At 40.0% G+C, this 57,671-nt stretch carries 50 protein-coding genes and 5 tRNA genes (1 of these 55 running past the window's edge); 15 read left to right on the top strand and 40 right to left on the bottom strand.

The genetic code is table 11. The annotated features are described in order from the left end of the window. The 9 genes from bamA to rpsB form a co-directional block, all read right to left on the bottom strand. A protein-coding gene (gene bamA / locus KZZ04_RS09055; RefSeq protein ID WP_058405750.1) for an outer membrane protein assembly factor BamA crosses the window boundary here: on the bottom strand, positions 1-1,320 show its 5' portion. Its footprint begins 1,152 nt before the window's first position; only the first 1,320 of its 2,472 coding nucleotides appear in the window; its start codon is at positions 1,318-1,320; the stop codon falls past the left edge of the window. Positions 1,321-1,416: 96 nt separating this feature from the next. Beyond that, entirely contained in the window at positions 1,417-2,769 is a 1,353-nt protein-coding gene (gene rseP / locus KZZ04_RS09050; protein WP_219422507.1) for a sigma E protease regulator RseP, read from the bottom strand. A 1-nt stretch (position 2,770) separates the two neighbouring features. After that, complete coding sequence (ispC, locus tag KZZ04_RS09045; RefSeq protein WP_219422506.1) at positions 2,771-3,976, bottom strand: 1-deoxy-D-xylulose-5-phosphate reductoisomerase; 1,206 nt, start codon at positions 3,974-3,976, stop codon at positions 2,771-2,773. Beyond that, entirely contained in the window at positions 3,973-4,839 is an 867-nt protein-coding gene (locus tag KZZ04_RS09040) for a phosphatidate cytidylyltransferase (RefSeq protein WP_138527957.1), read from the bottom strand. The genes ispC and KZZ04_RS09040 overlap by 4 nt, the downstream gene beginning before the upstream one ends. Positions 4,840-4,859: 20 nt before the next feature. Next, the gene (locus tag KZZ04_RS09035) at positions 4,860-5,639 is read right to left on the bottom strand and encodes an isoprenyl transferase (RefSeq protein WP_219422504.1); all 780 of its coding nucleotides are present in this window, start codon (positions 5,637-5,639) and stop codon (positions 4,860-4,862) included. A 58-nt stretch (positions 5,640-5,697) separates the two neighbouring features. Then, positions 5,698-6,255 (bottom strand): ribosome recycling factor, encoded by a 558-nt coding sequence (gene frr, locus KZZ04_RS09030; protein ID WP_058405711.1) that lies wholly within the window; start codon positions 6,253-6,255, stop codon positions 5,698-5,700. A gap of 13 nt (positions 6,256-6,268) precedes the next feature. After that, on the bottom strand, positions 6,269-7,018 hold the full coding sequence (pyrH, locus tag KZZ04_RS09025; RefSeq protein ID WP_006793634.1) for a UMP kinase: 750 nt from the start codon (positions 7,016-7,018) through the stop codon (positions 6,269-6,271). Positions 7,019-7,175: 157 nt separating this feature from the next. Continuing rightward, entirely contained in the window at positions 7,176-8,027 is an 852-nt protein-coding gene (tsf, locus tag KZZ04_RS09020; protein WP_006793635.1) for a translation elongation factor Ts, read from the bottom strand. Positions 8,028-8,131: 104 nt separating this feature from the next. After that, on the bottom strand, positions 8,132-8,860 hold the full coding sequence (gene rpsB, locus KZZ04_RS09015) for a 30S ribosomal protein S2 (protein ID WP_058405712.1): 729 nt from the start codon (positions 8,858-8,860) through the stop codon (positions 8,132-8,134). A gap of 272 nt (positions 8,861-9,132) precedes the next feature. Here rpsB and map point away from each other — a divergent pair, with 272 nt between their 5' ends. The 3 genes from map (at position 9,133) to dapD (ending at position 13,437) form a co-directional block, all read left to right on the top strand. Then, a complete protein-coding gene (gene map / locus KZZ04_RS09010; protein ID WP_058405713.1) occupies positions 9,133-9,918 on the top strand; it encodes a type I methionyl aminopeptidase in 786 nt (261 codons plus the stop codon). Between the two features lie 62 nt (positions 9,919-9,980). Then, the gene (glnD, locus tag KZZ04_RS09005; protein ID WP_219422502.1) at positions 9,981-12,599 is read left to right on the top strand and encodes a [protein-PII] uridylyltransferase; all 2,619 of its coding nucleotides are present in this window, start codon (positions 9,981-9,983) and stop codon (positions 12,597-12,599) included. 10 nt (positions 12,600-12,609) lie between these two features. Continuing rightward, positions 12,610-13,437, top strand: a complete 828-nt coding sequence (dapD, locus tag KZZ04_RS09000) for a 2,3,4,5-tetrahydropyridine-2,6-dicarboxylate N-succinyltransferase (protein WP_010557180.1) — start codon at positions 12,610-12,612, stop codon at positions 13,435-13,437. A gap of 128 nt (positions 13,438-13,565) precedes the next feature. On the opposite strand, the gene KZZ04_RS08995 is transcribed toward dapD, so the two are convergent. The 9 genes from KZZ04_RS08995 to pspA all read right to left on the bottom strand — a co-directional run bounded on the left by KZZ04_RS08995 (position 13,566) and on the right by pspA (position 21,404). Continuing rightward, the gene (locus tag KZZ04_RS08995; RefSeq protein ID WP_219422500.1) at positions 13,566-14,597 is read right to left on the bottom strand and encodes a DUF2804 domain-containing protein; all 1,032 of its coding nucleotides are present in this window, start codon (positions 14,595-14,597) and stop codon (positions 13,566-13,568) included. A gap of 204 nt (positions 14,598-14,801) precedes the next feature. Next, entirely contained in the window at positions 14,802-15,146 is a 345-nt protein-coding gene (locus tag KZZ04_RS08990) for a 4a-hydroxytetrahydrobiopterin dehydratase (protein ID WP_006793641.1), read from the bottom strand. A gap of 38 nt (positions 15,147-15,184) precedes the next feature. Continuing rightward, positions 15,185-15,982 (bottom strand): phenylalanine 4-monooxygenase, encoded by a 798-nt coding sequence (gene phhA, locus KZZ04_RS08985; RefSeq protein ID WP_138527951.1) that lies wholly within the window; start codon positions 15,980-15,982, stop codon positions 15,185-15,187. 237 nt (positions 15,983-16,219) lie between these two features. Further along, positions 16,220-17,401, bottom strand: coding sequence for a methionine gamma-lyase (gene megL / locus KZZ04_RS08980; RefSeq protein ID WP_219422497.1), 1,182 nt, complete (start codon positions 17,399-17,401; stop codon positions 16,220-16,222). Positions 17,402-17,541: 140 nt separating this feature from the next. Next, positions 17,542-18,570, bottom strand: coding sequence for a TIGR01620 family protein (locus KZZ04_RS08975; protein ID WP_219422496.1), 1,029 nt, complete (start codon positions 18,568-18,570; stop codon positions 17,542-17,544). After that, on the bottom strand, positions 18,567-19,991 hold the full coding sequence (locus KZZ04_RS08970; RefSeq protein ID WP_219422494.1) for a YcjX family protein: 1,425 nt from the start codon (positions 19,989-19,991) through the stop codon (positions 18,567-18,569). The genes KZZ04_RS08975 and KZZ04_RS08970 overlap by 4 nt, the downstream gene beginning before the upstream one ends. Positions 19,992-20,046: 55 nt before the next feature. Next, positions 20,047-20,448: an envelope stress response membrane protein PspC gene (gene pspC / locus KZZ04_RS08965; RefSeq protein WP_058552884.1), complete on the bottom strand. Its 402-nt coding sequence runs from the start codon at positions 20,446-20,448 to the stop codon at positions 20,047-20,049. Then, positions 20,445-20,678, bottom strand: a complete 234-nt coding sequence (gene pspB / locus KZZ04_RS08960) for an envelope stress response membrane protein PspB (RefSeq protein ID WP_058405720.1) — start codon at positions 20,676-20,678, stop codon at positions 20,445-20,447. The genes pspC and pspB overlap by 4 nt, the downstream gene beginning before the upstream one ends. A 66-nt stretch (positions 20,679-20,744) precedes the next feature. Beyond that, complete coding sequence (gene pspA / locus KZZ04_RS08955) at positions 20,745-21,404, bottom strand: phage shock protein PspA (RefSeq protein WP_058405721.1); 660 nt, start codon at positions 21,402-21,404, stop codon at positions 20,745-20,747. A gap of 186 nt (positions 21,405-21,590) precedes the next feature. Here pspA and pspF point away from each other — a divergent pair, with 186 nt between their 5' ends. The 7 genes from pspF to KZZ04_RS08920 all read left to right on the top strand — a co-directional run bounded on the left by pspF (position 21,591) and on the right by KZZ04_RS08920 (position 28,502). After that, on the top strand, positions 21,591-22,655 hold the full coding sequence (gene pspF, locus KZZ04_RS08950) for a phage shock protein operon transcriptional activator (protein ID WP_219422492.1): 1,065 nt from the start codon (positions 21,591-21,593) through the stop codon (positions 22,653-22,655). Between the two features lie 15 nt (positions 22,656-22,670). Continuing rightward, positions 22,671-24,278: an ABC transporter substrate-binding protein gene (locus KZZ04_RS08945; protein ID WP_219422490.1), complete on the top strand. Its 1,608-nt coding sequence runs from the start codon at positions 22,671-22,673 to the stop codon at positions 24,276-24,278. Then, positions 24,278-25,312: an ABC transporter permease subunit gene (locus KZZ04_RS08940; RefSeq protein WP_219422488.1), complete on the top strand. Its 1,035-nt coding sequence runs from the start codon at positions 24,278-24,280 to the stop codon at positions 25,310-25,312. The genes KZZ04_RS08945 and KZZ04_RS08940 overlap by 1 nt, the downstream gene beginning before the upstream one ends. Then, complete coding sequence (locus KZZ04_RS08935) at positions 25,299-26,192, top strand: ABC transporter permease subunit (RefSeq protein ID WP_058405724.1); 894 nt, start codon at positions 25,299-25,301, stop codon at positions 26,190-26,192. The genes KZZ04_RS08940 and KZZ04_RS08935 overlap by 14 nt, the downstream gene beginning before the upstream one ends. Then, positions 26,193-27,185 (top strand): oligopeptide/dipeptide ABC transporter ATP-binding protein, encoded by a 993-nt coding sequence (locus tag KZZ04_RS08930; RefSeq protein WP_138527941.1) that lies wholly within the window; start codon positions 26,193-26,195, stop codon positions 27,183-27,185. Continuing rightward, a complete protein-coding gene (locus KZZ04_RS08925; RefSeq protein WP_058552888.1) occupies positions 27,185-27,946 on the top strand; it encodes an ABC transporter ATP-binding protein in 762 nt (253 codons plus the stop codon). The genes KZZ04_RS08930 and KZZ04_RS08925 overlap by 1 nt, the downstream gene beginning before the upstream one ends. A 73-nt stretch (positions 27,947-28,019) precedes the next feature. Then, positions 28,020-28,502, top strand: coding sequence for a VOC family protein (locus KZZ04_RS08920; RefSeq protein WP_219422486.1), 483 nt, complete (start codon positions 28,020-28,022; stop codon positions 28,500-28,502). Between the two features lie 102 nt (positions 28,503-28,604). Here the strand turns inward: KZZ04_RS08920 and KZZ04_RS08915 are convergent, their stop codons facing one another. The 11 genes from KZZ04_RS08915 to KZZ04_RS08865 all read right to left on the bottom strand — a co-directional run bounded on the left by KZZ04_RS08915 (position 28,605) and on the right by KZZ04_RS08865 (position 38,083). Continuing rightward, the gene (locus KZZ04_RS08915; RefSeq protein ID WP_219422484.1) at positions 28,605-30,506 is read right to left on the bottom strand and encodes a SurA N-terminal domain-containing protein; all 1,902 of its coding nucleotides are present in this window, start codon (positions 30,504-30,506) and stop codon (positions 28,605-28,607) included. A 171-nt stretch (positions 30,507-30,677) separates the two neighbouring features. Further along, positions 30,678-30,968 carry an HU family DNA-binding protein gene (locus KZZ04_RS08910; protein ID WP_219422482.1) on the bottom strand — a complete coding sequence of 97 codons (291 nt, stop codon included), beginning with the start codon at positions 30,966-30,968 and terminating at the stop codon, positions 30,678-30,680. A gap of 192 nt (positions 30,969-31,160) precedes the next feature. Further along, on the bottom strand, positions 31,161-33,521 hold the full coding sequence (lon, locus tag KZZ04_RS08905; RefSeq protein ID WP_058405729.1) for an endopeptidase La: 2,361 nt from the start codon (positions 33,519-33,521) through the stop codon (positions 31,161-31,163). A 149-nt stretch (positions 33,522-33,670) separates the two neighbouring features. Beyond that, a complete protein-coding gene (clpX, locus tag KZZ04_RS08900) occupies positions 33,671-34,954 on the bottom strand; it encodes an ATP-dependent protease ATP-binding subunit ClpX (RefSeq protein WP_058405730.1) in 1,284 nt (427 codons plus the stop codon). A 133-nt stretch (positions 34,955-35,087) separates the two neighbouring features. Continuing rightward, positions 35,088-35,705 (bottom strand): ATP-dependent Clp endopeptidase proteolytic subunit ClpP, encoded by a 618-nt coding sequence (gene clpP, locus KZZ04_RS08895; RefSeq protein WP_008126622.1) that lies wholly within the window; start codon positions 35,703-35,705, stop codon positions 35,088-35,090. Between the two features lie 165 nt (positions 35,706-35,870). Then, on the bottom strand, positions 35,871-37,175 hold the full coding sequence (gene tig, locus KZZ04_RS08890) for a trigger factor (RefSeq protein ID WP_219422478.1): 1,305 nt from the start codon (positions 37,173-37,175) through the stop codon (positions 35,871-35,873). Positions 37,176-37,535: 360 nt separating this feature from the next. Then, positions 37,536-37,612: transfer RNA gene (locus KZZ04_RS08885), tRNA-Pro, on the bottom strand. A gap of 69 nt (positions 37,613-37,681) precedes the next feature. Then, positions 37,682-37,758: transfer RNA gene (locus KZZ04_RS08880), tRNA-Pro, on the bottom strand. Positions 37,759-37,772: 14 nt separating this feature from the next. After that, a tRNA-His gene (locus KZZ04_RS08875) sits at positions 37,773-37,848 on the bottom strand. A 23-nt stretch (positions 37,849-37,871) separates the two neighbouring features. Next, positions 37,872-37,948: transfer RNA gene (locus KZZ04_RS08870), tRNA-Arg, on the bottom strand. Between the two features lie 58 nt (positions 37,949-38,006). Further along, positions 38,007-38,083, bottom strand: a tRNA-Pro gene (locus KZZ04_RS08865). 346 nt (positions 38,084-38,429) lie between these two features. Between KZZ04_RS08865 and folD the strand changes: the two genes are divergently transcribed. Further along, positions 38,430-39,284 (top strand): bifunctional methylenetetrahydrofolate dehydrogenase/methenyltetrahydrofolate cyclohydrolase FolD, encoded by an 855-nt coding sequence (gene folD / locus KZZ04_RS08860; RefSeq protein WP_219422476.1) that lies wholly within the window; start codon positions 38,430-38,432, stop codon positions 39,282-39,284. Positions 39,285-39,351: 67 nt separating this feature from the next. On the opposite strand, the gene cysS is transcribed toward folD, so the two are convergent. After that, the gene (gene cysS / locus KZZ04_RS08855) at positions 39,352-40,731 is read right to left on the bottom strand and encodes a cysteine--tRNA ligase (protein ID WP_219422474.1); all 1,380 of its coding nucleotides are present in this window, start codon (positions 40,729-40,731) and stop codon (positions 39,352-39,354) included. 132 nt (positions 40,732-40,863) lie between these two features. On the opposite strand from cysS, the gene KZZ04_RS08850 reads away from it, so the two are divergent. Both KZZ04_RS08850 and KZZ04_RS08845 read left to right on the top strand, forming a co-directional pair. After that, positions 40,864-41,355, top strand: coding sequence for a peptidylprolyl isomerase (locus KZZ04_RS08850; protein WP_058405734.1), 492 nt, complete (start codon positions 40,864-40,866; stop codon positions 41,353-41,355). Between the two features lie 90 nt (positions 41,356-41,445). After that, the gene (locus tag KZZ04_RS08845) at positions 41,446-42,183 is read left to right on the top strand and encodes a UDP-2,3-diacylglucosamine diphosphatase (RefSeq protein ID WP_219422472.1); all 738 of its coding nucleotides are present in this window, start codon (positions 41,446-41,448) and stop codon (positions 42,181-42,183) included. A 74-nt stretch (positions 42,184-42,257) separates the two neighbouring features. Here the strand turns inward: KZZ04_RS08845 and KZZ04_RS08840 are convergent, their stop codons facing one another. The 3 genes from KZZ04_RS08840 to miaE all read right to left on the bottom strand — a co-directional run bounded on the left by KZZ04_RS08840 (position 42,258) and on the right by miaE (position 47,311). Then, positions 42,258-44,171: a sensor histidine kinase gene (locus tag KZZ04_RS08840; RefSeq protein WP_219422470.1), complete on the bottom strand. Its 1,914-nt coding sequence runs from the start codon at positions 44,169-44,171 to the stop codon at positions 42,258-42,260. Then, complete coding sequence (locus tag KZZ04_RS08835; RefSeq protein WP_219422468.1) at positions 44,158-46,386, bottom strand: EAL domain-containing protein; 2,229 nt, start codon at positions 46,384-46,386, stop codon at positions 44,158-44,160. Before KZZ04_RS08835 ends, KZZ04_RS08840 begins: the two co-directional genes overlap by 14 nt. 166 nt (positions 46,387-46,552) lie before the next feature. Beyond that, positions 46,553-47,311 (bottom strand): tRNA isopentenyl-2-thiomethyl-A-37 hydroxylase MiaE, encoded by a 759-nt coding sequence (gene miaE, locus KZZ04_RS08830; RefSeq protein ID WP_058405737.1) that lies wholly within the window; start codon positions 47,309-47,311, stop codon positions 46,553-46,555. A gap of 204 nt (positions 47,312-47,515) precedes the next feature. On the opposite strand from miaE, the gene KZZ04_RS08825 reads away from it, so the two are divergent. Continuing rightward, a complete protein-coding gene (locus tag KZZ04_RS08825) occupies positions 47,516-48,115 on the top strand; it encodes a Yip1 family protein (protein ID WP_058405738.1) in 600 nt (199 codons plus the stop codon). A 101-nt stretch (positions 48,116-48,216) separates the two neighbouring features. Here the strand turns inward: KZZ04_RS08825 and purF are convergent, their stop codons facing one another. The 7 genes from purF to KZZ04_RS21415 form a co-directional block, all read right to left on the bottom strand. Next, positions 48,217-49,743: an amidophosphoribosyltransferase gene (gene purF, locus KZZ04_RS08820; protein ID WP_058405739.1), complete on the bottom strand. Its 1,527-nt coding sequence runs from the start codon at positions 49,741-49,743 to the stop codon at positions 48,217-48,219. Positions 49,744-49,761: 18 nt separating this feature from the next. Beyond that, positions 49,762-50,256, bottom strand: a complete 495-nt coding sequence (locus KZZ04_RS08815) for a CvpA family protein (protein ID WP_006793890.1) — start codon at positions 50,254-50,256, stop codon at positions 49,762-49,764. A gap of 184 nt (positions 50,257-50,440) precedes the next feature. Continuing rightward, positions 50,441-51,130, bottom strand: coding sequence for an SPOR domain-containing protein (locus tag KZZ04_RS08810; RefSeq protein ID WP_219422466.1), 690 nt, complete (start codon positions 51,128-51,130; stop codon positions 50,441-50,443). 11 nt (positions 51,131-51,141) lie between these two features. Then, the gene (gene folC / locus KZZ04_RS08805) at positions 51,142-52,407 is read right to left on the bottom strand and encodes a bifunctional tetrahydrofolate synthase/dihydrofolate synthase (protein ID WP_219422464.1); all 1,266 of its coding nucleotides are present in this window, start codon (positions 52,405-52,407) and stop codon (positions 51,142-51,144) included. Positions 52,408-52,432: 25 nt separating this feature from the next. Further along, entirely contained in the window at positions 52,433-53,308 is an 876-nt protein-coding gene (gene accD / locus KZZ04_RS08800) for an acetyl-CoA carboxylase, carboxyltransferase subunit beta (protein WP_219422462.1), read from the bottom strand. 153 nt (positions 53,309-53,461) lie between these two features. Then, positions 53,462-54,256 carry a tRNA pseudouridine(38-40) synthase TruA gene (gene truA / locus KZZ04_RS08795; RefSeq protein WP_219422460.1) on the bottom strand — a complete coding sequence of 265 codons (795 nt, stop codon included), beginning with the start codon at positions 54,254-54,256 and terminating at the stop codon, positions 53,462-53,464. A gap of 158 nt (positions 54,257-54,414) precedes the next feature. After that, positions 54,415-54,912 carry a FimV/HubP family polar landmark protein gene (locus tag KZZ04_RS21415; protein ID WP_368735889.1) on the bottom strand — a complete coding sequence of 166 codons (498 nt, stop codon included), beginning with the start codon at positions 54,910-54,912 and terminating at the stop codon, positions 54,415-54,417. Positions 54,913-55,990: 1,078 nt separating this feature from the next. On the opposite strand from KZZ04_RS21415, the gene KZZ04_RS21410 reads away from it, so the two are divergent. Beyond that, positions 55,991-56,287, top strand: coding sequence for a hypothetical protein (locus KZZ04_RS21410; protein ID WP_368735888.1), 297 nt, complete (start codon positions 55,991-55,993; stop codon positions 56,285-56,287). Positions 56,288-57,671: the final 1,384 nt, after the last annotated feature.

The raw sequence follows: 57,671 nt of genomic DNA, 5'->3' as shown, positions 1-57,671 counted from the left end.
TTGCAGACCTAGGTATGAACCATAAGCAAGGCCTGCATTAAAACTACCGGCTGACTGTTCTTTTACAGTGAAATCTACGTCAACTTGGTCGTCTACACCTGGCACGGGCACTACATTAAAATCAACAGTTTCCATGTACGGTAAACGTTGAATCTGTAGTTTTGAACGCTCAAGATTTTGGTTTGATAACCATGCACCTTCTAGTTGCGTCATTTCACGGCGCAATACTTCATCTGCGGTGTTTTGGTTACCACCAACAATTATACGGCGAACGTAAACACGCTTACCTGGGTTAACAGATAAAGTTAACTGAACTTCTTGCTTTTCGTCGTCAATTTCAGGAATTGTACGCACTTCAGCATTTGCATAACCAAAACGTGCTAAATAACTTTTAATGAACTCTTCTGACGATGTAACAACAGAGCCATTGTAAAGCTCACCAGCTCTCAGTGGGATAACGCTTTTGATTAAATCTTCTCGACCGAGTAAGTCACCAATAAAATCAAAGCCTTTAACCTTATACTTCACGCCTTCGGTAAGGTTAGCCGTTACATATACAGACTCACGCTCTGGACTTACCGATACCTGAGTCGAATCGATATTAAAACGTAAATAACCACGGTCTAAATAAAAGCTGCGAATTTTTTCTAAATCGCCTTCAATAGTTTGTTTTTGGTAGCGATCGCTGCCCATAAACTGCCACCAAGGTAAATCTTGCTGAGACTCGGCAAGTTTTAGTAATTCTTCATTAGAAAAAAGCTCATTACCCACTAAGTTAATTTGACGGATAGACGCAGCATCACCTTCGTCAAACTCCAATTTAAGTTTAACGCGGTTACGTGGCAATTTAGTAACACTAATATCAACCGTTGCATTGTATTTACCAATACTATGAAAAAACTCTACTAAGCCTTTTTCAATGTTGTCTATTACGGTTTTATCAAGTGGTTCACCTTGGCGGATATCTTGCTGATCAAGCGACTCATTAAGTTGCTCATCTTTAATATCTTTATTACCTTCAAACTCAATAAAGCTAATGGTTGGACGCTCGGTTACTTTAAAAATAACGTTGTTTCCATCACGCAATGCTTTGATGTTGTCGAAGTGGCCAGAACGATAAAGTGACTTTATTGTTTTTGAAATTGTGTAGTCATCTACATTATCGCCTACGTTAATAGGAATATGAGTTAATGCAGCACCCAGTGCTACGCGTTGTAAGCCTTCAACTTTCAAGTCTTCAACAATAAAGGAAGTTTGGCCTAGGGCGGCAAAGCTTGCACCCAATAAACTTGAAACTGCCAAATGTTTTTTTATAGCCATTTTATTATCTTTATCCTTTACAACTGTATTACCGCTCAACACCTAAATTACTAGTGCTTTACAATCGTGTTCTAATTAATAAATGTTACGCGTTAACTACAAACGCGATACATCATTGAACAAAGCGAAACATGTTAGAAAAATGAGTAGTAACGCCCCCACTTTAAAACCAAATTCTTGTGTCTTTTCAGAGACCGGCTTTTTACGAAAAAGTTCAATTATGTAATACATTAAGTGTCCACCATCAAGCACTGGCAGGGGTAATAAATTAAATACACCCAAGTTAACGCTTATTAGGGCTAAAAAGCTTAAAAAGGCAACTAAACCATAGCTTACGCTAGTCCCTGCTCCCACTGCAATACCAACAGGACCACTTAAATTTTTAACCGAAACCTGACCCGTAATTAAATTACCAATCATGTCAAAGCTCAGCGTAATTAATCGCCACGTTTCTTTTGTACCGCGAACAATACTATCAAGCGGTCCAAAACTTCGGGATTGTACATACCCCTCAGGCCATTGCTGCACAACAGGCGCTACACCTAAAAAGCCTTGTTCAATACCATTGTTGCCAACACGCCCTTGAGGCGTCACTGTTATGGTTTTTATACTATCTTGTCTTTTTACACTAAATTGTAAAGATTTGTTAGCCGATTGCGTAATTACATTAACTAATTGCGGCCAATTGCTTATAGTTTCACCGTTTACAGCCAAAATAGTATCGTTAACTTGCAAATTGGCTTGTTCCGCTGCCGAATCTTTAGTCACTGCGGCAACCGTTAATGTGGCTTGCGGGCGAAATGGTACAATGCCCAAAGAGGTTAGTGGAGGAACATCTTGTTGATCAAGCTTCCAACCATCAATGTTGAGTGTTTTAACGCGTGTTTGTAAGTTTTCATCGCGAACTGTAACTTCTACGCGTTGTTCACCTAATCGCGACATAAAAGCAAACGTCGCATCTTGCCAAGTGGTTATATTGTCATCACCAATTTTAATAATATGTTGGCTTGGCATAAGGCCTGCTTGCTCTGCCCGGCTTCCCTCAGTAATGCTGCCAACTACCGGTTTAACCGATTGCACCCCCACCATGTACATCACCGCTAACGCAAAAATAGCAAACAAAAAATTTGCCATAGGCCCAGCTGCAACAATAGCAATTCGTGCTTGTACCGACTTTGAGTTAAAAGATAGATGCCGCTGATTTGGTGGAACATCGTCCACACGCTCATCAAGCATTTTTACATAACCACCAAGTGGAATAGCAGCTATGACATATTCAGTGTTGTATTTGTCGTGCCATTTGATTAAGGGCTTACCAAAACCAATAGAAAAGCGAAGTACTTTAACCCCCGCTTTTCGTGCTACCCAAAAATGACCATACTCATGAACAGTAACTAAAATACCCAAAGCTAAAATAAATGATCCAAGATTCCAAATAAAATCAAACATATTAATGAGCCACTTTATTTATAAACTGAGCAGCGCTAGCACGCGCAAGCTTATCGCATTGTAATATTTCATCTAAACTCTGCACGTTAATGCATTGAGCCGATTCTAGAGTTTGTGCATTTATTTTGTAGATATCTGTAAAACCAATTTCACCTTTTAAAAATGCAGCGACAGCCATTTCATTTGCGGCATTAACGGTCGTCGTAGCGCCCTGTCCCGCCGAGCAAGCATCAATAGCAAGCTGCAAGTTAGGGTAACGGGTAAAATCAGGTTTAGTGAACGAAAAATCACAAATATCTGAAAAGTTAAGCGGTTTAACACCTGCGTCAATTCGTTTTGGGAACGCTAATGCATGGGCAATAGGCGTGCGCATGTCGGGATTACCCATTTGCGCTAAAATTGAGCCATCATGGTACTGAACCATTGAGTGAATAATGCTTTGAGGATGAATAACAACGTCAATGTCATCGCTGTTACAGTTAAATAGCCACTTGGCTTCAATAAACTCCAACCCTTTATTCATCATAGTTGCAGAATCTACTGAGATTTTTTGCCCCATAGACCAATTAGGGTGCGCGACGGCCTCGCTAACGGTTACCTCTTTTAAGGTATTGATATCACGCGTTAAAAACGGCCCACCTGAACCGGTAAGTAAAATTTTACTAACACCATTATCTTGCAGGTTCTTATCGCTTTGCGCATTCTGTATTGAGTGAGGCAAACATTGAAAAATAGCGTTATGTTCGCTATCAATTGGCAGTAAAGTGGCTTTGTGCTTTATAACTTTATCAATAAACAATTGACCCGACATAACCAGCGACTCTTTGTTCGCGAGCAGAACTTTCTTGCCGGCTTCTACTGCACTAAGTGTGGGTAACAATCCTGCGGCTCCAACAATGGCAGACATAACAATGTCTACTTCAGGATGCGCACATAAATCACTCATTGCCTGTTGTGAGTGCATAATCAGCGTTTGACACGCTGTGCCTTTTAAATGCAGTGATAGCTCTTCTGCGGTGGTTTGCGTTGCCATAACTGCATAAAGGGGCGAATGCTTTATGCAAAGCTCAGCCATTTTTTTTGCATTTTGCCCCGCTGTTAAAGCAAATACACCAAATAAGTCACTGTTTTTTGCTACAACATCAAGTGTACTTAAACCAATTGACCCCGTAGCACCTAAAATAACTAGCTGCTGCTTACGACTCATAAACTTAAGGTCCATGCATAACACATTACAAACATTGGCGCTGCCGCTGTTAAGCTATCAATACGGTCTAAAATACCGCCATGTCCAGGTAAACATTTTCCACTGTCTTTAAGGCCAGCTTCACGTTTAAACATACTTTCTAATAAATCGCCAACTGCCGAAAATAACGCTATGAATGCAGTCATAATGGCATAAATTGGCCACACAGCTAAATCAACATCGGTAAAATGGCAAAACGCCATAACAAATAAAATTGACGCAACGATGCCACCAGCAAGGCCTTCAATCGTTTTATTTGGGCTTACTTTTGGCATTAACTTGTGTTTGCCAAAGCTTTTACCAGTGAAATAGGCACCAATATCTGCGCTCCACACAATACCAAGTACCACAAGTATCAGCATAGAACCAAAATGTGTAGACTCAGCATATTGAGCACTTCGAAGCGTATTGAGCGCAAGCCACAGTGGCACTAAAGTTAGTAGCCCGGCAATACCACGCATTACCAGCCCTTCATTCCACGCTTTGGCCATAGCCGGATAACGCCAAATTAAATAACTAGCAACAATCCACCATGCAAACGCTAGGGTGAATAAATAATTAGCGTCACCCACTAACTGGCCGTTTTGCCAAAGCGATTCTATCGGCCAATGTAAATTAAGCACCGCCAGTAATGCAGCAATTAGCGCAACAAAGGCGCCTCTTTTGATTTTGTCGCAAAGCCCCATAAAAGCCGACCATTCCCAAGCGCCCATTAAAACAATGGCGCCTGCAAAGTAACTAAATAACGTTAGTGGTGTATAAAAAACCAAAGCTAGCGCTGCAGGTGCTAACACTAGCGAGGTTAAAATGCGTTGTTTTAACAAAATTGTGACCCTTAATCTATTTAGGTTTGAGCGAGTAATTGTTTTATTTGTTCGCCCGTACAACCAAATCGTCGCTCTCTGGCAACGTAACACGCAATGGCCTCAGCAAATGCTGCTTCATTAAAATCAGGCCAAAGTGTTTCGGTAAAATAAAGTTCTGCGTAAGCTGCCTGCCATAGTAAAAAGTTACTAATGCGAACATCACCCCCCGTTCGAATAAGTAAATCGGGTTCAGGTTGATCGGCCATGCTCATATGCTGCGCAATACGCTCTTCAGTAATATCTTGTGCGTCAATGTCACCACTTGCAACTTGCACTGCAAGTTGTTTAGCTGCGTTTACCATATCCCAACGGCCGCCATAATTGGCTGCCACATTTAAACACAACCCTGTGTTATTTTCTGTCAGTTGCTGTGCACTATGTACTTTGTTTTGCAACCCTTCAGAAAATCGAGATAAGTCTCCAATGATGGTTAGTTTTACATTGTTTTTATGAAGCTTTTTAACCTCTTTTGTTAATACAAACAAAAATAGCTCCATTAACGTGTTTACTTCGTCTTCAGGACGGCGCCAGTTTTCACTACTAAATGCAAATAAGGTTAACGACTGAACGCCTAACTTAGTACAAAACTGAACAGATTGACGAACTGCGTCCACGCCTTTTTTATGCCCGTACACACGAGGCCTATTTCTAGCTTGCGCCCAACGTCCGTTCCCGTCCATGATGATAGCAACATGCTTAGGTAAACATTGTTGTGAAATTGTATCAGCGTTTAAAGCCATAAATATCGAGTATTCCATAAAAAAACGCCGCCTAGTATAACCCAGACGGCGTTTCAAAACTAATAAAATTAGCTGTTTAGATTTCCATCAATTCAGCTTCTTTCGCTGTTAATTGCGTATCCATTTCTTTGATAAATTTATCTGTTAACTTTTGAATTGCATCTTCACCTTGGCGCGCTTCGTCTTCAGAAATATCTTTATCTTTTAATAGTGTTTTAATGTCACCATTAGCATCACGACGAATATTACGAACGGCAACACGGCCGCCTTCTACTTCGCCACGTACAATTTTAATTAAATCTTTACGACGCTCTTCTGTAAGAGGAGGAAGTGGCACACGGATAACTGTACCCGCTGACATAGGGTTTAAACCTAAGTCAGAAGCCATAATCGCTTTTTCCACGGCTTGTGCTAATGACTTATCAAAAACACCAATAGCAAGCGTACGTGAATCTTCAATTGTTACATTTGCAACTTGATTTAACGGTGTAGGAGCACCGTAGTAAGACACCATAATACCATCTAAAATTGCAGGGTGAGCACGGCCAGTACGAATTTTAGAAAGTTGGCTACCTAGTGCTGCTACACTCTTTTGCATGCGCGCTTGCGCATCTTTTTGAATATCGTTAATCACGGTTCAATCCTAATTATTTGATTACTTCATCTGAGGCTTGTGAAGAGATAAGTGTTCCTTCTTCTTCACCCATAATTACGCGTTTTAACGCGCCTGATTTATTCATGTTAAATACGCTCAATGGCATATTATGATCGCGGGCTAAAGTAAAGGCCGCTAAATCCATAACTTTTAATTCTTTATCAATAATTTCATTGTAGCTTAAATGACGGTAAAGCGTCGCCTCTGGGTTTTTCACAGGATCGTCACTAAATACACCATCAACCTTCGTTGCTTTAATTACTGTATCAGCTTCAATTTCAATACCACGTAAACACGCAGCAGAATCTGTAGTGAAAAACGGGTTACCCGTACCCGCTGCAAAAATAACAACGCGGCCAGTTTTTAATAAGCTGATTGCTTCAGCCCAGTTGTACGCATCACATACACCATTAAGTGGAATAGCTGACATTAATCGGCAATTTACAAATGCACGATGCAGCGCATCACGCATTGCAAGGCCATTCATTACCGTTGCCAGCATACCCATGTGGTCACCAACAACTCGGTTCATACCAGCCTCAGCTAATGACCCGCCGCGTAAAAAATTACCGCCGCCAATAACTAAACCCACTTCTACGTCGAGCTCTACTAACTCTTTAATTTCTTGTGCCATACGGTCTAAAACTTTAGGGTCGATGCCGAAGCCTTCGTCTCCCATTAAAGCTTCACCGCTTAATTTGAGAAGAACACGTCTAAAAATAGGTTTGCGATTGATAGTCATAGTTTTGGGGCCAACTTTTATTGAATTATGGATAAAAAATAACCGCGCTTATGTTAAACATAAAAGCGCGGTTATTTTAAAGAATTTCTAAGCGTGAAGCAAAAGCAAATAGTACTTTAATTGCATCTAATTTCCTTATCCTTCACGTTAGTCAATCTTACTCACCTTTAGCAGCAGCAATTTGAGCAGCAACTTCAGCAGCAAAATCTTCTTCTTTCTTCTCGATACCTTCACCAACTTCTACACGTACAAAGCCAGTAACTGTTGCGTTTTTCTCTTTAAGAACATCGCCAACAGATTTTTTAGGTTCCATGATGAAAGCTTGACCAGTAAGAGAAACCTCACCAGTAAACTTCTTCATGCGACCAACAACCATTTTTTCAGCGATTTCAGCAGGCTTGCCTTCGTTCATCGCGATATCGATTTGAACTTGCTTCTCTTTTTCTACAACATCAGCAGGAACATCAGCAGGTGTTAAGTACTCAGGGCTTGAAGCAGCAACGTGCATTGCAACGTGCTTAAGTGTTTCTTCATCAGCAACACCCGCAACAACAACACCAATACGCTCACCGTGACGGTACTCAACTAGGTTTTCACCAGCGATGTACTGTAGGCGACGTACGTTGATGTTTTCGCCAATTTTAGTTACTAGCTCAACACGGTCTTCTTCAAACTTAGCTTGTAAGTCTTCGATAGAGATTGTTTCAGCAATTGCAGCGTCAGCAACTTTGTTAGCAAATGCTAAGAAGCTTACGTCTTTTGCAACGAAGTCTGTTTGACAGTTAACTTCAACAAGTACAGCTACACCCGCATTTTGCTTGATGATGATAGTACCTTCAGCAGCAATGTTACCTGCTTTTTTAGCAGCCTTTGCAGCACCGCTCTTACGCATATTTTCAATCGCTAACTCGATGTCACCATCAGTCTCAGTTAACGCTTTTTTACAATCCATCATGCCAGCGCCTGTACGCTCGCGTAATTCTTTAACTAGGGCAGTAGTTACAGCCATTAGTAAATCCTCAAATCTGAAATCTGGTTTAGATAAGCGGGTTACCCGCTCTACAAGAATAGCAAGTCTTCACCCTAATAAGATGAAGACTTGATGACAGCTAATTACTCAGCTTCAACGAAATCGTCATTCTCAGCTTGAGCAACGATGTTATTCTCGCGACCTTCAGTGATAGCAGCTGCAACAGCGCTAGTGTAAAGGGTTACAGCACGGATAGCATCATCGTTACCAGGAACGATGAAATCAACGCCGTCTGGATTAGAGTTAGTATCTACGATTGCAACAACAGGAATACCTAGGTTGTTAGCTTCACGGATAGCAATGTGCTCGTGGTCAGCATCGATAACAAAGATCGCGTCTGGAAGACCGCCCATGTTTTTGATACCACCAAGGCTCTTTTCAAGCTTTTCCATTTCGCGGTTAAGCATTAACGTTTCTTTCTTAGTTAATTTCTCGAAAGTACCGTCTTGGCTTTGGATTTCAAGGTCTTTAAGACGCTTGATTGATTGACGTACTGTTTTCCAGTTAGTCAACATGCCACCTAACCAGCGGTGGTTAACGTAAAACTGATCGCTCGCGATAGCAGCTTCTTTTACTGCGTCGCTTGCTGCGCGCTTAGTACCAACGAAAAGAACTTTACCTTTGTTTGCAGCAGCGCCAGTTAAAAACTTAAGTGCGTTGTTGAACATTGGTACAGTTTGCTCAAGGTTGATGATATGTACACGGTTACGAGTGCCGAAGATGAAAGGCTTCATCTTAGGGTTCCAGTAACGTGCTTGGTGACCAAAGTGAACACCAGCTTGAAGCATGTCGCGCATTGAAACGTTTGCCATTTTATAGATCCTCTATAGTTGTTTAGGGTTAGGCCTCCACATATCCCATAGCACCAACACCGAAGTATTTAAACTTCTAATGCACCCAAGTGTATGTGACGATACGTGTGTGTGTTAAAATCAAGTTGTGTTTGCCTTAAATACAAAAAATCATTTAAGAATTTATTTGTAAAAAGACGGCGCGCTTTATACCATATTAAAATTAAATACTCAACATCGCGTGCAAAAATTATGCAGCGATAAAATGTTAAAAACGCAACTTTGGAGCCTCAATGAGCGCTATTATCAAGACCCCTGAAGAAATAGAGAAAATGCGCGTAGCTGGTCGCTTAGCAGCAGAAGTACTTGAAATGATCGGCCCACATGTCGTGCCGGGGATCACCACTGATGAGCTAAATACACTTTGTCATGATTATATTGTTAACGAGCAAAAAGCAGTTCCTGCCCCGTTAAATTATCACGGTTTTCCAAAATCAATTTGCACCTCTGTTAACCATGTAATTTGTCATGGTATTCCTAACGACAAACCGTTAAAAGAAGGTGACAGCGTAAATATAGACATCACCGTTATTAAAGATGGCTATCACGGTGATACATCTAAAATGTTTCACGTAGGTAAACCTAATATTCAAGGTAAACGTCTCGCAGAAGTCACCCAAGAGAGCTTATACCTTGCCATTAAAATGGTAAAACCGGGTGTACGTTTAGGTGACATTGGCGAAGCAATTCAAAAATACGCAGAGAGCTTTAACTACTCAATCGTACGTGAATACTGTGGCCACGGTATTGGTAGCGAATTTCACGAAGAACCACAAGTAATGCATTACGGTAAAGCCGGTACAGGTGAAACATTAAAAGCCGGTATGTGTTTGACCATTGAGCCAATGGTTAATGCGGGTAAACGTCAATGTAAACTACTTAAAGACGATTGGACTGTTGTTACACGTGACCGCAGCTTGTCTGCACAGTGGGAACACACGTTATTAGTGACTGAAAATGGTGTTGAAATTTTAACGCTACGATCAGATGATACTATCGACAGGATTATCGAACACTAATAAACCGACGCAGTTGATAGTACGTTTATCAATGTGGAAGGTTCAATGAGGAGCCAGCCCACGTGGCATTACCCAACAAAGTAAAAAAGTTGCTTAGCGATGCTGAGCAACTGAGTGACTATCGCGATTGTTCTAGCTATTTTTATAAATGGTTACATAACGAGTTTTCAAAGCAACCGGTTGGTAATTTAATTAATGCCCGGGCTGAGTTTATCGACCGCCTGTTGATCAAGTTATTTCATGTTTATGACTTATCTCATGAACCTGATCTAGCATTGATTGCCGTGGGCGGTTATGGACGCGGTGAGCTCCATCCTTATTCAGATATCGACTTTTTGTTGCTTGTTACTGAGCAACCAAGTGAAAGTGTATGTGAAAAAATAGGTCAATTTGTGACTATGCTGTGGGATCTCAACTTAGAAATTGGCCACAGCGTGCGCACTATTGATCAAGCAATAGAGCAAAAACGTGAAGACGTAACCTTTGCCACCAGCCTACTGGAAAGCCGTCTTATTTTTGGTAACCATATTGAGTTCGAAAAGCTTAAAAACTTTATACTCGAAACGCCAGTGTGGGGCTCTAATGACTTTTTTGAAGCCAAGGTACAAGAGCAAAACCTGCGTCACCGTAAATGCCATGGTACAGCTTACAACCTAGAACCAAACATAAAAGAAAACCCAGGTGGTCTTCGCGATTTACAAACTATTATTTGGGTAGCCAAAAAACACTTTAGAGCCGAAACACTTCAAGAGCTTATAAATCATGGCTACTTAACCCATGAAGAGTTTCAAGAGCTATCAGAGTGCCTAGAAAACCTGTGGAATATTCGTTTTGCATTACACTTGGCTGCCGGACGCTCAGAAAACCGTTTACTGTTTGATCATCAACCCCTGGCCGCAGAAATACTTGGCTTTGGTAGCGATGGTAAAGCGTCGGTTGAGCGAATGATGAAGCGCTTATTTCGTATCATGAGCCGTGTACGCGAACTCAATCAAATGCTGCTTTCGTATTTTGAGCAAAGCATTTCACCACTGAGCAGCGAAGCAGTCGTTGAAGTACTCGACAGAAACTTTGAGCGAGTTGGTCATCAAATTCGTGTAAAAGACCCATCTGTCTTTTTTAGACGCGACCAGCTTTTTGTTCTGTTTGAGCACATTGCAGAAAATCCAGAAATAACCCACATTTACCCAAGCACCATTCGAACTATTCGCCAAGTGCGCCGTCGTTTACTAGGTGACCTGCAAGATTACGCAGCCTGTCGTGAAGCCTTTTTACGTCTGGTAAAACACCCTAACGGTATGGGCCGTGCATTTACTCTCATGCACAAACACGGCATGCTTGCAGCTTACTTACCGCAATGGCGTAATATATTTGGACAAATGCAGTTTGACTTATTTCATGCCTACACGGTCGATGAGCACACCCACAAATTAATCAATAATATTTACCAATATTTTGATAAAACGGGCGTGAGTGAGTTTCCAATTTGTAGTGAAATAGTTACCCGTATGGATAAACCTGAGCTTTTATATTTAGCCGGTATTTTTCATGATATTGCAAAAGGCCGTGGAGGCGATCATTCAGAGCTTGGCTCTGTTGATGCCATTGCATTTGCTAAATTACATGGCTTCCCATCATCCGATGGCAAGCTTATAGCATGGCTTGTTGGTAATCACTTACTTATGTCTGTAACTGCACAGCGTAAAGATATAAACGACCCGGGTGTAATTAAAGACTTTGCAACACGTGTAAAAACAGAGCGTCAACTCGACTACCTTTATTGTTTGACCGTGGCAGATATTCGTGCCACTAACGACAACCTATGGAACGATTGGAAAAACACCCTACTACGCGAACTTTATTTGCACACACAACGTGCATTGCGTCTAGGCCTTGAAAACCCAATGGACCAACGCGACCAAATCCGTGATAAAAAGCACCAAGCAAAACAGCGCTTACTTAACTTAGGGTACCTTGAAGAAAAAATTGACCTAATTTGGAGCCGCTTTAAAGCAAACTACTTTACTGCATTTAGCGAGCAACAAATATCGTGGCAAACCGAGCATTTATTAAATAGCACCGATTTAAGTCAACCGAGTGTAATTGTGTCGAATGCGCCGATGCACGGTGGCACACAAGTTTTTGTTTATAGTCCCTACTCAGGTGCGCTATTCGCTCGCTTAGTAAATATTATTGGTACTAAAAAAGCACAAATCCAACATGCACAAGTACTCACCACTAAAGATGGTTACGTACTATTTAGTTTTGTAATTCTTGAAGTGAGTGGCGACCCTATCGCAAGCAGCCGTTCGCAATCGATTAAACGCGGCCTTGAGCAAGCACTTAACGACCCACGTAAAAAAATTCGCTTTAAAAAGAGCCGCTCGCAACGTTTTAAAGACTTTAACATTAAGCCTAAAATAGTGCTTCGCCCTCATGCTCGTAAAGATCGCAGCTTAATTGAAATACAAGCTGTTGATATACCGGGCCTACTAACCAAAATAGCCGAAGTTTTCCAAGCACATTTACTACACATTCACGCAGCCCGAATCACAACGGTAGGTGAACGTGCAGAGGATTTCTTTGTTGTATCTAATAACGAATATCAAGCGCTAACCGATGAAGAGCAAGCAAAAATTCATCAGGCATTGCGTAAAAAATTCAACGCCGAAACAGAATAAGAGGACATACATGTCAGATTTAAAAACAATGATCGAAAATGCATGGGATAACCGTGACAGCATTAGCCCAAGCACAGTATCTAGCGACGTAAAACAAGCTATTATCGACGCATTAGAGCTGCTCGACAGCGGTGCAGCCCGTGTAGCTGAAAAAATATCAGGCGAATGGGTTGTACACCAATGGCTTAAAAAAGCCGTATTACTGTCGTTTCGTATTCGCGACAATCAACCAATGAACGATGGCGTAAACCAATTTTATGACAAAGTGCCGCTTAAATTTAGCGACTACACGCCGGAGCAATTTCAGCAAGGCGGCATGCGCGTAGTACCAAACGCAGTAGCCCGTAAAGGCAGCTTTGTAGGTAAAAATGTCGTGCTTATGCCATCGTACGTAAACATTGGTGCCTACGTTGACGAAGGCACCATGGTAGATACATGGGCAACTGTAGGCTCATGTGCACAAATTGGTAAGAACGTACACTTATCTGGCGGCGTTGGCATTGGCGGCGTTTTAGAGCCACTACAAGCTAACCCAACCATTATTGAAGACAACTGTTTTATTGGCGCACGTTCTGAAATTGTTGAAGGCGTAGTAGTAGAAGAAGGCGCTGTGATTTCAATGGGCGTTTATATCAGCCAAAGCACCCGTATTTATGACCGTGAAACCGGCGAAATTCACTACGGCCGCGTACCAGCAGGCGCAGTAGTTGTGCCAGGTGCATTACCATCAAAAGATGGCACTCACAGCCTATACGCTGCAATTATTGTGAAAAAAGTAGATCAACAAACACGTGAAAAAGTAGGCATTAACGCCCTACTTCGCTCGATTGATGATTAATAAGAAACTAATAACATTAGAATAAATTATTGATGAAAAAATAAGGCTCTGAACTTCTTTAATTTAGAGCCTTATCTTTTTCATTCGTAGTTATGATTAACTTTACGTTAATACCCAAAAAAGTACATCTACCATTTTGAATAATGATCTTCCACTAAGCCCCACTGCCCGTTAAGTATTATCACTTCATTTGGAAGTGTTATTTCACCGAAGTAACGACCAATTTTTTGTGTGAAATTCGTCGCCACAATGAGTAAGTTCGTTTTATCAAAGCGGTGACTTACAGGTTCAAAAATAAGATTAATCATGCCGTCGTTTGAGTGGAGTTCCCACTTAGCACAATCAGTTTTATCGCCATAACGGTTAAATTTAAAATCAACCATATCAATTTTGTATAGCTTGCCGTCAAGCCAAATGGCATTTTCAGTAAATCCTGTTTCAATTACACCTGCTGAAAGGTTTAATCCTAAATTGCGTCCACCTGGTAATTTACAGGCAAGGCTTGCCCAATTCCAAAACGTTTCACGACGCATATAGCCTGCACTCCAATCTACACAGGCAAGTGCGTTCATACTGCTAAAATCGTAGCGGGTATTATTTAACATAAGCGTACCATGGCAATTTAGCCCTGCTGACTTTTGGGTAAAATGAAAACCTGCATAACCAGCCCGTGCACATACACTCAGAGGAATATAATTATCTGACTCGTTAATTATTGCATCAAGAGACAGTGTGGTGCTTATTTTAACTGTTACCTTTCGCTCTCCGGGCCTGTCTGTTGTATTAATGTAAACGCTATTATTACCCTTTTTAAAATAACTATTGCCTGAATTTGGCTGAGGCTCAATGAGTGTGTCTTTAGAAAATAGATTTACAAAGCTGTACTCGTTTAGCTGATTTGTTTTTAAATTATAAACATAAACAAAGCAGTTACTGGCAATTTTCAGATCAACGATCGCAAGCCCAACGACTAATTCTTCGCAAGTAATGCTTATAAATTGGAACTGGTTAAACTTAAGTTTTTTTGCAAGCATACCGCATGGTTTATCCATTGAGTTTCTTAAGTCAAAATCCAAGTAATTAATATGTTTAATCCCTTGCGGGAATAAACCAAAGTTAGCCTGTCCATCAGGGTTAATAAGCTGCAGTTTTGTTGCCATGTAACCATCCTTTTTTATACAGCCTATATTATTCTCGGACACAAAATAATCAACCTAGAATATAACTACATGGCATATATTTGTTTTGTTATCCATATGCTTTTTGTTGTAACAATTTTAATTGTAGAAGGTGATAATTTACCAAAGCCAATAAAAAAGCACTTATAAAAATAAGTGCTTTTAGTTTGCTCAATTAATTTTTTATTACAGTGCGTTAAACACGTCGTCTGTTTTAGCTGCGCAAATAAAGTCGTTTTTGTGCAGGCCTTTAATTGAATGGCTCCACCATGTAACGGTTACTTTGCCCCACTCGGTCAATAAACCTGGGTGGTGGCCTTCATCTTCTGCCATGTCGCCAACTTTATTGGTAAACGCGATAGCTTGCTTAAAGTTTTTAAATTTATAAACACGTTCAAGCTGCATAATGCCGTCGCGTACTTCAGGTACCCAGTCTGGGATTTTAGTAATTAATTGTGCAAGCTCTTCGTCAGACACTTTTGGAGCATCTACGTGGCAAGCTTCGCATTTTTGTTCACTTAATGAAGACATCTTAAATCCTTACTTTAGCGTTTCTTTTTAAATTAAAGTTAACTAGCTAATTTTTCTTTTGGTGGAAATTTTGGGTCGTGCAAACCAAGCGCTTTAGCTTGCTCTACCAAAGTCATAATATCCATTTGCGATATATCAAATAGATCATGAATAGAATTAATGGTGTAGTACTGTGGCTGCATAATATCAATACGGTACGGCGTACGCAGCACATCAATGACGCTCATTGGCGTTATTTCTGGTGTATCTGAATACACGTATTGCGTTTCACCCGGGCTTGATAAAATACCGCCGCCATAAATCCGCAGTCCGTTTTCGGTTTGCATTAAACCAAACTCAACGGTAAACCAGTACATACGAGCTAAGTATACGCGATCTTTTTTCTGCGCCGCATAACCTAGTTGGCCGTATTTGTGTGTGAATTTGGCAAAATCTGGGTTTGTTAGCATGGCGCAGTGGCCAAATATTTCATGAAAAATATCTGGTTCTTGGAGATAGTCAAACTCTTCACGACTACGAATAAACGTCGCTACCGGAAATTGTTTGTTTGCCAACAACCTAAAAAACTCATCAAAATCGATAAGTGCTGGCACTGGCGCAACCTGCCAGCCAGTAGTGGCAAGAAGTACCTCATTAAGCTCACTTAATTGCGGTATACGATCGTGTGGAAGATTTATTTTTTTAAGCCCATCCATGTACTCATCGCAGGCCTTGCCTTCAATGCATTCAAGTTGGCGTGCCACTAGCTCTGACCAAATTTTATTTTCTTCTTCGCTCCAGTGTATGACGCCATTTTCGTCTGGTGTTTTGGAGGTGTATTTACTTGATTTAGCCATAAGTACCTTCTTGGGTGTATACCCTAAATGTGTGTCAGTGTGATACTCAAGATTAGTGAATATCTAATGCAGCCATACTATGCAAAAGTGAACAAAAGTTTAATAGATAGGCTAACATCTGTGCTTGGCACGATCACATGAACTGTAAATTAAAAATTACAGCAATGGTGCTTTTAATGTACAGCCCCAAATTTAAAGGCATTTAGGCCATATTCATGTGTATATAAAAAATTACACCTAAACTATTTGAGCAAATGCTTGGTCTAAATCGCTAATAATGTCGTTAACATCTTCAAGCCCAACCGAAAGCCTGATCAGCCCATCACTTATTCCAGCAGCAGCTCGCTCCTCTGGTGTATAAGGAGAATGAGTCATAGAAGCAGGGTGCTGAATGAGTGTTTCGGCATCGCCTAGGCTGACAGCAAGTGTACAAAGCTTCATGCTATCAATAAATTGCGCGCCTTGTTGTAAGGTGCCTTTTATTTCAAACGCAATTACGCCGCCTGCAGCTTTCATTTGATTACCAATAAATTTATACCCTGGATGAGATTTAAGCCCCGGGTAATAAACAATATTAACCTGCGGGTGCGCCTCTAAGTATTCGGCTACTGTTTGGGCACTTTGACAGTGACGCTCCATACGTATGGCTAAGGTTTTTAATCCGCGATTTATAAGCCATGCGTCGTGTGGGCTTATCGTGGCACCAATGTCTTTTAGTACGGTCATTTTAATTAGGGTGATATGCTCGAGCGATCCACACACAAGTCCTGCCACTACGTCGCCATGGCCATTTATGTATTTGGTGGCACTGTGCATAATTATATCAATGCCATATTGTTTTGGTGATTGCAGCAGCGGCGTTAAAAAGGTGTTGTCGACCACGCTAATTAAGTTGTGCTGTTTAGCAATAGCGCCAATAAGTGCTAGATCAATTACAGCCATTGTTGGGTTTATAGGTGTTTCTACAAATATCATTTTTGAATTTGGTTTAATCGCAGCGCGAAGTTCGGCCTCATTGGTCATATCAACAAACGTCACTTCGATTCCCCAACGCGGTAACATGTGTGCAAAAAATGCGAATGTACATCCATACAATGTACTTGAGGCCACTAGGTGGTCGCCTTGTGATAAAAAGCTCAATACCGATGCAGACACAGCGCCCATACCGGTAGCCGTTGCCGCAGCCGCTTCACAGCCTTCTAGCTGTGCTATTTTTTGTTCAAGCTCGGTGGTTGTTGGGTTACCTAGACGAGTGTAAATATAGCCTGGTTCGTCTCCTGCAAAACGTGCGGCACCTTGTGCTGCATTTTCAAAATGAAAGGTTGATGTTTGGTATAACGGAGAGGTTAATGCGCCATGAGGATCGTTTGCTTTTTGCGGGCCATGAATACATTGTGTATGAAGATGATGCTTGGTCATTATCTTTGTGCTCATTTTTATTATGTGTTGTTAGTGACATAGATAAAAACGTACCACAGTTTAAATCACAAGCATGCCGGATGCTCAGATGGCTATTTGTGCAAAGTTTACCCGCTTAGCTGTACACAAATATTTCCATGCTATTGTGTAGGCTCTGTTTTTCCTCGTTTTATAATTTTACCTGCAATGCTTTGTACGGTCTCTTTTAGCAAGCTCCGCTTGTGCTCGAGCCTTGGTAAAGGGCGACTTAGCTCCATAGCTTTGTAGCCTATACGCGCTGTAAAAATACCAGCGCTGACACCTTGTGCTGCTCGCCCAGAAAGTTTACCCAATAACTCAGCACTTAGCGCCGTTGCCGCTAAATCAGATACAAGCTCCGCACTACCCACAAACATGACTTGCTTTATAAGCATGCGATAAAGCTTAATTCGACTAGCATAGCCAAATCCAATGCCATAAATTTTACCAATTTGCTCTATTAGCTTGGTGCCACGCCACAATACTGCCATCATATCCACTAGCGCAATTGGGCTCAGTGCAACCAATAATGCGGACTCGGTTGCGAAACGATTTATAAGCTTTTTCGCTTGAGTATCTTGGGTGACCAATAAGCTATTTGCGTATAGTGTCATTATTTCTTTATCGCTGTGATGCTCTGCAACTTGGCTTTTAAAAGTGTCGAAGTTATCAAGCTGTTGGTGTTTATTTAACTTTTCAAGCCAAGGCAATGCCCCGCCTACTTGCTCACTATTTAAAAGTCTATCGGCTTCAACTCTATGCAACTGGTTACGTTTTAAACTGCGCAACATTGAATATTCTCGCCACAACATTCGTCCAATTAACACTACACCGCTGACAACGGCGGTTAAATAAACACTGCCTAAAATAATAGATTGCTGAAATGTAAATACTAACGAAAACGCAAACTCTAAAAGTACAAGCACAATAAAGCTAATCGCAAAAATACCTTTTAAGGTTTGCCATTTTGATTTTTTATAAACTGGAGTTAGATCAATTTCAGGCTCAAGTGTTTCGTCATCAAAGTCATCGTTATCATTACTTTGCCCGTGCTCAATCACTTTTGCAGGAACTAAAGCGGGTTCAATTTGTTCAACATCTTGTGTGTCTATTCGGCGACCTGCTTGAAACTGAGGTTGTGTCTCATTCATGATAATTTGTCTCCTAACAAGTACTGCATTACATGATCAAGGCGAATGTGTTTTAGTTGTTTATCAGGGCATGGCATGGGCGTAAACGATAAAAACTCAAAACCTTGTGCGGGCCATTCAGCTTTACTAAGCATGCGCCTCGGCGGCTGTGGCGGTAAATAAGTTAACCAGTCTTGCTCGTTTAAAGGTTTACCATAAATACAATCAAGCGTTTGGCCTTTATCATTTATTTGGCGCGGTTGCGTAGCCGTTATTGACGACATAGCCATGGTTTCTATTTGCACACCATCGAATTTTAAATAGTTAGTTTGCTCATGCACAAGCGAATCGAGCAGTAATGCTAAGTCTTTATGGTGCTTGGCACTGATGTGATCTGATTTATTTGCCGCAAAGAGTATTTTATCTATGTTGGGTTTAAATAAACGTTTGAAAAAGCCTGACTCGCCGTAATTAAAGTGGGCGAGTAATTGATTTATTACGCTACTTTGCTCTTGGAGTGTTGCATGGCCTTCGTTTAAAGCACTTAATACATCGACTAACACTATTTGACGGTCAAAATGTTTAAAATGCTCGTTGTAAAAAGGCTTAACCACTTCTTTTACATAAGCATTAAAGCGCTTAATAAGATGCTCTAAATTAGATCCCGCAATAATATCACCGCTATTAAACTGCTGAGAATTAACAGGGAAAAATAATAATAGCGGCGCACCTTTTAAGTCACTAGGCATTAGCATTCGCCCAGGTTGTAGCATAGCTAGTTTGGTGTCTTTTTTAAGACCCACCAGCATATGTTGGTAAAGCTCAGCAATTTGTGAAAGTAAGCTCTCATCAACAGGTGCGTTTAAGTCAAGCTGCTCAAGCGCATTTAAAAAATCATTAGACGTATTTACGCGCGGGTGTTGCAGTAATAAGGGGTATTGAAGATCACACCACTGCTCATAGCTTTGCTCAAGCATGGGTAAGTCAAGTAACCACTCGCCGGGGTAATCTATAATATCTAAGTACAACGTGGATTGCGGTGAAAAATGCCCACGTAAACCCGTATTGCTCTGATATTTTATTGCCAAACGAAGTGTATTAATGCGCTCAGTCGATGCGGGCCATTTTGGTTCGCCGTCACTTGGTAAAAGAGAATTAAGCGCACGCGTATAATCAAAAGTGGGAACGTTAAGCGCCTCTTGCGGTACAACTTTGGTAGCAATATGGCGATGCTCTCGCATTACGTCAAAAAACGGGAGGTTTTTATCGTTTGCTTGTGTCGTTAATTGCTTTACTAAGGCTGTAATAAAGGCGGTTTTACCGCTACCACTTAACCCGGTAACAGCCAATTTCACATGCTGATCTAAACTTCGGTGAAGGGCTTTTTGTGCACTGCCTTTAATACTTTTAAAGGTCTTTTTAGCAAATGAAGTACGACTCATAATGGGCTAGCACTTCATTGATGCTTAATCACCTAATAAAGTGCCATTAAATCCTTTAAAGTTTATTGATTTCACGGCTTACCGTAAACTCGCTAGAGGTAACGTGGCGTTCCATATCTTGAAGGCGTGTATCTACTCGCGCTAAACGCTCTTTTAAATCTTGTAAAGCGCGGCGCGGAGGCTCACCCTTTTGCCATACTTTAAATTTTACTTCTAACGGATCGTCAGCTTTGGTTGAACTACTGGTATGTGCAGTCGTTGGCTCTTTTTTGTCTAAAATAAACCACGCTGCAATATACGCTACCACAAATAATGGGCCACCTGCTAGCAGTACCGCACTAACAAATATAATGCGAACTAACCATAACTCCATATTAAAGTAGTCACTTAATCCCGCACACACTCCGGCTATTTTACCGCGCTGTGGGTCTCTTAATAATTCGCGTTTGGCATTCATATTTTGCGTCTCCATTGTGGTGACTCTTGATCAAGCAATGCTTCAAGTGTTTCTACTCTATCAGCCATGCGTTCAGCTTTATGTGCTAGTTCGAGTAATTGGCGGTGTTCATGTTCACTTAAACCTTGGCTGACTTGCTTTTTGCTACGGTAGTGTAAAATTAACCACAGTGGCGCAACAAAAATCATAAATAAGATAAATGGTGCAACTAGTATCTCTGGATCAAACATAATCCTCTCCTGACAATCCGTTCAAATATGTTAAGCAGTGGGGCACATTACATGCCCCTGTATAAATTACTTATCAGCAAGCTTCTTTTTAAGTTCAGCTAGCTCATCATCAATTTTTTCATTTTTTTGTAAATCAGCAATTTCGTCTGCTAACGTTTGCTTACCTAAATCGTAAGACTCTATTTGAGATTCTAGTCCATCAATTTTAGTTTCGTAACGTTCAAAGCGATTAAGTGCGTCTTCTACTTTAGAGCTATCAAGTGCTTTTTTCACTTCTAGGCGCGACTCAGCTGAACGCTGGCGAAGAATTATTGCCTTTTGACGTGATTTAGCATCAGCTAACTTTTCTTGTAGTGTGGTCACTTCTTGCTGAAGCTTCTCAATATGAGACTCTACATGCTCAAGTTCACCTTCAACAGCACTCACTGCATCTGCCGACTTTTGCTTTTCGAGTAATGCTGAACGTGCTAAATCTTCGCGGTCTTTACTAAGTGCTAACTCAGCTTTTTCTTGCCAGTCACTTACTTGAACTTTAAGTGTATCTAGGCGGCGAACAATTTCTTTTTTCTCAGCCAAAGTTTTAGCTGACGTAGAACGCACCTCTACCAGTGTATCTTCCATTTCTTGGATAATCAGACGCACCATTTTTTCTGGGTCTTCTGCTTTATCTAAAATGGCATTGATATTAGAATTAACAATATCTGCAAAACGTGAAAAAATTCCCATAACATTTACCTCTGTAATTAAAACTTAGTTAGTCTGCTTTAACTAGTATCAATATGCTTGCCAACTTTTTAAAAAACAAAATACACTTTATTTTCATTAAGTTAAACTAAATATACAAATTACTTTAGTTATTCATAATTATGAAATACACTAACAGTTAGTAAAAATGACCAAGACTTAGGGAATATGAGCCAATATCGCCAACAAGACAATTTACTAGGCCAATCAGACAGCTTTTTATCGGTGTTGGATCAAGTATCGCAACTCGCTAATTTAGATAAGCCGGTGCTTATTATTGGCGAACGAGGCACAGGTAAAGAGCTTATTGCTGCTCGCTTACATTTTTTATCTAAGCGTTGGGATCAAAACTACGTAAAGCTAAACTGTGCAGCCTTGAACGAAAACCTGCTCGAAAGCGAATTATTTGGTCATGAAAGCGGCGCATTTACCGGGGCCAGTAAACGCCACGAAGGCCGTTTTGAACGCGCTAACAGCGGTACGCTATTTTTGGATGAATTAGCAAATACATCTGCCATGGTACAAGAAAAGCTTCTTCGCGTTATAGAGTACGGTGAGTTTGAACGCGTTGGCGGTAAGCAAACTGTTAAAGTTGACACCCGCTTAGTATGCGCCACCAATGAAGACTTACCATATCTTGCAGAACAAGGTGAATTTAGAAGCGATTTGTTGGACCGATTAGCATTTGATGTAATTACCCTCCCTCCACTGCGTGAACGTCAAGACGATATTATGCTGCTTGCAGAGCAGTTTGCGATGAACATGGCACGCGATTTAGAGTGGGAGTTATTCAGTGGCTTTACCCGAAGCGCTACAGAAACACTTTTATCGTATGATTGGCCAGGAAATATTCGTGAGCTTAAAAATGTGGTTGAGCGTAGTTTGTATCGCCACGGTAGTGAACATATTCCCGTTCACCAGATTATTTTAGACCCATTCGAGAGTCCATTTAGGCCAAAAGCGCGTATTAAAGCTCCCATAACTCCACAGCATGTAAGTGCTGAGCCTATTTCAGTTGCCGCGCCTGTAAGCATTTCTGAGCAAAAAGTAGACGCTGATATTCAATTTCCTTGTAGCTTAAAAGAGCGCTCAAATGAGTTTGAAATAAATATGATTAATAAAGCGCTTGAGCACAGCCAATTTAATCAAAAGAAAACTGCAGAAGTACTTAGTTTAACGTATCATCAATTACGTGGGTATCTAAAAAAATACAATTTGTTGGATCAACAATAGTTAGAGGTTATGCGTGTGCATAAATTTTTACTTACTTTACTAGCCGTCCCTTTAGTTGGCTGCTTAGATAGTGAAGAACGCGTTATTGAAGAAAAAAGCCAAGGCTTGGTATATTGCGCCGAAGCAAACCCTGTGTCGTTTAACCCACAAGTAACAACCACAGGCTCAACTATTGATATTATTGCAAATCAGCTTTATGACCGTTTGATAAGTATTGATCCGGTTACTGCAGAGTTTCAAAGTGAACTCGCTACAGATTGGAAAGTAAGTAAAGATGGTAAGTCTGTCACATTTACTTTACGACAAAACGTGCCGTTTCATACGACTGCGTACTTTACTCCTACACGCACATTTAATGCCGATGACGTTATTTTTACCTTTAGCCGATTATTTGACGTTTACAACCCTTATCATTTTGTGGGTGATGCAAGTTACCCTTATTTTCAAAGTGTAGGTGTTGATCAGCTTATCCGAAAAATTGTTAGGGTGTCTGACTACCAAGTCAGGTTTGAGTTATTTAATGCTGAAAGCAGCTTTTTAGCCAATATGGCAACAGATTTTGCGGTAGTTTTATCCGCAGAATATGCAATGAAACGCAAAGCAGCCGAACAAGAAGGGTTATTTGATCAATACCCTGTAGGCACTGGTCCTTATATTTATCGTGAATATCGCCGAGATAATTTAGTCCGCTTTTACCGTAATCCTGATTATTGGAAACACGACGTCGCTCTTGAACAACTTGTTTACGATATTACCCCGAATGGCACAGCCCGAATCGCAAAACTACTTACTAAAGAGTGCGACTTAGCGGCTCATCCTAGTAGTGCTCAGTTGAGTATTTTAGCCCAGCGTGAAGATATTAATATTGAAAAAGAAACGAACCTTAATGTTGGCTATTGGGCTTTTAACACAGAACGCCCACCTTTTGACGATATTCGAGTTCGTAAGGCGCTTGCACATGCAATCGATACAGATAAAATAATGCAAGCGGTGTATTACGGCAACGGAACACGAGCCGAGTCGATGTTACCGCCCACGTCTTGGGCATTTGATGCCCAAACATCGATGCCATTGTTTGACCCCGATCTTGCCAAAAGTTTGCTTGCAGAAGCAGGCTTAAAAGATGGGTTTGATATGAATATTTGGGCTATGCCGGTAAGCCGTATTTATAATCCAAATGCGCGTAAAATGGCTGAGCTGATGCAAAGTGATTTGCGCAAAATAGGCGTTAACGTAAATATTGTAGAGTACGAGTGGAATACGTTTATTCAACGCATTGGTGAGCACCGCCACGATAGCGTGTTACTTGGCTGGGCAGCAGACACGCCTGACCCAGATAATTTTTTTAGCCCTTTATTAAGTTGCTCTGCAACATTTAGTGGTAAAAACCCCGCTAATTGGTGCAACCCAAAATTTGATTTATTATTAGCGCAAGCACTCGATACCACCGATATATTAATGCGAAAAAAATATTATGCCGATGTGCAATCGCTCATTATGGATGAATTACCCTTGCTACCAATTGCTCATGGCCTGCGGTTTCAAGCAAGTAGTGCCGATGTTGAAGGCATAACACTTGGCCCATTTGGTGCTATTTCGTTAGCCAATGCGAGGAAAAAGTAATGATCCTTGATTATATTTTACGCCGCCTTGGTTTATTACTTTTTATGCTATTAATGCTAAGCATATTTACGTTTTCTCTCGCTTATTTATTCCCTGGAGATCCGTTAAGTAATTTAAGTGGTGTGCCAAGCAATAACTTCTCGCAAAATACTCAACTAGAAGATAAGTATCAATATAACAGCAATTACTTCACTCAATACATCGCTTTTTTGGGTCGTGTTTTTCAAGGCGATTGGGGCTTATCGTTTGCCTCTGGCGACAATGTGTTCTCGCATATTCTTGATCTATTACCGGCAACGCTAGAGCTTAGTGTTTATGCACTTATTGTGTCTATTTTTATTGGTGTGCCTGCAGGAATTTTAGGTTCAGCATATTACAATCGCTGGCCCGACAAGCTCATTAATTCAACGACTATTGTGGGCTATTCTATGCCTGTATTTTGGTTGGCTTTATTACTAATTATGATTTTTTCTCTCAAATTGGGGTGGTTTCCAATGTCGGGCAGAATGGGGCTTCTTTATGAAATTCCGCCATCTACTGGGTTTATGTTGATTGATATTGCGTTAGCAGGTTTTCCATATAAAGGCATGGCATTTACTGACGCATTACATCATTTAACATTACCAACCATAGTACTTGCCATGTACCCAACAACTGTACTTGTGCGCTTTACCCGAGAGTCAATGTTAAAAATAATGGATCAAAACTTCATAAAAACAGCGCGAGCAAAAGGATTGAACCGACGTCAGTTAATTTTGCATCACGCGCTGCGTAACGCGCTTTTACCGGTCATAAAAAAAATTGGTTTGCAATTTAGTACATTGATTACGCTTGCTATGATCACCGAGGTCATTTTTTCATGGCCTGGTATTGGCCGCTGGTTAATAGACAGTATTTACCAACGAGATTTTCCTGCCATTCAAGGCGGCTTAATGGCTGTGTCATTGTTTGTAATTTTAGCAACCATAGTAACCGAACTTCTTTACAGTTTATTCGACCCACTCTCACGGAACCAAGCCCATGGCAAAGTTTAAAGTATTTTCTGAAGAGTCGAATAAATCGCCACTTGCGCGATTTTGGCGAAAATTTAAAAACAATCACCCTGCCCTTGTTGGTTTATGGGTGTTTATAGCATTTGCCTTACTTGCTGCCAGTGCACCATTTTTAGCGCCTTATGGGGTAAACCAGCAGCACAGCGATGCACTACTTATTCCGCCTTCATGGCATGAAATGGGCGACGTGCGCTTTATTTTGGGAACAGACGATTTAGGGCGTGATGTGTTGTCGCGATTAATGAACGGCGCAACTTATACCTTTGGTTTATCCGTGGTCGCCGCGTTACTAACGACTATAATAGGCGTATTAGTCGGTACTTTTGCAGGCATTAGCCGTGGTATCCGTTCAAGCTTTTTAAATCACCTACTTGATATCACTCTTTCAATACCCTCATTGTTGTTAGCTATTATTATTATCGCAGTGCTTGGCCCTGGCTTAATGAATACCGTATGGGCAATTATTTTAGCGTTACTACCCCAGTTTATTCATTCAATCAGAAACCTAATAGTAGAAGAGCTGAGCAAAGACTATATCACCGCGTTTAAGCTCGACGGCGCTTCAAATTGGCATATTATATCTCGTGGTATTTTTCCCAATATTTACGAACATATTGTGGTTATTTTTACTATGGCATTGTCTACGGCCATACTAGATATTTCTGCGTTGGGTTTTTTAAAGCTCGGTGCACAACCTCCTACCACCGAGTGGGGGGCTATTTTGGCAGAAAATCTTGGCTTAATTTATTTGGCTCCTTGGACGGTTGCTTTGCCAGGGGTATTATTATTTTTAGCGGTATTATCAACCAATTTAGTAGGCGATGGACTTAGACAAGTGCTAAAAGAGCGTAAGGCCGATTAAATGCAATTACTTGATGTAAGAAACTTAACCATTGAACTGCGTACTTCAGAAACCGTTATAAGAGCGGTAGATAGAGTCAGCTTTAGTTTAAAAGAAGGTGAAGTACATGCGCTTGTAGGTGAATCTGGTTCCGGTAAAAGCCTTATAGCAAAAGCCATTGTTGGTGTTTTAAATGAACGCTGGAATATAACCGCTGACCGAATCCATTGGCGGGGTGTTGACTTAATGCGCCTAACTCCTGAACAACGCAGGCAAACTGTAAGCAAAGACATTGCGATGATCTACCAAGATCCAAGCCGGTGCCTAGACCCTACGGCGAAAATTTTTAATCAAATTGCTGAAACACTGCCAGAAGTTGCTCGCAAAGGGTTCTTTTTAAAACGTAATAGAGACCGAAAAGACCGAGTTAAGGCGCTTATTCACAAAGTCGGCATAAAAAATCATGAAGCCGTACTTGATAGCTACCCTCACGAGCTCTCTGAAGGTGTGTGTCAAAAGGTAATGATTGCTATGGCGATTGCTCGCACACCTAAGCTTTTAATTGCTGACGAGCCCACTACAGCGCTAGAGAGTACAACTCGGGCACAAGTATTCAGATTGTTAAAAAGTCTTAATCAGCTAAAAAATATGTCTATTTTAATGATTTCACATGAGCTTGAAGAAATTGCCGATTGGTCACATGGTATTCACGTTTTATATTGCGGCCAAATGGTTGAGGCAGGCCCTACCCATAAAATATTTAAGCAGCCTCGCCATCCTTATACTCAGGCCCTGTTAAAAAGCTTACCCGATTACGAACAAGGTTTGGCACATAAAGAACCGTTTTATGCACTTAAAGGCACTATCCCAACCTTACAACATTTACCAATTGGTTGTCGCCTTGGACCTCGCTGCCCACAGGCACAAAAAGAATGTGTGATAACTCCTACACTAACTAAACACAGTGGTCACAGCTATGCATGTCATTTTCCGCTCATAAAGGAGATGAAGTAATGCAACCTACTCTTAAGGTACAAGCGCTATCTAAAACATTTGATGTGCGGGCAGGTTTATTTAAACGGAAAAAGTTTGAAGTACTAAAAAATATTTCATTTTGTATTGGCAAAGGTGAAACCATTGCTGTAATTGGCGAAACCGGGTCGGGTAAAAGTACCCTCGCAAAACTCCTTGCCGGTGCAGATAATGCTAACTCAGGGCAAATATTATTAGAAGGCAATATAATCGAAGACAACGGTATTCGAGATAACCAATGTCGTCACATTAGAATGATTTTTCAAGACTCGGGAGCGTCGTTAAACCCTGGTCTCACTATTGGCGACATGCTTGATGATTGCTTGCAGTATAATACTGACTTTGATGAAGAAGAACGGGCAGAAAAAATAAATTCAACACTTTCTAAAGTGGGGTTATTAGTTGATCACCAACATTATTACCCGCATATGTTCAGCGTTGGTCAATTGCAACGTGTGGCTTTTGCCAGAGCACTTATTTTAGACCCTAAAGTAATGGTACTTGATGAAGCTGTATCGTCATTAGACCCATCTATACGTGCCCAAATAGTAAATTTATTACTTAAGTTACAACGTGAAACAGGTTTAACGTATGTCATGATCACCCACCACCTTAGTTTAGTACGCCATATTAGTGACCAAGTAATTGTGCTTGATAAAGGCGAAGTGGTTGAATATGGTTTAACCGAAAGTGTATTTAATAACCCTCAATCAAAAATAACACAGCGGCTATTAAGCTGTTAATGTAGTTTTTGTAATGTAAGTGCGTTTTAGAAGGGTCTTGTTATTAACTTTTGCTTTTTAACAAGGCCACTCCATGCTCAAACACACACTACTTAGCATTACTCCCCTACTGCTCTTATCTACTTCTGCTATTGCCGATACCCCTAACAAAGTTAAAAACTGGGTTGGCGGAATCGATCATTTAGGTTTAACAGTTTCAGATTTAGATTCATCTAAGGTGTTTTTTACTGATGTACTTGGTTTTAAAGTGGTGGGAAATGATGCGACTTATCCTGCTTACTTTTTATCTAATAAAAAAACAATCATTACATTGTGGCGAGTTAAGAATGATGAAAAACGTGTAGCGTTTAATCAATCAGAAAATGTAGGCCTACACCATTTAGCACTCAGTGTTGAAAAACACCGAAAGTTAAGCAAGCTGCACAAACACTTAAAAATGCAAAATAATATTGCTATAGAATTTGCACCAGAGAATTTAGGTAAAGGCCCTGCGCGACACATGATGATAAGAGAGCCTAGCGGTAATCGTATTGAATTTATTGCGAGGCCTATCTAGCCCCATAAAATGATGAGTATTATTACGCAATGGTAAAAGCACATCCGAATTCAAAACAATAAAAAAGGCGCTCAAGGCGCCTTTTAAATAACTTAAATTAATTTATTCAGCAGCTTGCTCAACTACAGGTAAATTAAGCTCAGCTTTAGCTTTAAGCGACTCTATAAATACCATATAGTTTTTGTTCGCTTGTGCCATTGTAATACTTTGTTTAGCTTGTGGGTCAATGTCAGCGGTCACGGCAGCATCTGTTACTGAGTTAAGTGCAACAATGGCTGCATCACCGTTATTCAAATCAACAACATCAACTACTGCAGTATCTGCTGGGTGAGCCATTTTAAAGGCCTGAGTAACAATCGCAGGCGATACAGCAAAGCTTTGACGATTTAGTTGTGGCTCTTGACGAAGCGTTAAACTTTGTTCAGTAGCAATATCGTTCAAACTCTTACCCGACTGTAGCTCAGCAAACAAACTACGCGCTTTATCTTTTGCAAGCTCAGACGACTTTTCATTAACTAGGCGTGTTTTAATTTGCTCGCTTACTTCACTTAGCGGTTTAGTTGACGCTGGTTGATGCTCGTTTATGCGCACAATAACAATATGCTCATCACCTAACTCAATAACCTCAGAGTTCACTTTGTCTTCCAGTAGGTCAACTGATGTAAGAGCTGCAACTACAGCTGGAGTGTTTAGCGGCTCAGGTAAGGCGTTTAGTGCTAGAAGAGGAGTTGACTTAACTTCTAGTTCAGCAACTTCTGCTGCATCATCTAAACGGTCTGAAATTTCAAACGCAATTGCACCCATTTCTGTTTGCTTATCGTAAAACGCGTCTATTTTCTCGGCACGCTCTAGTTCAGCGCGTAGATCAGCTTTCACGTCATCAAATGCTTTAACTTGCTGTGGCTGAATATCAGTAAGTTTAATGATGTGGTAACCAAATTCTGATGTAACCACTTCTGAAAAGTCGCCTTTCGCTTCAAGTGAAAATGCTGCGTCTTCAAATGCTGGGTCCATTACATCACGTTCAATCCAATCAAGATCGCCGCCCATCTCAGCGCTAACGATGTCATCAGATGAAGATTCTGCTAGCTGTGCAAAGTCAGCACCTTGTTGAAGTTCAGCGTAAAGAGCATCTACTTTTGCTTTTGCAGCATCATCGTCTTCACTGTTATCTATTAAAATATGCGATACACGGCGTTTTTCAGGCTCAACATATTGTGCCTTATTTTGCTCGTAGTATGCTTTAACATCTTCTTCCATAACCGAAGCAACCGTGATGTTCTCAGCTTTTAGTTCAACATAATTTACAGAAATAAGCTCTGGTGATAAAAACTGTGATGCGTTTAGGTCGTAGTAATCTGAAACTTCTTGCTCTGATACTTCAACACTCGCTGCAAGCGCTTCTTTATTTATTACTAAATAATCAATGCTACGAGTTTGTTGTTGAAGTGCAATAGCACTTTTAAGTTCGCTTTCAAGCGCAAAGTCTGTGCCTGCAACCGCAGATACTAGTTGGCTACGCGTCATGTCTTCGCGAAGATACTCACGAAATGTATCCGGTTGGAAGTTCATTTGGCGAATTACTTGTAAATAACGATCGTTATTAAATTTATCACCAAGTTGGAAATAAGGTAATTCTAAAATTGTTTTACGAACTGTGTCATCGCTTACGCGAAGGCCTAATTCTGCCGCTAGCTGTGATTGCAATTCTTGTTGTACTAAGCGGTCAATGACACCTTGACGAATTTGTGCCATATAATTTGGATCTGCAGCAATTTGTGTAAAGTACTCACCAAATTGTTGCTCTAATCGATTACGTTCGTTTTGATACGCACGGTTAAATTCCGTTTGGCTAATTTTAACTCCGTTTACTTCAGCAACAGGTTGTTCCGTGGTTTGACCTAGGTAACTACCGATCCCTGCTAAAGCAAAAGATAAAATCACCGCGCCTAAAATTATTTTGGCTACAGGTCCTTGCGAACCTTCTCTGATTTTCTCAAGCATTTGTTTATCTCTTTTTGATCAAGGTTTAATACCTTGTCACATGTAAAAAAAGCGTATCTTACCAGATACGCTTTTTCACTTGAAGTAACTAGCGGTAAAGTTACCCAATTCAACGGTTAGGCTGATTAAGTAACTTTACTTTCGCCATAACTAATCTGTTTAAAAAAATGATTAGTTTACTGAGTCTTTAAGCGCTTTACCGGCTTTGAAAGCTGGAATGTTTGCAGCAGCAATTTGAATAGTTTCACCAGTTTGTGGGTTACGGCCAGCTCGTGCAGCACGTTCACGCACTGAGAAAGTACCAAAACCAACAAGTGCAACTGAATCGCCGTCTTTTAGCGCGCCAGATACAGATTCGATGAATGAATCAAGTGCACGACCTGCAGCCGCTTTAGAAATGTCAGCATCAGCTGCGATTTGATCGATTAATTGAGATTTATTCACAATATCATCCTCTTTCATTGTTATTATCAAGAGCGATGGTTTTTTAAACTAACATCACTTTTTTGAAAATTTTAGAGCAAACTTGTAATGCTCACATGATTATATTTTTCTTGAGCCTAGGCCACATAAGGCCTAGGCTTGAAAACCAGTGCTTAACTTATCATACCGTTTAGATTTGAAAAGCCCTAAAAAGCACTTTTTTTGCGTTTTTTACTGCTTTTTTTCTGTTTCGACTGAAAAACTCTCAACAGGATGCACTAAAGCAAGCTTCAGCACCTCATCAATCCATGTCACTGGATGAATATCAAGACCTGCAAGCACATTTTCAGGTATCTCTTTTAAGTCACGCTCGTTAATTTTTGGAATAATAACGGTTTTTATTCCACCACGGTGTGCCGCGAGTAATTTCTCTTTTAAACCACCAATAGGCAAAACTTCACCACGAAGGGTTATTTCGCCAGTCATAGCAACATCAGCTTTAACTGGGTTACCTGTTAAGCTCGACACCAATCCCGTCACCATGGCTGCACCAGCACTTGGACCATCTTTTGGTGTTGCACCTTCAGGTACGTGAACGTGTATGTCGCGTTTTTCGTAAAAATCGCTATTAATACGGAATGTATCAGCACGATTACGAACAACGGTCATTGCTGCTTGAATCGACTCTTGCATAACATCGCCAAGTGAACCCGTGTAAGTCAGTTTACCTTTACCTGGCACGGCAGCACATTCGATGGTTAGCAAATCACCACCAACCTCGGTCCAAGCAAGACCCGTAACTTGACCAATACGATCACCGTCTTCTGCTTTACCATAGTCAAAACGTTGTACGCCTAAATACTCTTCTAAGTTATCTTGATTGATAGTCACCGTTTTGGTGTCTTTTTCAATTAAAATATTTTTAACTGCCTTACGACACAGCTTAGAAATTTCTCGCTCTAGATTACGCACACCGGCTTCACGGGTGTAATAACGAATAATGCCGATAATGGCACTGTCGTCTATTTCAATCTCATGCTCTTTTAAGCCGTTACGCTTTACTTGCTTAGTGATCAGGTGCTCTTTGGCGATATTAAGCTTTTCATCTTCGGTGTAACCTGACAAACGAATAACTTCCATACGGTCTAAAAGAGGACCCGGGATGTTAAAGCTATTTGAAGTAGCTACAAACATAACATCCGATAAATCAAAATCGACCTCTAAGTAGTGATCAGCAAAATGACTGTTTTGTTCAGGATCGAGCACTTCTAGCAATGCTGAAGCCGGATCTCCGCGCATGTCTGAAGACATTTTGTCAATTTCATCTAATAAAAATAATGGGTTTTTAACCCCCACTTTTGTCATATTTTGAATCAACTTACCTGGCATAGAACCAATGTAAGTTCGACGGTGGCCACGAATTTCGGCTTCATCACGAACACCACCAAGTGCCATACGAATATATTTACGTCCAGTGGAGCGCGCAATAGACTGACCAAGTGATGTTTTACCAACACCAGGAGGACCAACTAAACACAGAATAGGACCTTTAAGCTTGTTGGTACGTTGTTGTACCGCGAGGTACTCTAAAATGCGTTCTTTAACTTTATCGAGGCCATGGTGCTCACTGTCTAGTATTTTTTGTGCACCAGCCAAATCTTTTTTAACTTTTGAACGTTTTTTCCATGGCACATTGATTAATGTATCGATGTAAGAACGCACAACCGTTGCCTCAGCAGACATTGGCGACATCATCTTAAGTTTATTAAGTTCTGTCGTGGCTTTTTCTTGCGCTTCTGATGACATGCCCGATTCTTCAATACGCTTTTTCAGCGCTTCAAACTCATCAGGAACATCATCAAGCTCGCCAAGCTCCTTTTGAATAGCTTTCATTTGCTCGTTGAGGTAATACTCACGCTGAGATTTTTCCATCTGCTTTTTAACGCGGGTACGGATTTTTTTCTCAACTTGTAATAAGTCGATTTCACCTTCCATAAGCGCCATTAAGTATTCCAAGCGCTCTGTCACGCTTGAAATTTCTAGCACCTTTTGTTTTTCAGGTACTTTTAAAGGCATGTGCGCAGCCATTGTATCAGCGAGGCGCGCAGGTTCATCAATACCTGATACCGAAGTGAGTACTTCCGGTGGAATTTTTTTATTGAGCTTTACGTAACCTTCAAATTGGCTAATTGCGCTTCGAATAAATACATCTTGCTCTTGTTCATCAATTAAATCAGATTCAATGAATTGAGCATTGGCAACAAAAAAATCATCATTATCAACAAAATCTTTGATCTCAGCGCGCTGGGTGCCTTCTACCAATACTTTCACTGTTCCGTCAGGAAGTTTTAATAATTGAAGTACAGTAGCAATAGTACCAATGCGATAAATATCATCCTGCTCTGGTTCGTCTACAGTTGCATCTTTTTGTGCAACCAAGAAAATTTGTTTGTCTTTGTCCATTGCCGCTTCTAGGCATTTTATTGATTTTTCACGGCCTACAAAAAGCGGGATCACCATGTGTGGGTACACCACAACATCGCGCAGTGCTAGCACTGGGATTTCGACTTGGTCGGTTCTCTCAAGCGTCATTATATTTCTCTTCGCACTTCATTTATTTAAAAGATTACTCAAGTATATGGGGATAACCACATTAAAGTTCAACAATTTTCCCCGACTCGTTTAAATTAATTATAAAAAAAGGAGCCTTAGGCTCCTTTTTAATGCAAATAGCTTAAAAACTATTCAGATGCAGCTTTATCTTGATTGTTATTTTCATATATCAAGATTGGGTCTGACTCACCTTTAATTACCGTTTCGTCAATCACCACTTTACTCACATCGTCCATAGATGGAAGTTCGTACATGGTATCCAATAAAATACCTTCTACGATTGAACGCAGGCCACGTGCACCCGTTTTACGTACCATGGCTTTGTGAGCAATCGCAGATAAAGCATCGTCACGGAACTCAAGCTCTACATCTTCCATACCAAACAATACTGAGAACTGCTTAGTGATAGCATTTTTAGGCTCACTTAGAATTTGTACCAAAGCGGCTTCATCTAGCTCTGTTAGTGTAGCAACTACTGGTAAACGGCCAATAAATTCAGGTATTAAACCGTATTTTACTAAATCTTCAGGTTCTACGTCTTTAAACGTTTCGCTTAATGAACGTGCCTCTGCAGACTCTTTAACACTAACACCAAAGCCAATACCAGTATTTTTATGGCTACGTTGCTCAATTACTTTATCAAGCCCTGAGAACGCACCACCACAGATAAACAATATTTTAGAAGTGTCTACTTGCAAAAATTCTTGCTGCGGATGTTTACGCCCACCTTGTGGCGGAACAGAAGCAATCGTACCCTCAATCAGCTTGAGTAATGCTTGTTGCACACCTTCACCCGATACATCACGTGTGATTGATGGGTTATCTGATTTACGAGAAATTTTGTCTATTTCATCAATGTACACGATGCCACGCTGTGCTTTTTCCACATCGTAATCACATTTTTGCAATAGTTTTTGAATAATGTTTTCTACATCCTCACCTACGTAACCTGCTTCAGTAAGTGTCGTTGCATCAGCCATTGTGAATGGTACATCAAGTAAACGAGCTAACGTCTCAGCTAATAATGTTTTACCACTACCAGTTGGGCCTATTAACAAAATATTACTTTTACTAAGCTCGATATCTTGCTTGGTTGATTGATTACGTAAACGTTTATAATGGTTATAAACAGCGACAGACAATACTTTTTTTGCATGGTCTTGGCCAATTACGTAGTCGTCTAGGTGTTTACGAATTTCTTTTGGAACAGGTAGTTTATCAGACGAGTCATGCTTAGGAGCAATGTCTTTGATCTCTTCCCTGATAATATCGTTACACAACTCTACACATTCATCACAAACGTATACTGAAGGGCCTGCAATTAATTTGCGTACTTCGTGCTGGCTCTTGCCACAAAAAGAGCAGTATAACAATTTATTACTTTTGTCGCCGTCTGTAGGAGTGTCAGACATTCAGCTACCTCATCTTATTACGTTGGCCACCAAAATTGATGGTGGCTATTTCAATACGCTTAACTATAACAAAATTTATTGTTTTTCGCATAGTAACTAAAAGTGATTAACAGGTCCCCTGCTCACCAAGCGCTTACTTTTTATCGCGGTTTGCAAATACTGAGTCAACTAAGCCGTACTCTACCGCTTCTGACGCGCTCATGAAATTGTCACGATCAGTATCTTTTGAAATCACATCTAATGGCTGACCAGTATGTTCTGCCATTAAGCGATTTAGCTTATCTTTTATAGATAGTATTTCTTTAGCATGTATTTCGAAGTCAGAAGCTTGACCTTGGAAACCACCTAAAGGTTGGTGAATCATTACGCGTGAGTTAGGTAAACAAAAACGTTTACCTTTAGCGCCAGCTGTAAGCAAAAATGCGCCCATGCTCGCTGCTTGTCCTACACAAATGGTGCTTACATCAGGCTTGATGAAGTTCATTGTGTCGTAAATTGCCATACCTGCAGTTACTGAACCACCCGGTGAATTTATGTATAGAAATATATCTTTATCAGGGTTCTCTGATTCTAAAAACAGCATTTGCGCTAAAATCAGGTTTGCCATGTTGTCTTCAACTTGGCCTGTTAAAAAAATAATACGCTCTTTTAAAAGTCTCGAATAAATATCATACGAGCGCTCACCTTTTGGTGTTTGCTCAACAACCATAGGGACCAATGCATTTAGGGGATCTGTAATACCAGTATTCATACTTATTTAATTCCTTATGCGCTTATACTTATCCTTATTATAAGGAAGCATAGTTATCGTTTTTCGCAAATTAAGAGCCAAAAACTAAAAATGGCCCGGGCACGCTGTTTAAACAGTGTAACACGAGCCATTTAATCGTTAGCGAGAGCTTAAGTCAATGACTTATTAAGCACCTTGCTGCGGATTCATGATGTCATCAAACGCTTTTTCAACGTCAGAAACATTTGCTTTAGCTAAAATAGCTTCAACAGCTTGCTCTTCCATTGCAACATTACGCATTTGTTGCATAAGTTGATCATTTGCTTTGTAGTATTCTACTACTTCAGTTGGATCTTCGTATGCAGAAGCAACAGTAGCGATTAATGCTTCAACTTTAGCATCATCAACTTTGATGTCGTTAGCTTTGATCACTTCACCTAATAAAAGGCCAGTTTTAACACGCGTTACAGCTTGCTCATGGAACAATTCAGCAGGAAGCTCAGGCATGTTTTTAGCGTCGCCGCCAAAACGTTGAGCTGCTTGCTGACGTAATGCGTCAACTTCTTGATCAACAAGTGCTTTTGGCACTTCAATTTCGTTATTTTCTAAAAGACCTTTAATTGCTTGGTCTTTAACGTTAGCTTTAACCGCTTGGTCAAGTTCACGCGTCATGTTCTTTTTAACTTCTTCTTTAAGCGCATCTACGCCGCCTTCGGTAACACCGAATTTAGTTGCAAACTCTTCGCTTAATTCAGGAAGCTCTTGTGCTTCAACTTTTTTCACTGTGATAGTGAATTGAGCGGCTTTACCTTTAAGGTTTTCAGCATGGTAATCTTCAGGGAATGTTACATCTGAAACAACTTCTTCGCCTGCTTTTTTACCAACGATATTATCTTCAAAACCTGGGATCATACGACCTTGGCCAAGCTCTAATGGGAAGTCATCAGCTTTACCGCCTTCAAATACTTCACCGTCAATAGTACCTACAAAGTCAACCGTTACACGATCGTTTTCGCCAGCAGCAGCTTCAACTTCAGCCCACGCAGCATGTTGCTTACGAAGTGTTTCTAGCATGTTAGCTAAATCTTCGTCAGTTACTGTTACCGCTGGTTTTTCAACAGCAATTTTGTCTAAACCTTGAACTTCAACTTCAGGGTAAACTTCAAATGTTGCTGAGAATTCTAAATCTTTACCTGCTTCAAGTGATTTAGGAGCGAATGAAGGCGCGCCAGCAGGGTTAATTTTTTCAGCAACGATTGCTTCAATGTAGTTACGTTGCATTACTTCGCCAGCAACTTCTTGACGAACTGCAGCGCCAAAACGCTTGTTAATTACAGATACAGGAACTTTACCAGCACGGAAACCATCTATACGCTGTGTTTTTGACAGTTGTTGTAGGCGTTTTTTTACTTCGGTCTCAACGTTCTCTGCAGGAACGGTGATAGTTATACGGCGCTCAAGGCCTTGGGTCGTCTCAACAGAAACTTGCATGATTTACCTCAATATTCAATTTTGGCGACTGTTCGCCTTCCTTACAAACAAAGTGATCTGCATGAGTCTTGATAAAGTTTAAGCGATTTTTCACACTTAAAAGCATCCGTCGCTACCATGAGATACCATTGTTGCTTTGCCCTTAGGGCACTATGTTAAACAATAGACGCGGCATTATAACCTAATATTTATGATAGTCGAGTATGGGGGGCAATTATTTGGGGTAGATTGGGTACTACAGTACCTAACCGAGTAAAAAACAGGCTATGCAGTGTTTTTAATACTTTAAACGGACTTTAATTGTTGTAATAGAATATTCTATTTTTGAGATTTAACACAGAGGAGTTATTGATGAGAAAATGGTCGGCGATGCAGGATTTGAACCTGCGACCCCTTGGACCCAAACCAAGTGCGCTACCAAACTGCGCTAATCGCCGACATTGAAGACTAAGCTTCTTTTTCATACTGAATAATTAAACTGAGGGTTTAAAACCACTTTGAGAAAGTGGTCGGCGATGCAGGATTTGAACCTGCGACCCCTTGGACCCAAACCAAGTGCGCTACCAAACTGCGCTAATCGCCGTTATTCTTTGTAAATGGGGTGACTGATGGGGCTCGAACCCACGACAACCGGAATCACAATCCGGGGCTCTACCAACTGAGCTACAATCACCGCTATATTTACGTGTTTTCAAATGGCGCACCCAGAAGGATTCGAACCTTCGACCGACGCCTTAGAAGGGCGTTGCTCTATCCAGCTGAGCTATGGGCGCATCGAAAACTTCATAGTTTACCAATAAGCTATTCGATTATAATTAAATTATAAAAAAATGGTCGGCGATGCAGGATTTGAACCTGCGACCCCTTGGACCCAAACCAAGTGCGCTACCAAACTGCGCTAATCGCCGTTACTTACTATTATCTACGAGTGACCTCGTTGACAACGGGGTGCATAATAGTGATTTGACGGGGTTAGGTCAAACGTTTTTTTAAGAAAACAAATCAAGTGGTCATTTTTAGCCCACAATGGCTAAATATTATAATAGAAGACTGAAATTTAAACTATTTAATTACTCTAGTACTATATAGATGAAAAGCAACTTGGCGCTGCAATGCTTTTCTGCGAAAATAGCACAGGTAATATTAAATGAAAAAATAAAGTTATTATCTTTATAAGCGTATACCCCCTTTTTATTATGCGTTCATTTTTAAAGTATCGGTATCTAGTTAATTAACCCCAATTAAAGGTCACTCATGACGGCAAACATCATTGATGGTAAAGCAATCGCAAAACAAGTACGTAGTACAGTTGCACAACGCGTAAGTGAACGCGTTTCTAAAGGATTACGCGCCCCCGGACTTGCAGTAGTACTTGTAGGACTTGATCCAGCAAGCCAAGTTTATGTTGGTTCAAAGCGTAAAGCCTGTGAAGAAGTTGGTTTTATTTCAAAATCATTTGATTTACCTGCAGACACAAAAGAAGATGCTCTTTTAAGTTTAATTGATGAGCTAAATAATGATGCAGAAGTAGATGGCATTTTAGTGCAGTTACCTCTACCTGACGGGCTCGATGCAGAGAAAATTTTAGAACGTATTACACCACATAAAGATGTTGATGGTTTTCACCCTTACAATATAGGCCGTTTAGCACAGCGTATGCCTGCTCTTCGTCCTTGCACACCAAAGGGTATTATTACTTTACTAGATTCTACCGGCGTACGTTATAAAGGTATGCATGCGGTCGTGGTTGGCGCATCCAATATTGTAGGGCGACCTATGTCGCTCGAATTATTACTAGCAGGTTGTACAACAACGGTATGTCATAAATTTACACAAGATTTAGAAACACATGTTCGCCGTGCTGACTTGCTTGTAGTGGCTGTAGGTAAGCCTGAGTTTATCCCTGGAGATTGGATAAAAGAAGGTGCCATTGTTATTGATGTTGGCATTAACCGTTTGGATACAGGTAAATTAGTAGGCGACGTTGAATACAGCATTGCAGAGCAAAAAGCTCACTTTATTACCCCTGTACCTGGCGGGGTTGGCCCAATGACTGTTGCGAGCCTAATTGAAAATACACTAGAGGCATGTGAAAAATATCACAGCTAGGCTTATATAAATAAAAAGGGTTGCCAATTGGCAACCCTTTTTATTTTAAAGCTATTGTTTAAAACACTTACGCTTTACGCCAGGTTGTTTTACCGGCTGAATCTTCAAGTATTATACCTAATGCATTAAGCGCATCGCGTGCTTCGTCGGCTGCAGCCCAATTTTTACTGGCGCGAGCATCGTTACGTTTTACAATTAACGCTTCTATTGTTGCAACTTCATCGTCGTCCTGCCCACCTTGTAAAAACGCTTCTGGCGCTTGTTGTGCGACGCCTAGCACTTCGCCTAGGGTACGTAATATAAACGCGAGTTGACCTGCATATGTGATATCGCTTTCTTTTACGCGATTTAACTCTTTTGCCAGCTCAAACATAACAGGTAAAGCCTCTGGAGTATTAAAATCATCGTCCATCGCTTTTCTGAATTTGGCAACAAACTCATTACCCTCAAGCTCACACTCGATTGGTTTAACGTCACGCAAAGCGGTATAAATGCGTTCAAGCGATGAACGAGCCTGGTCTAAGTTCTCTTGCGAGTAATTAAGTTGGCTTCGATAATGTCCTGATATTAAAAAGTAACGAACCGACTCAGGATCATACTCTTTTAACACATCGCGAACAGTGAAAAAATTATCTAGCGACTTAGACATTTTTTCTTTATTTACTTGTACCATACCAGTGTGGATCCACGTATTTACATACTTACCATTGTTGGCACAGCATGACTGCGCAATTTCATTTTCATGATGCGGAAACTGTAAATCAGAGCCCCCACCATGAATATCAAAATGTTCACCTAAATGTTTAGAGCTCATTGCCGAACATTCAATATGCCAACCTGGGCGTCCTTCTCCCCATGGCGATGACCACGATGGTTCACCAGCTTTCGCTTTCTTCCATAAAACAAAGTCAAGAGGGTCGTCTTTATCTTGAGCTACTTCAACACGCGAACCCGATTGCAGCATACTTAAATCTTGTTGAGAAAGCGCACCGTATTGCTCAAACGTTGATACATCAAATAACACGTCCCCGTCGGCTGCAACATAAGCATGTCCTTTTGCTATTAAGCGCTCAACCATTTCAATAATTTCATCCATGTGCCCTGTTACTGTTGGTTCTACATCAGGGCGCAGCATGTTTAGGCTGTCAAAATCTTCATGCATGGCTTTAGTCATGCGAAGTGTTAAATCATTTATTGACTCGCCATTTTCATTTGCACGTTTAATAATTTTATCGTCTACGTCGGTAATATTACGCACGTACTTTAAATTGTAACCAATATGACGAAGGTAACGAACAATGACGTCAAACCCAACAAATGTGCGCGCATGACCAATATGACAGTAATCGTAAATGGTGATACCACACACGTACATGTCGATTTTACCATCGACCATGGGTTTAAATTGTTCTTTTTGTCGTGTCAGTGTGTTGTATATTTGTACCATTTAGTTGGTGTCCTTCACTATTATCAAGAAAATGTATGTTACCACTTGAAAAGCATGGGCTCTAGCGCTTTGTTAATCTTAGCTAACTAAGATAAAATAGTGCGACTATTTAAACCAGATATAGGAAACCACATGGTTGTTCTACACACAAATTTTGGTGACATCACCATTAAAATGTTTGACCAAGAAGCTCCAAACACTGTAAAAAACTTTTTAGAGTATGCAAACGCAGGTTTTTACAACGGTACTATTTTTCACCGTGTAATCGATGGCTTTATGGTTCAAGGCGGTGGTTTTGTTTCAGGTATGGAGCAAAAAGACGTTAACGATCCAATTCAAAACGAAGCTAACAACGGCCTATCTAACAAAGTAGGTACTTTAGCAATGGCACGTACGCCAGATCCACACTCTGCTACAGCACAGTTTTTTATTAATGTTAACAACAACGATTTCTTAAACCACAGCAGCGAAACATCTCAAGGCTGGGGTTACTGTGTGTTTGCTGAAGTTGTTGAAGGCATGGACATTGTAGAAAAAATTAAAGGTGTAGCTACAGGGAGCAACGGTTTTCACCAAGACGTGCCTCTTGAAGACGTGATCATCGAAAACGTTACTGTTAGCTAATAGTACGTTTACCCACGTAATGTTGGAGAATCAGCGGGTGTTTATGCAAAATGCATGCGCCCGCTTTATTTTTATCAAAAAGACCCCCCTATGACTCAAAAAACGTATTTTATTGCTGATTTACATTTAACTGAAAACAGACCTGATATTAGCGCTGCTTTTTTTAAATTTTTAGAATCTAACATTTTAAATCAGAACGTTGATGCGCTTTATATTTTAGGTGATTTTTTTGAAGTGTGGGTAGGTGATGACTACGTCACTGAACTAGCGCGCAATGTAGCTACACAGCTTAAAGCGGTAAGTGATTCAGGCATTCCAGTCTACTTTATTCATGGTAACCGCGACTTTATTCTTCGTGAACAGTATGCAGAGTTAGCAGGTATGACATTGTTAGACGAACAAACCGTTATAGATCTTTACGGTACACCTACTGTTATTTTACATGGTGATGAAATGTGCACCCAAGATGTAGAATATCAAAAATTTCGTAAAAAAAGCCGCGGTTGGTGGTGGCCAAAATTAATGCTAGCGATGCCGCTATGGTATAGAAAAAAAATAGCACGCAACGCACGAGAAAAAAGTAAACTGAGCCAAGCCGATAAACCCATAGAAATATTAGACGTGGTAGATAACGCCGTACTTGAAACCTTTGACAAGCATAATGTAAAAAATATGATTCATGGCCATACACACCGACCTAAAGTGCATACGTATTCTTTAAATGGTCAAACGCTTACACGCACTGTTTTAGGTGACTGGTATGAACAAGGCTCTTACCTCGTCGTAACACCTAATGGACAACAGCTAGTTCATACCCCTTTTATGTAAACTAAAACAGCATAATTTTTTTGAATTTTAAAATATAAACATTTATCGCTTCATAGGTAATAAACCATTTTTTGTTATTTATCCGGTAATGTAATCGTGAATCGCGTTTTATATTTTTCACCTCGCTGTGGATCCGAGTCTAAATTCAGCTGCCCTTTCAGTATTTGAGTTACCCATTGAGAGACCATATAAAGCCCAAGCCCTATATTCCCTTTACCGCGCGCTGACGTATGAAAAGGTTCAAAAATAACAGTTTGCTGCTGCTTATCAATCCCGCAACCTGTATCAGATACAGAAATATTCACGTCACCTTTTTGACTTTTATAAACCCTAATCTCAATCTCACCAGACTGATTTTCTTCAAATGCATGGTTAAGCGCATTCATTATTAAATTTTCTACTACTTGCGAAATAATGCCTGGTCGGCTTTTTAGTGTGTAATCATCATCAAACCGAGTAATAATTTTAATTTTAGATGTTTTTAATCGTGAATTCAGGGCTATCAACAACTCTTTTATTATTGCCTCAATATTACACTCAATAAACTCTTCATTATTTCTATCAATAGCCATTTTTTTAAAGCTTTTAACGAGCACGGCGGCTTTATCGAGGTTGACCTTCGCTAACCCTAAATTATCATCTAAACTTAAAACACTACTTTCAAGCAAAGACTTTGTTAACCCAGTTTTAATGCCTTCATTCAGGCGACTCATTACAGACTCGGCATTCGTCACCGAAATAATAGCGCCTCCAATGGGTGTATTCATCTCATGTGCTACGCCTGCTACAAGCATTCCTAGTGAAGATAGCTTTTGCGCTTCAACAAAACTGTCTTGTAAAAGTTGCTGCTGCCTAATGGTGTTAGACAACTCATTATTTACCGAGTCTAACTCCAATTTTTCGGCACGTAACTCATCAAATAACTTTCTCAGCACTTTTGCGTAGCAATGTTCTCTATACAAAATAAAGCCACCAATAACCAAAAGTACAAAAGCACTCAACCCAGCGTAGCTCAGTGCTGTTAGTTGAATTTTAGTTAATAGGGTATTTTTACTTTTTATATAAATATAAATAACCTCATTGAGTGTTTCGTTGTGCTTTTTTGAAAAAATAGTCGGGAGTGTATCTATGGTATAAACACTTTCGTCATAATACCTTTGTGCAATTTCTTTATGCTTCAGCATTAACTCCCAAAGCTGCGGGTTGCTATTACCCAGTGTTAGTTCAGGCCTTGAGAGCATAAACCCCCATTGTTTAGACTCATCATTGTTAAAAAGCCAAAACCCCTCTTTGTTTACAATATTTACCTGATTATTGTCAGAGGAGTAACTTCTAATTCGCTGAAAAAACGCGGATAAATCAAAGTTAATTATGATTAGTCCATCTACAATATAATCACTTGAGCTAGTGCGATAGGTTACTCGCATGGTGGGCACGTAGGGTTCAACAATTGAACCATGCTCCATGTTTAAATCAATTTTTGATAAAAAGGAATCAGGTGCTTCAATGGCTATTCCTTGCCTAAAGTAATAACGTGACATTTTATTTTGCAGTTCTTTTTGCTTAACAACTTTTGCCTCACCGTTTTTAAAGTCAACTCTAAAACGTTCGTTCCCGGTAATATCAATCCAGCGAATTTGCGAAATAATAGGCGATAATAACCCAAAGTTAACGAAGTAATCATTTATGCTTCGTATGGATTTTCGGTCTCTGAACATATACCTGAGTTTATTACCCCTTTTTAGGTTTTTGTTGTCTGCTAAAACTTGCGTTAATTTTTTTATACTGCTTAATTCTTTTACAAACTCCGTTTGCACTAAAGATAACTTATCATCGTGGTTATCTTGAACCACTGCTAACCTAGCTTGGTAAACTTGCCAATAAACCAAAACAGCAATTGCGCTAGCGGCAAACACAATAAAGAATGCTTTTATATAAATATGCTTGTTATTTAAACTTGGTGAGGTTTTATGATCAAACTTTTCCATATTGCTTTAACCATGTTGTTAAATCGTCAAAAAACAGTGGTTTTGAAAAGTAGTACCCTTGTGCAACATCACAACCTATTTTTTTAACCCAATCACATTGCTCTGACGTTTCAACACCTTCAACAATAATAGAAAACTCAAATCGTTTGGCTAAATTAACAATCATTTCAAAAATATATTGGTTATTTTCATTACCATCAATATTATTTAAAAAACACTTGTCTATTTTAAGAGTATTTGCAGGTATTTCTGTAATGTGAGAAATAGAAGAATAACCCGTTCCAAAGTCATCAATACTTACTTTTATACCCAGCGCCATAAACTGATCTAACGATCCTCTAATTAAATCGTAATTACTGATTGCCTGTGTTTCTGTAATTTCGAGTTCAAGCATTTCAGGAGGGATATTCGCTTTATCTAATTTATGAAGAATGCTTTTACAATAATCAGAGTCTACCAAATCAAAAGCCGATGCATTAAAGGCAACAGGTAAATTTACGCCTAACTCACTGAGCTTATGAATAGTTTCTATTATTTTATCAAAAATAACGCTGTCTAATTCACTAATTAATCCCGCTGTTTCAGCAAGTTCAATAAATATGTCTGGGTTTACAAAACTGCCGTCATCCACCTGCCAACGTGCTAGCGCTTCAAATCCCACAGGGGTTAAGTTTACTAAGTCCATTTTAGGCTGTAAGGCTACTTGCAAAGAGCCTGCCCCAATCACTCTTCGTAATCGAGCCATTAAACTGTAACGGTTGGTAAGTGCCTCTGTTTTTTCTTGGGTATGCTTAATATATTTTAAAGAAGCGCTTTGGCTATCGTTTAAGCTGGATTCAGCAATGCTTATTATTTTTTCAGGTATAATGTTTAAAACAGTACTTAGCGCTAAATCGAGAATTCTCAAATCAGCATATTGTTTTACGGAGGTAATTACACACTTTTGCCTAATAAGGCTAGCTATCATTTCGTCGGTAATATCAAAATTAGCGTTTACTAGCAATCCAAAGCTACTGTTGTTAATAATGGCTATGCGCGCTGAGTAACCATCAAAAATAGTAATTAGATTATTGTAAACCTCTTTTAAGAGTTTTTGACAGAAGTCGTGACCAAACGTAAAGGCTTTTTCTTCAAATTGTTCGACTTCAAAAACAAGTAAACGTGTTTGATACTGCTCGTGAAGGTTCATATTTTTTATTTCACGCGTAAGCCAGTTTCGGTTATGCATGTTTAACGATACATCTGTATACGCAAGCTCTGTAAGTTTATTAAGCAAGGCAATATTACTAAAGCCCGTACTTACATTTTCGCTAAAAACTTTTAATAAATACTCGTTTTGTTCAGATATTTCATTATCTGACTGAACAATAGTTATGTAACTTTCGCCTGCTATTTCTTTGTTACAAAAATAAAATACAGTGTGGTGTTCAGAAAAAATATGCCTTTTTTCATCTAAAGCACGTTCAAAATCACTATAAATTTGTGGAAGCAAAATTTTCTCGTCAACAAGCCTCCCTTCAAATCCATCAAAACATCCGTTAGCAGTAGAGATATGCGCTTTAATAATCTCGCCATTAGTTTGAGTGGAACACATAATACCCCCACCCTCAGTTGCGTTTAAAATATTACTTATTTCTTCTAAAACAGCCTTAGAAAAAGACCGCATATCGTGTTTGCTGTTTATACTTCTTGAGGCATCTAATACTAATTGAAGGCCTTTTCTGGCTGAGGCAATTTGTGTGATGTATTTCCAAGTGCGAAGGTTACTGGTCACAATTGACTGCAATTTTTCAGCCGAAACGTCCGATTTATTCCAGTATTCGTCTATATCTAGCGACTTCATTATTTGCTGTTCGGGTGCAAATCCAGGTTGACCGGTCAACAAAACAATACGCATGTCTGCGTTACCAATCACTTCCCTTATGGTACTCACAAGCCTAAGACCTGAGTCGTCATCCTCCATAACAACATCTATAAAGGTAAGTGCTATATCTGGATGCAAGCTCAACACTAATGCAGCCTGAGAGACTGAATTCGCCGTGAGTATTTCTATTTCACAGTTATCCTCTGGCGTCATTTCTTTTAAACTATTAGTTAAAGCATGCTGATAATTAAGATCGTCTTCAACGGTAAGCACTTTGATTTTTTTTACTATATTTGAACCATCTATTTCCAGCTCTTCATCAAATACAAACAAACTATTGCTGTCGGACATCCTTCACCGCCTATATAAAAAAACATCTGATAAATTAATAAATATAGTTAATATTTTTGTATGTACCAAAGTACTTTATATATAGTAGAAGCTGGTTTGAAATTCGTCTAATTTTAAGCCTCATGACTGTATAACTACAGCCATGAAAGTAGTGTGACAAGGAGGGTTATGCAGGGGTACCACTGTGAAATTTAAAGTCTTCATCTGCTGATAAAATTAATTGAGCTTCAATTTCACCAAATTCTTTTACTCGTTCTGTAATATCAAAGTCAGCAATTTCTTGGGCTAAGGCTAAATAATCTTGGTAGTGACGCGCCTCAGAACGCAGTAATGAAATATAAAAGTCACCTAAACGTTTATCTACATGCGGTGCTAATTTTGCAAATCGCTCACATGAGCGAGCCTCAATATAAGCCCCAACAATTAATTTATCAACGAGTGCATTAGGCTCAAATGTTTTTACATTACGTAACATCCCTTTTGCGTAACGACATGGCGTTATACTTTGATACTCAACCCCATACTCGTCCATTATCTCTAACACTTGATAAAAATGATGTAGCTCTTCTTTTATTAACAACACCATTTTATCTATTAAGTCTTGTCCATAAGGCGAGTTAGACTTAGGAATGATTGATTTTGTAAGCCTATTTTTTGCTGCTAAATCACGCCAATTACCTTCACGTTTATAAATAAGTGTTTCAAATGGCTTCAACCAAGCCAAAAGTTCATCACCGCTTTCTTTATCTACTGCATATTTACGAATTAAAAACATCGCTGACTGAGCGGCTTTTAATTCACAAATTAAGTGATCTATCAAAATAACTGGCAAATTTTCTTTTTCAACTGCCTTATCTACCCACTCAGTTGGTGTTTTACACAATAAAAAGTTATGAATAGGCTCTAAAAGCTGGCTATATGGCACGGTTAATACTCATTGCTAATAAATTTACAGAGCAAATATTTTAACACGAATTAATAGGTTGATTAAATCAAACCTTCTTTCATTTATTTGTTAAAAATTAGTTAACTTGACTTTGTAAACTATGTAGCTCATAACTGTAGATGAACTGTATAAAAAACACACTACAACAAAAACAGTAATATCTTCCTACACGGAGTGCACACTATGATATTAAACCACCTATGGGGCTTATATGCTCATCCACTCGAAGAGTGGCAAACAATTGATAACCGACACGAAAGTTTAACCTATAGCTTGTCACATATTTTACTCATCGCATTATTCCCGTCAGTAATGGGTTATTACTCATCCGTTTACTTGGGCTGGAGCATTGGTACTGGAGATCTCGTATTTTTAACCCACGACAGTGCCTTACTGATTGCAATAGCCATGTATGTTGCACTTATCATCGGTGTATTTGCACTTGCATACCTAGCACATTGGATGGCGGTTACTTTTGGCTCGAAACCAACCTTTACTCAAACTCTTGAACTAGCTGCTTACACGGCAACACCTGTGTTTATGTCTGCGCTTGCTGCTTTTTGGCCGGTACTTTGGTTCGTTGTGTGTGCTGGTATTGTTGCGCTCGCGTATTCAGTATATTTACTTTATACAGGCGTGCCCATACTCATGCATATACCCCAAGAACGCGGATTTATTTATGCAAGCTCAGTAGTGACTTGTGGGCTTATATTGTTGGTTATTATTTTAGCCGCTACTGCAATTCTTTGGACTAACGGCATTGTGAGCCCTATGTTTACATAATGTGCTTTAAGCAAGCCAATTAAGCTATGTTCAACCAATAAAAAAGGAGCTAACAAGCTCCTTTTTTATAATTAAGATACGCGGCCTGTTTACACTAAGTATTAATCGGTCTCGTTTTCTTCTTGGTTATGTATTTCTAAACCCGATGACATGGCACTTTCGCGTGTACTTTTAGCGGTATCATTTCTCAGTTTATCAATTCGGTTTAGGTAGTTTTGATCTATGTCGCCGGTGATATATTGCCCATCAAATACCGACGTTTCGAATTGTGTTATTTCAGGGTTTTCCTGTCTTACAGCAGCCATTAGATCTTTTAATGATTGAAAAATTAATCCGTCAGAACCAATACTTGCGTTTATATCTTCAACTTCACGGCCATGAGCAATAAGCTCAGCCGCAGATGGCATATCTATCCCATAAACATTTGGAAAGCGTATTTCAGGAGCTGCTGATGCAAAGTAAACATTTTTAGCACCCGACTCACGTGCCATTTCGACAATTTGCGCTGATGTAGTACCGCGCACTATTGAATCATCTACAAGTAATACATTTTTACCTTTAAATTCACGATCAATTGCGTTTAGTTTTTGTCGTACTGACTTTTTACGCATTTCTTGACCAGGCATTATAAACGTACGGCCAATGTAACGGTTTTTAACAAAGCCTTGGCGATACGGTAAATCAAGTACGCGAGCAATTTCAAGCGCGACATCACACGAAGTTTCTGGAATAGGAATAACCACATCAATGTCTTTATCTGCCCACTCACGTGCTATTTTTTCACCAAGCTTAGTACCCATGTTTACGCGTGTTGCATACACTGACATTCTGTCTATTGTTGAGTCAGGGCGTGCAAAATAAACAAATTCAAAAATACAAGGCGAGTAAGACACTTTATCAGCACAGTTTAACGAGTGAAATTGTCCATCTTCAGTTACAAAAATGGCTTCGCCTGGGGCTACATCACGAATAAACTCAAAACCATCTGGTTTTAGTGCCACACTTTCTGAAGCAAACATGTATTCGGTGCCTTTTTCAGTTTCGCGCTTACCAAAAACAAGTGGGCGAATACCGTTAGGATCACGAAACGCTACAACGCCATGGCCTATAATCATAGCAATCGCTGCATAACCACCCGTTACTTTTTTGTTCACCTCTGCAACAGCTGTAAATACATCTTCAGGGTCTAAATGCAATTTATCAGAGCGACTAAGCTCATGCGCCATAATATTCAACAATATCTCAGAGTCAGACGTAGTATTAACATGTCGTCGTGCTTCTGAAAATAACTGTTCTTTTAATTCTTCAGCATTTGTAAGGTTTCCGTTATGCGCAAGGGCGATACCAAATGGTGAATTTACATAAAAAGGCTGCGCCTCAGATGAGCTAGAAGAGCCTGCTGTTGGATAACGTACATGACCAATACCAATGGTACCTTGAAGACGCTTCATGTGACGTGTGTGAAATACATCTTTCACTAAGCCGTTTGCTTTACGTAAGCTAAACGTATTATTTTCAATGGTAATTATACCCGCGGCGTCTTGCCCACGATGCTGCAAAACAGTTAAGCCATCATATATCGCCTGATTCACAGGAGACGTTCCGACTATTCCAACGATACCACACATGTAATTTATCCTCGCCGATTAACGGTTTACTGAATTTAAAAAGCTGGAGTTGTTTTCAAGGTATGAAAAAAACCATTCAACAACAAAGCCAAATTCTGGAATCAAAATAGAATTACCCCACCAGTGCGTGTTGGGTGCACCAGTAAAAGCATCAAGAAAGAAGAGTAACGCGCTCACGACCAACACGCCTCGTAGAGCACCAAACACTATGCCAAAGACACGGTCAGTACCCGATAAGCCAGTACGAAGTACAAGCTGACCTAAAATATAGTTTAGTAAACCGCCTAACAGGAGCGTCGCAAAGAAGAGTATGGCAATGGCCGCCGCATTTCTTAAAAGGGGTTCAGAAATACTTGTTAGGAAGGAAGCTAAATATTGGTAAAATAAACTTGAGATGATAAAGGCGCCTGCCCATACCGCTAATGACATGGCTTCTTTTACAAAACCGCGTATTAAACCGATGATGGTAGACAGTGCAATGATGCCTAGAATGGCGTAATCAACCCAGATCATAATAACCAATTAGTCGCTATTTTGGGGCGCATTCTATACCCAAACATCCTAAATATGCAAGTTTAAACGGGAGATAACCGCTGAGGGCATGAAACATTTAATTAACATTGCTGCTGGTAATAAAGTGGCTCAAGGAATTGTGTTATATCAAATGAAAAGGCCTTGTTATTTAAGGCCTTTTTATTTAGTTAGTCACTTCGTATTGGGTTATTTTACCATTGAGCTTAGTGAGCTTTTTAAGCTCTGGTAATTGTTTTTCCAACTTCGTTTTATCAAGTGACGGGCCAACAAACACTTTTGTTAGCGTTCCGTTAGGTGTTTTTACAGGTTTAGTAAACGTATTAAAGCCTTTTGAAGTTAACTTTGCCTGTAATGCTTTTACATTTGCAGCATGAGAAAAACTGCCTAACTGCACTACGTAAGCCATATCAGTTAGGTTTTCATCACTTTTACGCGGTGCGATAGGCTTTGGTGCCACTTTAACCACTTGTTCGGAAACTTCAGTCTCTTCTTTCGCTTTAGCAACTTGCGGTTCAACAACTTCAGTTTCTATAGCTGATGGTATGGCTGACGCTTCAACAATTTTCTCTTCGCTGGCATAATCGCTTTGTGCAATCGTATCGTCTTGTTTTAAAATGTCATCATCAGGGGAAATATCTTCAATTTTGTCTTGCTTTAATGGCTCAGCTATCGCTACTTGATCATTAATTGAGTCTTGCAAGTCAATGGTTTTGAACTCAGGTCGTTCTGGGATCGCTTTAAAGCCTTCCTTGTAATGCACTTTTTCGCCATCAAGTATGTTCGGGATAAACACAATCGCTGCGATCACCACTATGCTTGTTCCAACTAAGCGATTAATAAAACTTGAGTTCACCGATATCCTCTCTATTTTTTAAAATAATGAATAGCATCTGCTACTGTAAAAAATGAACCAAATACAATCAAAATAACATTGCTTTGCTGCTTAGGTAAAATAACACTAAGTGCTTGCGCAACGCTGTCAAAGCTTTGTACCTTGTTATTAGTAGATACGCTTTGTAGGGCTTCTTTTAAATTATTAGCACTATCACCACGAGGGCCGCCTAAGCTTGCAAGGAACCAGTTATCAACTAAATGGCTTAGCTCTTTGAGCACCGCGGCTTTATCTTTATCAGCAAGCATAGCGGCTAATGCGTGAACTTTAAAGCCTTTATCTTTGTAACTTAATAACTTATTGGCTAAATAACGGGCTGATTCAGGGTTATGAGCTACGTCTGTAAATACCAATGGCTCTGTGCTTAATTGTTCAAAACGCCCTTCCACCACTAATTTAGCTAAGCAATTGCGTATTACCTCAACACTCGGTAATAAATTTAATACGCTTAACGCTGTTAATGCCGTTGCTACATTCTGAGCGGGTATTGCAGGTTTATTAAGCGTAAGGTTATGTGTTTCAAACTGCCAATTAAACGTTGTGTCATGCTCTTTAAAAGTAAAGTCAGTGCCTGATAATGTCATATTAGCATTAATTTCATGACCGTAATCTGTCATTGTATGAGGAATATTTAAATCCCCAATAATGGCCGGGGTACCTTCACGGAATATCCCTGCTTTATCGTACGCCACCAGCTCTCTGGTATCGCCAAGGTATTCTTTGTGATCTAAATCGATGGTTGTAATAACACTTGCGTAAGGCGTTACTATGTTTGTAGCATCGAAACGTCCGCCTAAACCAACTTCTAATAACACATAATCAACACTAAAGCGTTTAAAAATAGCGAGTGCACCCAAGGTACCATATTCAAAGTAAGTAAGCTGAGTGTCTTTACGACCTTGCTCTAACTGATGAAATGCATCTACATGAAACTGATCGTCAAGTTCGCTGCCATTAATACGCACGCGTTCGTTATAACAGATTAAATGAGGAGACGCATAAGTACCAACACTAAAGCCTTGTGCCAAAAGTAGCGACTCTAAACAACGGGCAGTAGTGCCTTTGCCATTTGTGCCACCAATTAGAATTATTTTACTAGGGGTATTTAATAAACCGATATTATTGGCAACATCGGCAACTCGCTCTAGCCCCATTGCAATATTGGCTGGGTGAACACTTTCTAAATAAAAAAGCCAATCATCAAGGCTTGATGATTGGCTAGGAATTGTTTTTGTCATAGCGTTAAATCAGAAAAGCTTAAATTTACGCTACTCTATGCTCTTGTTCAGTAGAAGGCAAGTTCATAAACTTGGCTAAAATACGTGCCAAGGTATCACGCATTTCACGGCGGTCTACAATCATGTCTATTGCGCCGTGTTCAAGTAAAAACTCACTACGCTGAAAACCTTCTGGTAATGTTTCACGAACGGTTTGTTCAATTACACGAGGACCCGCAAATCCGATTAAGGCTTTAGGTTCAGCAACATTAATATCACCAAGCATTGCCAGCGAAGCAGAAACACCACCCATTGTTGGGTCAGTCATCACTGAAATAAACGGAAGGCCTTTTTCAGTCATTTTTGCTAATGCCGCACTGGTTTTAGCCATTTGCATAAGCGACATTAGCGCTTCTTGCATGCGTGCACCACCAGAGGCTGAAAAACAAATAAGCGGCATATTATGCTCTAAACATTGGTCAACAGCATCAACAAACCGTGCGCCTACAACCGATGCCATCGAGCCACCCATAAATGAGAACTCAAACGCCACTGCTGCCACAGGAATACCTTTTAAGCGGCCCTTCATTGCAACTAGTGCATCTTTTTCACCGCTTGTTTTTTGAGCTGCACTAATACGATCTGAATATTTTTTAGAGTCTTTAAATTTAAGAACATCTTTAGGTTCGTGCTCAGTACCTAACTCTTGGCGTTCGCCGTCATCTAAAAAATGCTCAAGACGTTTACGGCCACTTACGCGCATGTGATGGTCACATTTAGGACACACGTTTAAAGATTTTTCTAATTCAGCTTTATATAAAATTGAATCACACGATGTACATTTAGCCCATACACCTTCTGGGATTTCTTTACGACCTGATGATTTCGTCGTTTTAGGTAAGATTTTTTCTAACCAACTCATTTGCAACTCTCTTAATGCTGTTCTGTGTCGCGAGCCTGATAATTACAATTAACAGACAGATTTTTTCAATTAAAACATGAATCAGACTAACACGGTATAAAAAACTGGTCTTAGTAGTTAGAAGCACTCAAATTAAGCAATTAATAATTCTAACTAAATTTCAACATCAGGCAAGAATAATGGCCCTAAGGGTGTTTTAGGGATATTAAATTGTTCTGGATAATCAACATCAACTAAATAAAGGCCCGCGGCTTTTGCGGTTGCGCTTGCTTTTGCACGTTCTTTTACATCTAAAAGTTCTTTTAACCATACAGGCTGATGTTTGTGCAGGCCAATATCCATTAAACAACCGGTTATGTTTCGTACCATGTGATGTAAAAATGCATTGGCTTTAATATCAATTACAACGTAATCACCTTGTCGCTGTACCGATAAATGATGAATGGTTCGGGTTGCGGTATTAGCTTGGCAGTGTAAAGCTCTAAACGATGTAAAGTCATGTTCACCAATTAAGTACTGACAAGCCTGTTGCATGGCAACTTCGTCCAATTTGTGATGAAAGTGAGTAACCCCCTCATTCATAACCGCTCCACGGTATGGATAGTTGTAAATAACGTAACGGTACCTTCTAGCAGTTGCACTAAAACGGGCGTGAAAGTCTTCTGTAACAGGCTGGGCAAATCGAATAGCAATATCTTTAGGCAGTAACGTATTCATACCCATAGTAAACGCAACCATTTCACGAGATGCACTAGTTTCAAAGTGAACAACTTGGCCTGTTCCATGAACACCTGCGTCAGTTCGCCCTGCACACACAATTTCAACTGGGTGGTTACAGATACTCGACAATGCCTTTTCTACTTCTTGCTGTACACTATTTACGTGTGATTGACGCTGCCAACCACTATAACGTGCACCATTATATTCAACCCCAAGTGCTACTCGCATATTTATCGCTTTACCTACTGTACTAATTAACGGCGCATTTTATGCTATCTCGCAGCGCAATAAAAGCAACCGTGATGTAATCATATAAAAACAATAAAAAACCCATAACTAGCATCACTAATTATGGGTTTATAGCATTTAAATTTACATAAAAACGATTATTGCAATTTTGCTTGCAAACTGAGCGCTTCTTCTTGAACCTCTTGAGGACCTTTAGCTATTACGTCTTCAATTACTTTAAGCGCTGAGTCGAAATCGTCAATTTCAATATATGCGCGTGCTAAATCTAACTTAGCAGAGTAACCTCCACTTTCAGCATCAACGTCTGTTGGGTTATCACCTGCAAGCAACGCATCAAACTCACTTAAGCCCAAATCAATATTTACATCATTGTAAGGCTCATGCTCAAGTTCTGCATCGTCGCTTTGCTCGAGTAATGAATCAATATCTACAAAATCATCTTCACCTAATGGTCTAGCGTCTTCGGCTTCAGGCGCTGGCTCTTCATGATTGAACACTTCTTCATCAACTAAGTCTTCTTTTAATAAAGAATCAAAGTCAACATCAAACTCGCTGCTATCTTCTATATCAAGCTCATCGGGAGCGGCTAACTCATTAAGCAATGAATCGAAATCGGTTTCACTTAAGTCTGCCATGAATTCATCATCAAGTGCTTCATCTGATACAAGATTAGTATCGTCTTGTGACTCTACTTGAGTTAGTTCGGCTTCACGGTCAACATTGGTTTGTTCATTTATTAAATCGTTCGATTCAGTTGTAAATGCATGATTGTTTAGCTCATCGTTGTTATCAAGCGCTAAAGAGTCCTCATCAATGTCATTCAACTCTGTAAGTAAATCATCGAGTGTATCATCGTTTAAATCGTCGAGCTCAGTATCCAGTTCATTAAACTCATCAATTAATAAATCGTCATTAAAGTCCGTTTCCGAGCTATCTAAATCATCTTCAGCTGAATTTTGATTCTCAACTTCATTAGCATCGAGCTCTAAATCATCAAACTCATTATCAGAGTCATTTTCTAAACTATCTAAATTAACGTCAGTAGAAAACGCTTCCTCAGTGTCATTTGATGATAGTTCAGCTTCAAGCTCTGAAACTAGCGCCTCGTCACTTGTTATTTGACTATCGACTTCATCTAAACCTGATAAATCAGTGTCGTTCTTCGATATATCAGGAAGTAGCTCTTCACCATCTTCGGTTATAACAGAGTCAGGGTCTAAATCGTTATTTGATTCAACTGTATTGTTTTGTGGCTCTGCGAACTCTTCTTCTGCTGAAACCTCATCATTAATGTCTGCAATTGAACTTTCAACCTCGTCATTGGTTGCAAGCTCTGTGTCTAGCTCATTATCAACGGTTGGCTCGATACCTAAATCAAATGATTCAAACTCTGCGCTATCAGGTAAATCTGTGCTATCAACTGCATCACCTGAAACAGGCACTTCATCCAAGTCAGTAGCTAAAGAGCTAGGTTCGTCATTAGTTTCAGGCTCTATATCTAATTCATCAAACTCATTATCAATTAATGGTTCATCATCAAAATCATCTTCCAAACTATCTAAATCAATATTTGATGAGAGCGCTTCTGATAGTTCTTGCTCTGTTTGGCTTGATGATAAATTTGGTTCAAGCTTAGCATCGAGCTCCTGATCAATCGCGCTGGCGCTTTCATCATCTAAGTCTTGTTCAAGTTCTTTATTATCTGCTTTCTCAATGTCGCTTTGTGACATGTCTGAAATCAGTTCTTCAACACCTTCTGCACCAACTGAATCAACTTCTGAACCAGTGTCTAATAAATCTTCGTCCGTGCCCTCTGGTACTAAAACGTTAGCTTCGTCATTAGTTTCAAGCTCTAAATGGGATTCATCAAACTCATTATCAATTAATTGTTCATCATCAAAATCATCTTCCAAACTATCTAAATCAATATTTGATGAGAGCGCTTCTGATAGTTCTTGCTCTGTTTGGCTTGATGATAAATTTGGTTCAAGCTTAGCATCGAGCTCTTGATTAATCGCGTTGACGCTTTCATCATCTAAGTCTTGTTCCAGTTCTTTATTATCTGCTTTCTCAATGTCGCTTTGTGGCGTATCTGAAATCAGTTCTTCAACACCTTCTTCACCAACTGAATCAAATTCTAAACCTGTGTCTAATAATGAATCTTCGTCCGTGCCCTCTGGTACTAAAACGTTAGCATCGTCATTAGTTTCAAGCTCTACATGTGATTCATCAAACTCATAATCAATTAATGGTTCATCATCAAAGTCATCTTCCAAACTATCTAAATCAATATTTGATGAGAGCGCTTGTGATAATTCTTGCTCTGTTTGGCTAAGTGATAGCTCTGGTTCTAGCTCTTCATCATCCGACACTTGAGTATCATCATCCGAAAAGTCTGAAACCTCCTCTTTAGCTGTGAGCTCAGCAAGTTCTTCGTTACCATCTAATTCGTTATGCTCTTCTGTTGAGGCTACTTCGTCAGCATCGCCTGATTGCAATGGTTCATTATCATCAATTACTGAGGTTGCATCAAAATCAGGATTAATATGAGGCTCATCATCAATTTCCTCATTAAGGTCACCCAACTCCGCGCCCTTAGAAATCGACTCAGCTAAGTCTTTTTCTGTTTGGCTAACAACATTTTCGCCATTGTTGTTAGTAGACTCTCGTGTCTCTGAGTCATCCTCATTTAAAAGAGCTTCTGTGTTTGTTTCTGCGCCCTGATCTTCTGCTATTTCTAACTCAGGGTAATCGTCTAATTCTTGACTAGGCGTTATTGATTCTGTTTCTAGTAATTCATCCTCAAGGGATAGATCAGAATCAGTGTCTTCTGCTAATGGATCATCACCTAGATCAATCTCGACTTCTTCGATTTCATTATCTAAATCGTCCAATGTCCATTCAGGGCTTTCTATATATTCTGGATCTTCAGGCTGTTGTAATTCATTTAAAAGCTCATCTACACTTTGCAACGCATCATCGTTATATTCATCTAGTAAATCTTCTGGATCTAAAAGCGTGTCTGATGTGTCTGTAAAATCATCTGACCCAAGGTCTTCAAGCACTTGTTTAGGCTCTTCTTCAAGCTCAGGCTCTTCTTCAAGCTCAGGCTCTTCTTCAAGTTCTGGCTCTTCTGCAAGCTCTGGCTCTTCTTCAGGCTCTGGCTCTTCTTCAAGTTCTGGCTCTTCTGAAAGCTCTGGCTCTGCTTCAAGTTCTGGCTCATCTAAAAGCTCTGGCTCTTCTTCAAGTTCTGTCTCTTCTGCAAGCTCTGGCTCTTCTTCAAGTTCTGTCTCTTCTACAAGTTCAGGCTCTTCTGCAAGCTCTGGCTCTTCTTCAAGTTCTGTCTCTTCTGCAAGCTCTGGCTCTTCTTCAAGTTCTGTCTCTTCTACAAGTT

Origin of the sequence: Pseudoalteromonas sp. CR1 (assembly GCF_019392235.1) — a bacterium.
Classification (GTDB): Bacteria; Pseudomonadota; Gammaproteobacteria; order Enterobacterales; family Alteromonadaceae; genus Pseudoalteromonas.
This window is presented reverse-complemented; position numbering and strand designations above follow the sequence as displayed.

Coding starts and splice junctions, on each gene's coding strand:
- KZZ04_RS08825 (WP_058405738.1), top strand. CDS start 47,516: ATGATATTAAACCACCTATGGGGCTTATATGCTCATCCACTCGAAGAG.
- KZZ04_RS08835 (WP_219422468.1), bottom strand. CDS start 46,386: ATGTCCGACAGCAATAGTTTGTTTGTATTTGATGAAGAGCTGGAAATA.
- cysS (WP_219422474.1), bottom strand. CDS start 40,731: ATGGTACAAATATACAACACACTGACACGACAAAAAGAACAATTTAAA.
- pspA (WP_058405721.1), bottom strand. CDS start 21,404: ATGGGAATTTTTTCACGTTTTGCAGATATTGTTAATTCTAATATCAAT.
- KZZ04_RS08815 (WP_006793890.1), bottom strand. CDS start 50,256: ATGATCTGGGTTGATTACGCCATTCTAGGCATCATTGCACTGTCTACC.
- clpP (WP_008126622.1), bottom strand. CDS start 35,705: ATGAATACTGGTATTACAGATCCCCTAAATGCATTGGTCCCTATGGTT.
- pyrH (WP_006793634.1), bottom strand. CDS start 7,018: ATGACTATCAATCGCAAACCTATTTTTAGACGTGTTCTTCTCAAATTA.
- KZZ04_RS08970 (WP_219422494.1), bottom strand. CDS start 19,991: ATGAGTCGTACTTCATTTGCTAAAAAGACCTTTAAAAGTATTAAAGGC.
- purF (WP_058405739.1), bottom strand. CDS start 49,743: ATGTGTGGTATCGTTGGAATAGTCGGAACGTCTCCTGTGAATCAGGCG.
- KZZ04_RS08850 (WP_058405734.1), top strand. CDS start 40,864: ATGGTTGTTCTACACACAAATTTTGGTGACATCACCATTAAAATGTTT.
- map (WP_058405713.1), top strand. CDS start 9,133: ATGAGCGCTATTATCAAGACCCCTGAAGAAATAGAGAAAATGCGCGTA.
- rseP (WP_219422507.1), bottom strand. CDS start 2,769: ATGTTTGATTTTATTTGGAATCTTGGATCATTTATTTTAGCTTTGGGT.
- phhA (WP_138527951.1), bottom strand. CDS start 15,982: ATGGCTAAATCAAGTAAATACACCTCCAAAACACCAGACGAAAATGGC.
- KZZ04_RS21415 (WP_368735889.1), bottom strand. CDS start 54,912: ATGGCAGACTTAAGTGAAACCGATTTCGATTCATTGCTTAATGAGTTA.
- KZZ04_RS08990 (WP_006793641.1), bottom strand. CDS start 15,146: ATGTCTTCATTAAGTGAACAAAAATGCGAAGCTTGCCACGTAGATGCT.
- KZZ04_RS08845 (WP_219422472.1), top strand. CDS start 41,446: ATGACTCAAAAAACGTATTTTATTGCTGATTTACATTTAACTGAAAAC.
- megL (WP_219422497.1), bottom strand. CDS start 17,401: ATGACCAAGCATCATCTTCATACACAATGTATTCATGGCCCGCAAAAA.
- KZZ04_RS08840 (WP_219422470.1), bottom strand. CDS start 44,171: ATGGAAAAGTTTGATCATAAAACCTCACCAAGTTTAAATAACAAGCAT.
- truA (WP_219422460.1), bottom strand. CDS start 54,256: ATGCGAGTAGCACTTGGGGTTGAATATAATGGTGCACGTTATAGTGGT.
- KZZ04_RS08925 (WP_058552888.1), top strand. CDS start 27,185: ATGCAACCTACTCTTAAGGTACAAGCGCTATCTAAAACATTTGATGTG.
- KZZ04_RS08910 (WP_219422482.1), bottom strand. CDS start 30,968: ATGAAAGAGGATGATATTGTGAATAAATCTCAATTAATCGATCAAATC.
- folD (WP_219422476.1), top strand. CDS start 38,430: ATGACGGCAAACATCATTGATGGTAAAGCAATCGCAAAACAAGTACGT.
- KZZ04_RS08975 (WP_219422496.1), bottom strand. CDS start 18,570: ATGAATGAGACACAACCTCAGTTTCAAGCAGGTCGCCGAATAGACACA.
- dapD (WP_010557180.1), top strand. CDS start 12,610: ATGTCAGATTTAAAAACAATGATCGAAAATGCATGGGATAACCGTGAC.
- KZZ04_RS09035 (WP_219422504.1), bottom strand. CDS start 5,639: ATGGAATACTCGATATTTATGGCTTTAAACGCTGATACAATTTCACAA.
- KZZ04_RS21410 (WP_368735888.1), top strand. CDS start 55,991: ATGTCGCTTTGTGACATGTCTGAAATCAGTTCTTCAACACCTTCTGCA.
- KZZ04_RS08920 (WP_219422486.1), top strand. CDS start 28,020: ATGCTCAAACACACACTACTTAGCATTACTCCCCTACTGCTCTTATCT.
- tig (WP_219422478.1), bottom strand. CDS start 37,175: ATGCAAGTTTCTGTTGAGACGACCCAAGGCCTTGAGCGCCGTATAACT.
- KZZ04_RS08930 (WP_138527941.1), top strand. CDS start 26,193: ATGCAATTACTTGATGTAAGAAACTTAACCATTGAACTGCGTACTTCA.
- rpsB (WP_058405712.1), bottom strand. CDS start 8,860: ATGGCAAACGTTTCAATGCGCGACATGCTTCAAGCTGGTGTTCACTTT.
- tsf (WP_006793635.1), bottom strand. CDS start 8,027: ATGGCTGTAACTACTGCCCTAGTTAAAGAATTACGCGAGCGTACAGGC.
- KZZ04_RS08940 (WP_219422488.1), top strand. CDS start 24,278: ATGATCCTTGATTATATTTTACGCCGCCTTGGTTTATTACTTTTTATG.
- pspC (WP_058552884.1), bottom strand. CDS start 20,448: ATGAATGCCAAACGCGAATTATTAAGAGACCCACAGCGCGGTAAAATA.
- KZZ04_RS08915 (WP_219422484.1), bottom strand. CDS start 30,506: ATGCTTGAGAAAATCAGAGAAGGTTCGCAAGGACCTGTAGCCAAAATA.
- pspB (WP_058405720.1), bottom strand. CDS start 20,678: ATGTTTGATCCAGAGATACTAGTTGCACCATTTATCTTATTTATGATT.
- clpX (WP_058405730.1), bottom strand. CDS start 34,954: ATGTCTGACACTCCTACAGACGGCGACAAAAGTAATAAATTGTTATAC.
- KZZ04_RS08995 (WP_219422500.1), bottom strand. CDS start 14,597: ATGGCAACAAAACTGCAGCTTATTAACCCTGATGGACAGGCTAACTTT.
- KZZ04_RS08935 (WP_058405724.1), top strand. CDS start 25,299: ATGGCAAAGTTTAAAGTATTTTCTGAAGAGTCGAATAAATCGCCACTT.
- folC (WP_219422464.1), bottom strand. CDS start 52,407: ATGACAAAAACAATTCCTAGCCAATCATCAAGCCTTGATGATTGGCTT.
- lon (WP_058405729.1), bottom strand. CDS start 33,521: ATGACGCTTGAGAGAACCGACCAAGTCGAAATCCCAGTGCTAGCACTG.
- accD (WP_219422462.1), bottom strand. CDS start 53,308: ATGAGTTGGTTAGAAAAAATCTTACCTAAAACGACGAAATCATCAGGT.
- ispC (WP_219422506.1), bottom strand. CDS start 3,976: ATGAGTCGTAAGCAGCAGCTAGTTATTTTAGGTGCTACGGGGTCAATT.
- pspF (WP_219422492.1), top strand. CDS start 21,591: ATGAGCCAATATCGCCAACAAGACAATTTACTAGGCCAATCAGACAGC.